Origin of the sequence: Gordonia otitidis NBRC 100426 (assembly GCF_000248075.1) — a bacterium.
Taxonomy (GTDB): Bacteria; Actinomycetota; Actinomycetes; order Mycobacteriales; family Mycobacteriaceae; genus Gordonia; species Gordonia otitidis.
Map to the genome: position 1 here is coordinate 1 of NZ_BAFB01000227.1, position 41,524 is coordinate 41,524.

Annotated in this window: 39 protein-coding genes, 1 tRNA gene and 1 pseudogene; 5 read left to right on the forward strand and 36 right to left on the reverse strand. The window is 65.5% G+C overall.

Features of this window, described 5'->3' with window-relative positions:
• Window positions 1–737 precede the first annotated feature (737 nt).
• A complete protein-coding gene (gene mftM, locus GOOTI_RS21470) occupies window positions 738–1,622 on the forward strand; it encodes a mycofactocin oligosaccharide methyltransferase MftM (protein ID WP_039994545.1) in 885 nt (294 codons plus the stop codon).
• Between the two features lie 22 nt (window positions 1,623–1,644).
• Here mftM and GOOTI_RS21475 read toward each other — a convergent pair whose 3' ends face one another.
• The 12 genes from GOOTI_RS21475 to murA form a co-directional block, all read right to left on the reverse strand.
• Window positions 1,645–2,304, reverse strand: coding sequence for a MadR family response regulator transcription factor (locus GOOTI_RS21475; protein WP_007240712.1), 660 nt, complete (start codon window positions 2,302–2,304; stop codon window positions 1,645–1,647).
• Entirely contained in the window at window positions 2,301–3,737 is a 1,437-nt protein-coding gene (locus GOOTI_RS21480) for a MadS family sensor histidine kinase (RefSeq protein ID WP_007240713.1), read from the reverse strand. Before GOOTI_RS21480 ends, GOOTI_RS21475 begins: the two co-directional genes overlap by 4 nt.
• Window positions 3,734–4,996 carry an iron-containing alcohol dehydrogenase gene (locus GOOTI_RS21485; RefSeq protein ID WP_373279041.1) on the reverse strand — a complete coding sequence of 421 codons (1,263 nt, stop codon included), beginning with the start codon at window positions 4,994–4,996 and terminating at the stop codon, window positions 3,734–3,736. Before GOOTI_RS21485 ends, GOOTI_RS21480 begins: the two co-directional genes overlap by 4 nt.
• Window positions 4,997–5,086: 90 nt before the next feature.
• Window positions 5,087–6,613 (reverse strand): VWA domain-containing protein, encoded by a 1,527-nt coding sequence (locus GOOTI_RS21490; protein WP_007240715.1) that lies wholly within the window; start codon window positions 6,611–6,613, stop codon window positions 5,087–5,089.
• Between the two features lie 14 nt (window positions 6,614–6,627).
• Entirely contained in the window at window positions 6,628–7,890 is a 1,263-nt protein-coding gene (locus tag GOOTI_RS21495) for an AAA family ATPase (protein WP_007240716.1), read from the reverse strand.
• Window positions 7,891–8,041: 151 nt separating this feature from the next.
• Window positions 8,042–9,334, reverse strand: a complete 1,293-nt coding sequence (gene mdo / locus GOOTI_RS21500) for an NDMA-dependent methanol dehydrogenase (RefSeq protein WP_007240717.1) — start codon at window positions 9,332–9,334, stop codon at window positions 8,042–8,044.
• Window positions 9,335–9,522: 188 nt separating this feature from the next.
• A complete protein-coding gene (locus GOOTI_RS21505; protein WP_007240718.1) occupies window positions 9,523–10,320 on the reverse strand; it encodes an energy-coupling factor ABC transporter ATP-binding protein in 798 nt (265 codons plus the stop codon).
• A complete protein-coding gene (cbiQ, locus tag GOOTI_RS21510; RefSeq protein ID WP_007240719.1) occupies window positions 10,317–11,093 on the reverse strand; it encodes a cobalt ECF transporter T component CbiQ in 777 nt (258 codons plus the stop codon). The genes GOOTI_RS21505 and cbiQ overlap by 4 nt, the downstream gene beginning before the upstream one ends.
• Before the next feature lie 2 nt (window positions 11,094–11,095).
• Window positions 11,096–11,491 carry a PDGLE domain-containing protein gene (locus GOOTI_RS21515; RefSeq protein ID WP_007240720.1) on the reverse strand — a complete coding sequence of 132 codons (396 nt, stop codon included), beginning with the start codon at window positions 11,489–11,491 and terminating at the stop codon, window positions 11,096–11,098.
• A complete protein-coding gene (locus GOOTI_RS21520) occupies window positions 11,488–12,198 on the reverse strand; it encodes an energy-coupling factor ABC transporter permease (protein WP_007240721.1) in 711 nt (236 codons plus the stop codon). The genes GOOTI_RS21515 and GOOTI_RS21520 overlap by 4 nt, the downstream gene beginning before the upstream one ends.
• A 187-nt stretch (window positions 12,199–12,385) precedes the next feature.
• Window positions 12,386–12,778 carry an ArsR/SmtB family transcription factor gene (locus GOOTI_RS21525; protein WP_007240722.1) on the reverse strand — a complete coding sequence of 131 codons (393 nt, stop codon included), beginning with the start codon at window positions 12,776–12,778 and terminating at the stop codon, window positions 12,386–12,388.
• 5 nt (window positions 12,779–12,783) lie between these two features.
• Complete coding sequence (gene murA, locus GOOTI_RS21530; protein ID WP_007240723.1) at window positions 12,784–14,040, reverse strand: UDP-N-acetylglucosamine 1-carboxyvinyltransferase; 1,257 nt, start codon at window positions 14,038–14,040, stop codon at window positions 12,784–12,786.
• Between the two features lie 70 nt (window positions 14,041–14,110).
• Between murA and GOOTI_RS21535 the strand changes: the two genes are divergently transcribed.
• On the forward strand, window positions 14,111–14,707 hold the full coding sequence (locus GOOTI_RS21535) for a cob(I)yrinic acid a,c-diamide adenosyltransferase (RefSeq protein ID WP_007240724.1): 597 nt from the start codon (window positions 14,111–14,113) through the stop codon (window positions 14,705–14,707).
• 17 nt (window positions 14,708–14,724) lie between these two features.
• On the opposite strand, the gene GOOTI_RS21540 is transcribed toward GOOTI_RS21535, so the two are convergent.
• The 15 genes from GOOTI_RS21540 to rpmE form a co-directional block, all read right to left on the reverse strand.
• Entirely contained in the window at window positions 14,725–15,168 is a 444-nt protein-coding gene (locus tag GOOTI_RS21540) for a DUF2550 domain-containing protein (RefSeq protein ID WP_007240725.1), read from the reverse strand.
• Window positions 15,169–15,405: 237 nt separating this feature from the next.
• On the reverse strand, window positions 15,406–15,783 hold the full coding sequence (locus GOOTI_RS21545) for a F0F1 ATP synthase subunit epsilon (RefSeq protein ID WP_007240726.1): 378 nt from the start codon (window positions 15,781–15,783) through the stop codon (window positions 15,406–15,408).
• Window positions 15,784–15,792: 9 nt separating this feature from the next.
• Window positions 15,793–17,241, reverse strand: coding sequence for a F0F1 ATP synthase subunit beta (gene atpD / locus GOOTI_RS21550; RefSeq protein WP_007240727.1), 1,449 nt, complete (start codon window positions 17,239–17,241; stop codon window positions 15,793–15,795).
• A gap of 47 nt (window positions 17,242–17,288) precedes the next feature.
• Window positions 17,289–18,227: a F0F1 ATP synthase subunit gamma gene (locus tag GOOTI_RS21555; protein ID WP_007240728.1), complete on the reverse strand. Its 939-nt coding sequence runs from the start codon at window positions 18,225–18,227 to the stop codon at window positions 17,289–17,291.
• A gap of 62 nt (window positions 18,228–18,289) precedes the next feature.
• Entirely contained in the window at window positions 18,290–19,918 is a 1,629-nt protein-coding gene (gene atpA, locus GOOTI_RS21560) for a F0F1 ATP synthase subunit alpha (protein ID WP_007240729.1), read from the reverse strand.
• Between the two features lie 93 nt (window positions 19,919–20,011).
• A complete protein-coding gene (locus GOOTI_RS21565) occupies window positions 20,012–21,364 on the reverse strand; it encodes a F0F1 ATP synthase subunit B/delta (protein WP_007240730.1) in 1,353 nt (450 codons plus the stop codon).
• A 2-nt stretch (window positions 21,365–21,366) separates the two neighbouring features.
• Window positions 21,367–21,870: a F0F1 ATP synthase subunit B gene (locus GOOTI_RS21570; protein ID WP_007240731.1), complete on the reverse strand. Its 504-nt coding sequence runs from the start codon at window positions 21,868–21,870 to the stop codon at window positions 21,367–21,369.
• 50 nt (window positions 21,871–21,920) lie between these two features.
• Window positions 21,921–22,178: a F0F1 ATP synthase subunit C gene (locus tag GOOTI_RS21575; RefSeq protein WP_005179417.1), complete on the reverse strand. Its 258-nt coding sequence runs from the start codon at window positions 22,176–22,178 to the stop codon at window positions 21,921–21,923.
• Window positions 22,179–22,265: 87 nt separating this feature from the next.
• A complete protein-coding gene (gene atpB, locus GOOTI_RS21580) occupies window positions 22,266–23,036 on the reverse strand; it encodes a F0F1 ATP synthase subunit A (protein WP_007240732.1) in 771 nt (256 codons plus the stop codon).
• On the reverse strand, window positions 23,033–23,449 hold the full coding sequence (locus GOOTI_RS21585) for an ATP synthase subunit I (RefSeq protein WP_007240733.1): 417 nt from the start codon (window positions 23,447–23,449) through the stop codon (window positions 23,033–23,035). Before GOOTI_RS21585 ends, atpB begins: the two co-directional genes overlap by 4 nt.
• 332 nt (window positions 23,450–23,781) lie before the next feature.
• Complete coding sequence (locus GOOTI_RS21590; RefSeq protein WP_007240734.1) at window positions 23,782–24,999, reverse strand: MraY family glycosyltransferase; 1,218 nt, start codon at window positions 24,997–24,999, stop codon at window positions 23,782–23,784.
• Window positions 24,999–25,652, reverse strand: a complete 654-nt coding sequence (locus GOOTI_RS21595) for an L-threonylcarbamoyladenylate synthase (RefSeq protein ID WP_007240735.1) — start codon at window positions 25,650–25,652, stop codon at window positions 24,999–25,001. Before GOOTI_RS21595 ends, GOOTI_RS21590 begins: the two co-directional genes overlap by 1 nt.
• Window positions 25,653–25,705: 53 nt before the next feature.
• Complete coding sequence (prmC, locus tag GOOTI_RS21600) at window positions 25,706–26,563, reverse strand: peptide chain release factor N(5)-glutamine methyltransferase (RefSeq protein WP_039994551.1); 858 nt, start codon at window positions 26,561–26,563, stop codon at window positions 25,706–25,708.
• A gap of 27 nt (window positions 26,564–26,590) precedes the next feature.
• A complete protein-coding gene (prfA, locus tag GOOTI_RS21605) occupies window positions 26,591–27,676 on the reverse strand; it encodes a peptide chain release factor 1 (protein ID WP_007240737.1) in 1,086 nt (361 codons plus the stop codon).
• A 136-nt stretch (window positions 27,677–27,812) separates the two neighbouring features.
• Complete coding sequence (rpmE, locus tag GOOTI_RS21610) at window positions 27,813–28,040, reverse strand: 50S ribosomal protein L31 (RefSeq protein ID WP_007240738.1); 228 nt, start codon at window positions 28,038–28,040, stop codon at window positions 27,813–27,815.
• 448 nt (window positions 28,041–28,488) lie between these two features.
• On the opposite strand from rpmE, the gene GOOTI_RS21615 reads away from it, so the two are divergent.
• The gene (locus GOOTI_RS21615) at window positions 28,489–29,766 is read left to right on the forward strand and encodes a sulfite reductase subunit alpha (protein WP_083835988.1); all 1,278 of its coding nucleotides are present in this window, start codon (window positions 28,489–28,491) and stop codon (window positions 29,764–29,766) included.
• Window positions 29,767–29,861: 95 nt separating this feature from the next.
• Here GOOTI_RS21615 and GOOTI_RS21620 read toward each other — a convergent pair whose 3' ends face one another.
• Window positions 29,862–30,104, reverse strand: coding sequence for a hypothetical protein (locus tag GOOTI_RS21620; protein WP_039994546.1), 243 nt, complete (start codon window positions 30,102–30,104; stop codon window positions 29,862–29,864).
• Window positions 30,105–30,129: 25 nt separating this feature from the next.
• On the opposite strand from GOOTI_RS21620, the gene GOOTI_RS21625 reads away from it, so the two are divergent.
• Complete coding sequence (locus GOOTI_RS21625; protein ID WP_007240740.1) at window positions 30,130–30,660, forward strand: CGNR zinc finger domain-containing protein; 531 nt, start codon at window positions 30,130–30,132, stop codon at window positions 30,658–30,660.
• Between the two features lie 105 nt (window positions 30,661–30,765).
• Here GOOTI_RS21625 and rho read toward each other — a convergent pair whose 3' ends face one another.
• From rho to argS, 6 genes are all read right to left on the reverse strand, one after another.
• Window positions 30,766–32,787, reverse strand: coding sequence for a transcription termination factor Rho (gene rho / locus GOOTI_RS21630; RefSeq protein WP_007240741.1), 2,022 nt, complete (start codon window positions 32,785–32,787; stop codon window positions 30,766–30,768).
• Between the two features lie 380 nt (window positions 32,788–33,167).
• On the reverse strand, window positions 33,168–34,145 hold the full coding sequence (gene thrB, locus GOOTI_RS21635) for a homoserine kinase (protein ID WP_039994547.1): 978 nt from the start codon (window positions 34,143–34,145) through the stop codon (window positions 33,168–33,170).
• Window positions 34,126–35,220 carry a threonine synthase gene (thrC, locus tag GOOTI_RS21640; RefSeq protein ID WP_007240743.1) on the reverse strand — a complete coding sequence of 365 codons (1,095 nt, stop codon included), beginning with the start codon at window positions 35,218–35,220 and terminating at the stop codon, window positions 34,126–34,128. Before thrC ends, thrB begins: the two co-directional genes overlap by 20 nt.
• On the reverse strand, window positions 35,213–36,517 hold the full coding sequence (locus GOOTI_RS21645) for a homoserine dehydrogenase (RefSeq protein WP_007240744.1): 1,305 nt from the start codon (window positions 36,515–36,517) through the stop codon (window positions 35,213–35,215). The genes thrC and GOOTI_RS21645 overlap by 8 nt, the downstream gene beginning before the upstream one ends.
• Complete coding sequence (lysA, locus tag GOOTI_RS21650; RefSeq protein WP_007240745.1) at window positions 36,518–37,936, reverse strand: diaminopimelate decarboxylase; 1,419 nt, start codon at window positions 37,934–37,936, stop codon at window positions 36,518–36,520.
• On the reverse strand, window positions 37,933–39,585 hold the full coding sequence (gene argS, locus GOOTI_RS21655) for an arginine--tRNA ligase (RefSeq protein ID WP_007240746.1): 1,653 nt from the start codon (window positions 39,583–39,585) through the stop codon (window positions 37,933–37,935). The genes lysA and argS overlap by 4 nt, the downstream gene beginning before the upstream one ends.
• A gap of 68 nt (window positions 39,586–39,653) precedes the next feature.
• On the opposite strand from argS, the gene GOOTI_RS21660 reads away from it, so the two are divergent.
• Window positions 39,654–40,028, forward strand: a complete 375-nt coding sequence (locus GOOTI_RS21660; protein WP_039994548.1) for a cupin domain-containing protein — start codon at window positions 39,654–39,656, stop codon at window positions 40,026–40,028.
• Between the two features lie 77 nt (window positions 40,029–40,105).
• Here the strand turns inward: GOOTI_RS21660 and GOOTI_RS21665 are convergent.
• Together GOOTI_RS21665 and GOOTI_RS24850 are read right to left on the reverse strand one after the other, a co-directional pair.
• A tRNA-Arg gene (locus tag GOOTI_RS21665) sits at window positions 40,106–40,178 on the reverse strand.
• Between the two features lie 62 nt (window positions 40,179–40,240).
• Window positions 40,241–41,524 (reverse strand): annotated as a pseudogene (locus tag GOOTI_RS24850) (HNH endonuclease); the annotation flags it as partial.

Here is a 41,524-nt window from a genome sequence, read left to right on the forward strand (position 1 = left end):
CAAAAACTAGCAACACCCGGACCTGCGTCCGAGCGTTACAAAAAATCATCACATAATCCAAAAACTTGGACACACGATGCCAAATATGGCATCAGACAATTCATCACACACTATCGAGTTCTCAAAGAACGCACACCTACCGGCGCCACCCCGAAAAGGGCTTGACCTGCAAGCTTGTTCCGTTTGGAGGATGTTGACCCCGTCTCCGGAGCAACTCTTCCAGCCTACCAGACTCTTTCGGCGATCCGCAACTCGGAAGTTGTTTCTCGTTCGGAGGTGGTCTAGCTCCCGCTATCCCACCGGGCGCACGAGGCGACCCGGATGATTTTGCGGGGGTGGTCTGCGCTGAACCCGGTTTCCCTTCCCCGTGGCCTTCCCTCTCAGGAGGCCGTCCGGGGCGGCGCCGTGGCGCGCTGACTCGAAGAAAGTTACGCAACGAGCCTGCGTGGGTCAAATCGCCTGGTCAGCGATCCTGGTCTATGCCATTTCTGCAGGTCAGAGCATGTCTACCTCCGACGCACACCGTTGAATTCCCACCTGAGGGCGCCGATGATGCAACTGTGATCTGCGTCATTCTCTGCAACGAGTAGCGCCCCGAAATGCTCTCGCGCTGATCCCTCGGCCCTTCTACCTGCGGGTTCACCGACTGCGTGGCGCACTTTTCCCATACTTTCGGGCAGTTGCCAGACCCATCAGGTCAGTTACGCGCGACCCGATCCGCTCCTAGCGTTCGAGATATGACCGTTTCGGTGGACACAGCGAGCGCCGGCACTCCCACCGCCAGCGTCATCCGAGTACGTCGGGCACCAACGGAGGCCGAGGGCTTCCGGCGGTGCGGGTCGATGTCGTGGCGGCGGACGTCGGCCTCTGACGGGCGCACCGTCATCGACATCCGGCATTCGTTCACCAGCGATCTGATCTCGGACGACGTCATGGTGTCGGCGCTGGTCTGCCTCGTCGAGGATGGCGCGCTCGCAGGCCAGTGGGAGTTCGAAGAGGCCGCCGTCGGTCTGGTCAAGTCGTCCGCGGCCACCGACGACGCCGCCTGGTCGGCGTTCTACGACAATTCACTGCGCGATCTCGTGACCGGTACCGCGACCTTCAGTCCTATCCACCGGCGGGCGCGCAACCTGGTGTCGGGCGCGAGCGTGCTGGAAGTCGGCTGCTGCTTCGGACTGCTCGCTCTCCAGTGCGCCGAGCAAGGCATGCAGGTCAGCGCCTGCGACATCTCCACAGGTGCCGTCGACCTCCTCCGCGCCGCCGCCGCAAGACGCCGCACCGCGGTCGACACTTTCGTCGCGAACGCCGTCGCTCTACCCCTGCCCGACAACTCCGTCGACACCGTGACTCTCATCCATCTGCTCGAACATCTGTCACGTGACGAAGTGTCTCGGTCGCTCGACGAGGCTCTTCGGGTTGCCCGGGATCGAGTCGTTGTCGCCGTGCCCTACGAGGAGGAGCCGAGTCCACACTTCGGACACCTGCGCTGCCTACGTGAACACGACCTCGTGTCGTGGGCCGCCGACGCCGATCACGCCGGTGCGGAGATCCTCTCCGATCACGGCGGCTGGCTGGTGCTCACACCCCGGTCCGCCCGCATTGGCCGGTCCCGGTTCGCGTGATCTCGACGCGAGCGCCTCGGCGTCAGATCAGTCCGCGTTTGCTGGCGGTGTACACGGCGTCGGTGCGTTTGGTGACCCCGAGTTTGCGGATGATGTTGCGGATGTGGAACTTCACGGTCGACTCCGAAATGAACAGCGTCTCGCCGATCCGCTTGTTGCTCAGTCCGTCGGCCAGCAACCGCAGTACCTCACGTTCGCGGTCCGTCAACGCCTCGGGACTCTCGCCGCCGCCGGAGACGGTGCGCAGGACGATCGCCGCGCTGCGCGGATCGAATGCGCTCCCGCCGCCGGAGACTGCTTGAATCGCTCGGACCAACTCGGTGGTGTCGACGTCCTTCACCACGTAGCCGCGTGCGCCGGCCTTCACCGCCCGAACGACGAGGTCGTCGTCGAGAAAGGTGGTGAGTACGAGACTGGCGACGTCACTGTGGCGATGCGCGATCTCGGTGATCAGGCGCAGTCCTTCGTACTCGGTGCCCGCGGTCAGCTTGAGATCGACCACAACGACGTCGGGAGTGCACCGGGCAACCTCGGCCAACGCTTCATCGAACGAATCTGCTTCTCCGACAACGGATATGGTGTCCTCACGCTCGAGTAGTGATCGGATACCCGCCCGCAGGAGCGCATGGTCGTCGACCAGCATGGTCCGGATCGCGCCGGTGGTGATCTCAGCAGAATTCATCGCACACTCTCCTCGTGTCGATTTCCGAGCACCCGTCGCGGACGGCCGTTCGACGCCGCGTCGTCGGGAAGCACCGCTGCGATGCGGATACCGCCGAGTCGTGAGCGACGCACCCGGACCTCACCGCCCAATTGCTCTGCCCGAACGGCCATGTTCGCCAGTCCTCGATGACGTCCGGCCAGGTCGCCGAGCATGGCTGCGCGCATCACCCTCCGCAGATGTCCGGGATCTCCGCCGCCGTCATCGTCGACCGTCAATCCGACATGATCGTCGGCGTAGGTCAGCACGACTCGCGCCGACCCGGCCTCGGCGTGCACCGCGGTGTTGAACAGGGCTTCACCCGCGATCCGCAGCACGGCATGCTGGACGTCGTCTGGTACATCGCGCGGCCGTCCGACGATCCGCACATCGGTGTCGAGGTCGGCGGGCATGTGCATCGAGCACAGCTCGTCGAGGACCTCCCCGAGGCTCAGTCCCTCCACCGACGGCGACTGGTTGAGCGCGTAGATGACCGACCGCAGCTGTTCGACGGCGTCACGGGTCAGTTGGCCCGCGACCTCGAGGCGAGCTGCGGTCGACGCATCGGAATCCATCCGGCACACCTCTATCTGCACCCCTGCGGAGAGCACGGACTGCGTCACGGAGTCGTGGAGCTCCCGCGCGATGCGTTCGCGTTCCTCGGTGACCAGGCGCTGACGCATGACTGCCGACAATTCCCGTTGTGTCCGTTGCAGTTCCGCGTTGCGGACAGCCAGGTCGGTTGCCTGCTCCCGAGCCTTGGCGTATGCGTCTTCGGCGCGTGCGAGCTGATGGCGACTCTCCTCGAGCAACGAGGCGTTGAGAAGCGCAACCATGGCCTGCCGGGCGAGGATGCGCATCACAACGAGATCGGCCGAATCGACGACGTGGTGAGCGGGGGTCCACGCCGAGAGCCCGCCGACGACGCGACCGTCGAGATGCACCGGCACGTGCAGGTGGTGCTCGGCGACGACGGGTCGGCTCAACTCTCCCATCTGATTACGCAGGACGTCGTTGAGCCTGTTCAGCACCTCGTCGGGTAGATGGCTCGGCGTGCGGGCGGCTTGCACGCCTTCGAACGCGTAGATGGTGCCGTCACCGCTCATCATCAGGTGGCGGGGGCCGGTCCGTTCGAGTTCACCGTCGCTGAGCGCGAAGACCACCCATTCCGCGTCGAGGTGTTCGCGGACGGCACGTACCACCGACAGCACGAGGTTCTCTGGTCCCTCTGCGGTCTGCACCAGCGCTCGCGAGATGCGGTCGAGCGCGCCGACCACGCGCGTCAGTCGCTGTTCGACACCCCGGTACTGCGCGTAATGCGACCCCTTGACCGAGTGCAGCCCGACCAGCGAATCGAGTCCGATTTCGTGCTGGTCACTCCCGAACTGCTCGGCCTCACCGCGCTGGCTGGTCACAACGCCTCACGGTAGATGCGGGCGACATCGTGGGCCGTCGGTTTACGCGGGTTGGTCGTCATGCAGGCGTCGAGAAGCGCGTTGGCTGTCAACACCCCCACGTGCTCGTCACGCACCCCGAGCGATCGCAGGTCGGCGGGCAGACCAACCCTGCGGGCCAACGAGGCCACCTCGTCGGCGAGTCTCTCGGCGATCGCGTGCGGCGTTCCCCCGCTGACACCCACCACAGAGGCGAGCTCGACGTAGGGCGTCGGGTCGGTCTGGGCATTGAACCGGATGACGTGAGGCAAAAGCACCGAGTTGATGGCACCGTGCGCAGCGTCGCAGAGCCCGCCAACCGGATGACTCATCGCGTGGGTGGCGCCGAGGATCGCGTTGGTGAAAGCCATCCCGGCCTCCAGCGCCGCATACGCCATATCGGTTCCGGCGTCGGGATCCGACGGGTCGTCGACGAATCGCTCGATGCTCCGCCACGCGGTGCCGATCGAGCTCAGCGCCGCACGATCGCTGAGTCGATTGTGCGCGAGCGACGCGTACGCCTCCACACAGTGGGTGACGGCGTCCATGCCGGACTGTGCGGCGACCTCGGGCGGCAACGAAGCCAATGTGCTCGGATCGACCACGGAGACATCGGGAACCAGGCCACGGCCGATGATGGTGACCTTGGTCATCCGGTCCACGTCGTTCACGATGCAGAACTGCGACACGTCCGAACCGCTTCCGGCCGTCGTCGGTGCCGCTATCAACGGTGGTAGGGGTCGCCTGGCACGATCGATCCCCTCGTACTCGAGGATGTGTCCGCCGTTCGCAGCCAGGATGGCGATGCCCTTGGCCGCATCGATCACCGAGCCTCCGCCCAGCGCGACGATCCCGTCGGCGCCGCTCTCCTCGTAGCGCGCGAACCCCGCGACGATCTCGGGGGCTCGCGGGTTCGCCGACACGTCGGTGAACGACGACACGGACAACTTCTCGGTATGCAGTGAATGCGCGAGCTGCGGGTACCACGGTGTTGCGACGAGCCCCCTGTCGGACACGATCAACAGTCGGCGCATCCCCAAGCCTGCGGCAGCACGTGGCACCTCGGCGAGCGAACCGCGGCCGATGATGATCTCAGGGGTGTGGAACTTGGCGATGTGCACACCGCCGGCGCGGTCGGCTGCCTCCGGCTCACGAGACGGATGCAGATTGCGGGCAGCCGCGACCGTGCTGGCCCCGACGACGTCAGTCGGCACACCTCTCACCTGCCCATCGCAGCACATCGGGAAGTGCAGGGCGCGCGGCGCACCCGGCACCGTAGCCCGTCATCACAGTGGTCGCTTTCGCGTGAATCCTACGCGCGATGTCACTGCTCACGCGCCGGAAGTCGCGACGGAGACCTGCTCCAACTCGGCCAGGTCGTGCACGACGTTCACACGATCGCAGTACGTGGCGTACGCGGGCAGATCGCACGACCCCAGACCCCACGAGTACGACGGCTCCGGCGTCAGCCAGATCGTTTCCCGCGCACGCCGCGAGATCTCCTCGAACGCTGCGAGATTCGGGTCACGGCCATTGTTGCGGCCGTCACCGAGAACGATGACCGTCGTCCTCCTCGTGACCGCGCCGCCGTATTCGTCGAGAAACGTCTGTAGCGCGTTCCCGTAATCGGAATCGGCGTCGACGTCGAGGACGCCACCTGCAGGCAGACCGGACACCACCAACGACAACGCCTCTTCCGCCGGGTGCTCGGCGAACAGGTCGGTGATCTCCACGAGATCGGACACGAAGGCGAACGAACGCACGTGCGCGACCATGCTCTGCAGTCCGTGCACGAGCTGCAGGGTGAACCGTGTCGTGGCGCGCACCGACAGCGACACGTCGGCGAGGATGAGCAGACTCGGCCGGTCCTCGACCTTCGCGACCGTGACAGGGCGGAACGGCACGCCGTCGAACCGGAGATTGGCACGCATGGTGCGGGCCGCGTCGACCGTCCCTCGCGCCGCGACCTTGCGTCGCGAACGCGGGGCACCGTGCAGACTGCGGATCAGTCGTCGGACCGATTCCTCGAGACTGGCACGCTCCTGCTCGCCGATCGCGTCGCGCACCGTCGCCTTGATCTCACGGTCCTCGAGTTCGTGGTCGGTCGCCATCAGTTGCTCGAGGTGATCGCGCAGCTTCTCGGGCAGCCCGTCGAGCAGTCCTGCGAGCGCACTGCGCAGTGCCGCGAGTTCTTCCGGATCGGGTTGGGCCGCGTCGAAGGCGTCGGGGTCGTCGAGCCAGTCGAGCAGGGCCATCTCCTGGGCGACCGACAGCTCGGCGTCGAGTTGTGTCGAGTTCCCGCTCACCAACTCTCCCGGCCGGCCCGGGTTGTGCAGCCGGGACACGGTGAGCTGTACCCGCGCGGCCTGCTCGGAGTTGGGCACCGAATCGGCCGAGAGGACGATCTCGTCGGTCAGCGATGCCATGTCGAGTTTGTTGGACTCCTGGTGCAGGTTGTACTGCTCGGCCAGATCCTCGGGATCGAAATACTGCCGGATGTTCGACGGCGGTCCGTGGCTGTGCCCCTGCGCCGGGGTCTTGCTGACCTCGTCCGAGAGCGTGTACTCCTCGAGTTCACCCTCGTCGGACAGATCGTCGTGGGTATGCGAATGTCCCTGTCCACCATCATCTTCCACCACCGGGCGGAGTGCGAAGAACCGATCGAAGACCCTGTCGAACGTGGCCTCGTCCCGACGATCCTTGATCAGACACGCCAGCAGCGCGGACCGGAGGAGCTCACGATCATCGAGGATCTCGGCGGTAGCAGTCGCGGCCATCGCATCCATCGCCTCCGACACCCCGATGCGCACACCGTGTAGTCGGAGCAGACGGATGAAACGGTGTACGGCCCCTTCCATGATCGACTCCCCCGCTAGACCGGACGCTTACGTGCGCCGCGCGCCTTGAACGATCGACTTCCCTGCGACGCGCTCACGGCACGCGTGCCCGCGTCGCTCTTCGAGCCCGGCGAGCCGTAGTAGTCGTCGTTGTGGCGACCCGGTTCGTCCTTCGCCGCTCGACGCGCCTTGCCGGAGTGATCCGACGTGTGCTCGTGCTCGGCGTGGTCGTGGTCGTGAGTGTGGGCCGACCCATGGGAATGGCCGTGGGAGTGATCGTGCGAATGCCCGTGGGCGTGAAGGTGATCGGGTACCTCCGCATTCGGGTCGACGAGGCGAGGCAACGCGTCGAGCGCACGGGTGAGGTCGCGATCGTACTTCACCACGACATTCGCCGTCTGCGACAACACTTCTGCGCTGAGCTCGTCGGCGCCGAGAACTGCGAGTGTGCGCGCCCAATCGATGGCCTCGGAGATGCTCGGCGCCTTACGCAGGTCGAGATCGCGTAGCCCGCGGACGATCTCGACGAGTTTGGCCGCGAGAGCGTCCGCGAGTCCGGTGTCCTTGGACTTGATGATGTCGAGTTCCCGCGCGGCGTCGGGGTAATCGAGCGACAGGTGCAGACAGCGACGTTTCAACGCCGCGGACAGATCTCGGGTGTTGTTGGAGGTCAACACGATCATGGGCTGATGTGTCGCGACGAACGTCCCGATCTCGGGCACCGACACCTGGTATTCGGCGAGCAACTCGAGCAAGACAGCTTCGAGCGCTTCATCGGCGCGGTCGACTTCGTCGATCAACAGCACGACGGGAGTCTCCGACCGCACGGCTTCGAGCAATGGCCGCGGCGCGAGGAAGCGCTCGGAGAAGAACACGCTTTCCTCTGCGCCGATGCGGTCGACCGCATCGGACAACGTCGCGGCGTCGGCGACGACCTGACTGATCTTCTCGCGTAGTACCTGTGTGTAGAGGAGCTGCTTGCCGTAGTCCCACTCGTAGAGCGCTGTGGTCTCGTCCTGACCCTCATAGCATTGCAGCCGCAACAACTCTCGCCCGGTGACCTCGGCGAGCGTCTTCGCCAACTGCGTCTTCCCGACACCGGCAGGCCCCTCGAGCAGCACGGGTTTGCCGAGTCTGGACTGCAAGAACACCGTGGTCGCCAGGCGTTCGTCGGCAAGGTAGCCCGCGTCGGCGAAACGTGCCCGCACGTCGTCGACATCGGCGAAGTATGAGGGATCGACGGGACTGTCGCCCGTCGCGGATGTGGTGTCGTCTGTCGCGGCGAAGTGCACGGACATCGGCGTCTCCTGTGCTGAGAGGGTGGGATCGGTCACGGGACGTGCGTCGTTGTGTCTGGGATGGAGCCGGATGGCGAATCCCGCTTTGAGGCAGCGGAATCCGCCATCCGGGGTCGTACGCGCACGGGTGCCCGTGCGGAGTTCTCCCGACCTACGGCAGCAGCTCGTCGAGGTCACCGAGCATGCAGTGCTCGACGACCGGCCGGACCGTCTCGAATGTGCACTCCTTCGGGTTGCCCGGGGTACAGGCGTCACCGAGGACGTGGTTGGTCAGCGCATCGATCGTCGCGGCATCGGTGGTGATGTCAGGTCGACCCTCGTAGTACTTCGTCGGACCCTGGCCCAGCCGGTTCTTCGGATACGAGTCCTGCTTGACATCGGCGAAACGCTCGACGATGCCGACGTCGCGGAGCAGGCGAATCGCGGCCTCGAGCGCAGCGTCGGCGGCCTGCACCTTCGTCATACCGTGGGTGTCCACGCCCATCGCCGCGGCCATGTCGGCGTAACGCTCGTACATCACGGGCATGTTGAAGGCCCACACGCGCGGCAGCGCGATGGCGTTGTTGAGTCCGTGGTGCGTATCGAAGAACGCCGACACCGCGTGGCTGATCGAGTGGATGATGCCGAGACCACCGGAGTTGAACGCCTGCGCTGCGATGTACTGCGCGTACATCATGCCCTCGCGACCCTTCAGGTCGACGCCGTTCCAGGTGGCTTCACGAAGGTTCTCCGCGGTCATCTTCACCGCGTAGAGCGCGTTGCCCATCGACGGCGGGAAGTTCAGTCGCGAGACGTATGGCTCCGAGGCGTGCGCGAGAACGTCGAACCCGCACTGTGCGGTGTAGGCGACCGGGCAATCGTAGTAGAGCACCGGGTCGTCGATCGCGAGTGTCGTGACGGCCGCGTCGTCGAATGCCACGTACTTGTGCGGCTTCTCGGGATCGGTGGTCGTGTCGGTGATGACATACGCCCACGAGGTCTCCGAACCCGTTCCAGCAGTGGTGGATACCGCGATGTGCGGCGGATTCTTGGGGTTCTCGCTCTTGTTGAAGCCCTCGAATTCGTTGACACTGCGGCCGTCGTGCGCCACCGAGATGCGCGCACCCTTGCAGGCGTCGTGTGCCGAGCCGCCACCGATGGAGATGAACGAGTCGCACTGCTCGGAGTTGTAGAGCGAGACCGCGTCCATGACGTTGTAGTCCTTGGGGTTGGACTCGACCTTGTCGTAGAGCACGACTTCGAGTCCGTGGTACTTGCACGACTCGACGATCTTGTGAACGGTGTCGCTGCCGCGCAGGCCCGTCGTCATGATGAGCGTCTTCTTGAAGCCGAGCTTGAGCGCCTCGGGACCGATCATCTCGTGCGCACCGGGACCCATCATGGCGCGCGGGAACGGGTGGAATTCCTTGATGGGGAACGGCTTGAGTAGTTCGTCAACCTGCATTTCTGACCTGACCTTCTCGATGCTGCCGACGCACGCGTCGTCGGGAGTGGGTGAGCGATCGAGACGTTACGCGCGTCACAGCGGGTGCCAGAAGTGGTTTGCGACCGAACCGTCCGATACAGCCGCCAGTACTGACCTCGGGTCGGGTGAACACCTATCCGATCGGGCAGGGTGCTCCATCCGAGATGTCAGTCGACCCGCACCCCACCCGATGCGATCCGGCGCCCAGAGCGTTGGCGTGACTTCGCACGGGTCAGCGCTCCGGGCTCGAATCCCCAGGGCAGTTCGAGCCGATGAGCCGCGAGCAGTTGCGCGTCGGCGAGGATGGCGTCCACCGAGTCGTCGGCGACGACGCGCCCGCCGTCGACGATGACCGCGCGGTCACACAGTTGTGCCGCGTAGGGGAGGTCGTGTGTCACCACGAGCATGGTCGTGTCGAGTCCGAGCAGGGTGTCGGCGAGTTCGCGTCGCGCCACCGGATCGAGGTTCGCCGACGGCTCGTCGAGCACCAGAATGTCTGGGCGGCAAGCCAATACGGTAGCCAGAGCACCTCGGCGACGCTGTCCACCGGACAGGTGGTGGGGGCTGCGGTCGGCGTGTTGAGCCATCGACACCGCCGTCAGCGCCTCGGTGACACGATTCGCGAGTTCTGGCTGCGTGACACCGAAGTTGGCGGGCCCGAACGCGACATCCTCGGCCAGGGTGGGCATGAACAACTGGTCGTCGGGATCCTGGAAGACCAATCCCACCCGGCGACGCACCTCACGCAGCGTCGACTTCCCCACCGGCGAACCGTATATCGACACCGAACCCGACGTGGGCAGCAGCACGCCGTTGAGCTGGAGCATGAGCGTGGTCTTCCCCGCACCGTTGGGGCCGAGGAGAGCCACGCGCTCGCCGTCGGCCACCGTGAGGTCGACGCCGTCGAGAGCCAGATGGCCGTCGGGATAGGCGAAGCGGAGTCCGCGGATGTCGATGGCGTTCATCGCAGACCCCAGGCCGTGGCCGCCACGACCACCGCTGCCGCTGCGGGAAGCGAGACGATCGCCCACTGCGCGGGCGTCGCGCGCACCGACGTCGCCACACCGGGCATCTCCGGGATGGTGCCGGTGAATCCGCGTGACATCATCGCCAGGTGAACGCGCTCTCCCCGCTCGTAGGACCGTACGAAGACCGAACCGACACTGACGGCAACGGCCTTGGCCTGGTGCAGCATCCGCGGGGAGTCTCCGCGGGCTGCACGCGCGATCTGCATCCGCCTGACTTCGGCGGACAACAGGTCGACGTACCGCAGCATCATCACGAAGACCGGCGTGATGGTGCGCGGGACGCCCAGTCTGCTCAACGCGACCGGCAACTCCCGCGCCGGTGTCGTAGCGGCGAAAGTCAACGACGCCGCGACACCGAGAGTGCCCTTGATGACGATCCCCCAGGCGGCGTACAGACCTGCAACCGAGAGCGACATCCCGACGACATCGATGCGGCGCCCACCCTCGGCGAACGGCAGGAGCACTGCGAGCACGACGAAGGGCGCCTCGATCAGCATCCGTGGCACGATCCAGGCGACGGGAACCCGTGCCAGTCGCCAGACGCCGAGCAGGATGACGGCGTAGACCAGATACGGCCAGAACATCTCGCGCGGCGTGGCGACGACCGCGAACACGAACACGACGAGGCAGACGAGTTTGACCTCCGTTGGCGCACGGTGCACACGCGAGGTGACGTCGCGGTAGAGCGGATGCGCGTGCCCGGCGCCCATGGTCAGTTCCCCGCCGCGACCGAGTCGCGGGTCGCGGTCGTCCGTCGTGCGCGGGCGATCAGCCAGAAGGCGCCCACGGCGACTGCGAGCGTGACGATCACCCCGATGATCCCCGCGATGCCGTTGGTGTACTGCGCGCCCTTCACGGCGTACTCGGCGAGCGGCGAGGACGACATCGCGTGATCGGTGGCGTGCTGCGCGATACAAGAGCCCGTCAGCTCCTCGGTGCCGTTGACCGTGACCGTCTGGCAGCCCTGCTGCGTCGCCGAGTCGAGCCCGTCGGGCGAACTGCTCGCGATGTACGACAGGACCCCCGCTATCAACAGTGCGATCACGCCGAACCCGACGAGGAAGGTGCGGCGACGCACGCGGGGGCGCGGCCAAGCGGTGGTACTCATGCGGACACCTCGATCTGTTCTGCGACGACATGGGTGCGACGGAGGAGGTACACCAGGTCGGGACGGGCGCGGGCCACGGCGACCACCGTCACCGCGGTGATGAGCCCCTCACCGACCCCGATCAGGACGTGGGTACCCCACATGTAGCCGGCCACGGTCGACAGTGATGTCGTCGCGGCACCTCCGATCGCGTACTCGACCACGAAACCAGTTGCGGCAGCGACTGTTTTGCACAATGCCGAGACAAAGGCCACGACGGCGAGCCCGGGCAGCCGCTCGCGCCGCGATCGCACGAGGCGATAGAGCACCACAGCGACGCCATATCCCACGAACGTGGAGATCAGCGCCATGTTGGTGATGTTGGCACCCAGGGCGGTCACGCCCCCGTCGGCGAAGAGCAGACACTGGACCACGAGCACGATCGCGATGCACAGTGCGCCGGTGTACGGCCCCACGAGGATCGCAGCGAGCGCGCCACCGAGAAGATGGCCGCTGACACCGGGCAGGATCGGGAAGTTGATCATCTGCACGGCGAAGATGAAGGCTGCCACGAGCCCGGCCATCGGTACGGCCTTCTCGTCGAGGTCTGCGCGGGCGCGCCACGCACAGAACGCAAGCCCTGCGATGGCGACGACGGCGAACAGAATCGACGTCTGCGCGTTGATGATCCCGTCACTCATGTGCATGGCGACGACAGTGGTGGACATGAGCGGTGTCCCTTCTGCGATGTACGCGAATGCGGCCGCGGCGACTCGCGGTCACACGATGAGAGGAACGATAGGACCGGCCCCGATATCTGTCCACTTATTCAGATGTTGAAGCCGTCAGACTATCCGAAGGGTCAGGTGTGGTCCTGACCACAGCGCTCCGCGTTATAACCCGATGGCCGGTGCCCTACGACGGCGGGTTGTGACCGGCGCCGATCCAGTGCAGCAGATCGTGCACCGTCTCGTCGTCGAGACGATAGCTCACCGATCGCCCCACCCGGGTCGAGGTGACCCACCCCTGATGACGTAGCACGCGCAGTGCCTGGGACACCGCAGTCTCGGTACGTCCGACCTGTGCGGCGATGTCGCCGACGATGATTCCCGGATGCCGATGCAACAGCAGCAGGATTTCGAGTCTGTGCGGATCCGACAGGAGATCGAATCGCGTCGACCACTCGGCGATGTCGACGTGCCCTGTCTCGCCGGCGTCGTCGGCCTGGTCGTGGTTGTGGTCGTTGTCGTCGTCAAAGTGCGCACCGGCGGCGGGTGCGTCAGGAGACACGCCATCGATGTCGGGCATGCCGACTACCCCGACACTCGCTCGATCTGGCCGCCGAGGCTGCGCAGATTCTCGACGAAGTGCGGGTAGCCGCGGTCGATGTGCTCGACGTCGTGCACCTCGGTCACACCGTCGGCGACCAGTCCCGCGAGTACCAGACCGGCCCCGGCACGGATGTCCGAGCACCAGACAGGCGCACTGGACAGCTTGTCGATGCCGCGGATGACCGCGTGGTGGCCGTCGGTACGCGCATCGGCACCGAGCCGCACCATCTCCTCGACGAATCGGAAGCGGGCCTCGAAGACGTTCTCGGTGATCACCGACATGCCGTCGGCGATCGACGCCCAGCCGATGGCCATCGGCTGCAGGTCGGTCGGGAAACCGGGGAACGGCAGCGTGGAGACGTTGACGGCGGTCGGCCTGCGGTCGTGGCTGACCCGGAAACCGTTCGGATGCGTCTCGACACGTGCTCCGGTGTCGACGAGTTTGTTCAACACCAGCTGCAGGTGGTGCGGATTGACGCCGTTGACCGTCACGTCGCCGCGTGTCATCACCGCAGCGATACCCCACGTGGCGCCGACGATCCGGTCGCCGACCACCCGATGGGTGGTCGGATGCAGACGCTCGACTCCGGTGACGGTCAGCGTCGACGTACCCGCACCCTCGATGCGCGCACCCATCTGTTGCAGCATCACGCACAGATCGACGATCTCTGGCTCACGGGCGGCGTTGTCGATGACGGTCTCACCCTCGGCGAGGACCGCGGCCATCAGTATGTTCTCGGTGGCACCGACCGACGGGAACTCGAGCGCGATCGGCGCGCCGATCAGCGCATCGGCCTCGGCGACCACACAACCGTGCTCGATCGAACTGTGGGCGCCCAGCGCACGCAGCCCGGCCTGATGCATGTCGAGGGGCCGCGACCCGATCGCGTCGCCACCGGGAAGCGCGACGACCGCGCGACGACACCGCGCCATCAGCGGCCCGAGCACACACACCGACGCCCGGAACTGCTTCACCGCGTCGAAGTCGGCGTGGTACTTGGGTTCTGCCGGCGCCTCGATCGTCACCGTCTCGCCATCGATATCGACGACGGCGCCCAGGCCACGCAGTACGTCGGCCATGAGCGGAACGTCGGCGATCTCGGGCGAGTTGGTCAGTGTCGTTGTCCCTTCGGCCAGCAACGACGCCGCCATCAGCTTGAGGACGCTGTTCTTGGCCCCACCGACCGACACCTCGCCCTGCAGGCGCGCTCCCCCGGACACCAGAAACCGATCACTCACGTCAGATACCTTATCCGCCCCTCCGGTGTGCTCGACGCACACCACTTCTTCTGCGGTTACATTTGGGTCCATGGCCGTGCATCTGACCCGCATCTACACCCGTACCGGCGATGACGGCACCACCGGTCTGAGTGATTTCACCCGGGTGGCCAAGACGGATCCCCGGGTTGTCGCCTATGCCGACTGCGACGAGGCCAACTCGTGCATCGGCGCGGCACTGGCGATCGGCGGGGACATCCCCGACGAGATCGTCACAGCCCTGACAACCGTGCAGAACGACCTCTTCGACGCCGGCGCTGATCTGTCGACACCTGTCGTCGACAATCCTCAGCACCCGCCGCTGCGGATCGAACAGGACTACATCGACGCACTGGAGACGTGGTGCGACGAATTCGGCGCCGACCTCCCGGCGCTGAACTCCTTCGTCCTGCCGGGCGGAACGCCCTTCGCAGCACTTCTACACCAGGCCCGCACGGTGACCCGCCGAGCCGAGCGATCGGCGTGGGCCGCGGTCGACGCCGATCCGGAGCACACGTCCGTCCTGCCGGCCCGCTACCTCAACCGACTGTCGGATCTGCTGTTCATCCTGTCGCGCGTCGCCAATCGACTTCCGGGTGGAGCGGGCGACATCACCTGGATTCCCGGCGGCGATCGTCACCGTCCGTGAGCTCGCGCCAGGACCGATCAGGCGCTGCGACGCCGCTGTGACCGTTGCGGTGCCCCGGCCTCCAGCCATGCCTGAAACGCGGTGACGCCGTCGGGCGTCAGCGCCAACTCGTACTCACGTGGTTCCTCGCCGTCGCGGTCCTCGCGCACGTGCAGGATCGTCATCCCATCGAGGATCACACCCTCACTGCCCGCGGCGCAGCGTCGACCGACGATCTCGATACCGTGCCGTGGAAAACTGCGCGAGGGGCCGGGACGCAGAGAGCTGAGCCGGAAATACCGCAGGGAGTCGTCACCGTAGTGAACACTTCCGTGTCGCCAGCCCTCGTCGAAGTCAGCGGGCAGCTCCCGCAGCAACGCTGCCGTACCGGCGCTACGCAGCTGCTGCAACCGATAGCCGAGCAGTCCGCAGACGACCAGCGCCAGGACGAGCAGAATCAGCAGGACGACCACCACGGTCAATCGGCATACCTCCCTCGCGTGGATTCCATCACCGGACGTGTCGGCGGGCTGTCGACGGGCTGTGTCTGGCGATGGTTTCCCCCAGCATGCCAGCTGACCGTATGACGCGGCCAGCCACCCGCGCGGAGCGGGTGGCTGGCAGACACGGACCGGGTCATCGGTCCGATTCGTATTCAGTTGCGACACAAGGTCGTCGGTCGGGTGACATCCTCACGTGTGAGCCTGTCGCAACCCGGATCAGGCGATCTGCTCCGCAGCGCGCAGCCGCGCGTGGGCACGGTTGTACTCGTCTGTACCGGGCTCGGCGGAGTCGAGGGTGTTCTTCTCGGCATTGACGTCGACACCATCGGCCCACTCCGCCGCCTCTGCGAGGATCGTCACCGACTCGCCGGTCACCGAGATGAAGCCGCCCTCGACAGCCGCAGCCTTACGCGTGCCGCTTTCCTCGACGATCACCACGAAGCCACCCGGCACGAGCTGTCCGAGAAGCGGCTCGTGATTGGCCAGCACACCCATCTCACCGACCGTGGTCTGTGCGATGACGAACGTGGCCTCACCCGAGTACAGCTCGGCGTCGGCGGACACGACCTCGACATGAAAGGACTTCTCAGCCATGAGTAACCGCTACTTTCCGGCGAGCTTGGCGGCAGCTGCCTCCACGTCGTCGAGGCCACCGCAGCTGTTGAACGCCTGCTCCGGGTAGGAATCGAACTCGCCCTTGCAGATACGGTCGAAGGCTTCGATGGTGTCGGCGAGCGGCACGACCGAACCCGGCTGACCGGTGAACTTCTCCGCGACCAGGAAGTTCTGGCCCAGGAACTTCTGGATACGACGGGCACGCTGCACGGTGACCTTGTCCTCTTCGGACAGCTCGTCCATACCGAGGATGGCGATGATGTCCTGGAGCTCCTTGTACTTCTGCAGGATGCTCTTGACCTCGTTCGCCACCCGGAAGTGCTCGTCGCCGACGATCGACGCCTCGAGGATGCGCGAGGTCGAGGTCAGCGGATCCACAGCCGGGTAGATACCGAGCTGCGAGATCGGGCGCGAGAGCTCGGTGGTCGCGTCGAGGTGCGCGAACGTCGTGGCAGGTGCCGGGTCGGTGTAGTCGTCCGCGGGCACGTAGATGGCCTGCAGCGACGTGATCGAACGGCCCTTGGTCGACGTGATGCGCTCCTGCAGCTCACCCATCTCGTCGGCCAGCGTCGGCTGGTAACCCACGGCGGACGGCATACGACCGAGCAGGGTCGACACCTCCGAACCCGCCTGGGTGAATCGGAAGATGTTGTCGATGAACAGCAGCACGTCCTGATGCTTCACATCGCGGAAGTACTCGGCCATCGTGAGGGCCGAGAGGGCAACGCGCATACGCGTGCCCGGCGGCTCGTCCATCTGGCCGAAGACGAGGGCGGTGTCCTGGAGGACGCCCATCTCTTCCATTTCCATGATGAGGTCGGTGCCCTCACGCGTACGCTCGCCGACGCCCGCGAACACCGAGGTGCCCGAGAACTCGCGTGCGATACGGGTGATCATCTCCTGGATGAGCACGGTCTTGCCCACACCTGCGCCTCCGAACAGGCCAATCTTTCCGCCCTTGACGTACGGGGTGAGGAGGTCGATCACCTTGATACCGGTCTCGAGGATCTCGGTCTTGCCCTCGAGCTCGTCGAAGGCCGGTGGCTTGCGGTGGATGCCCCACTGCTCGCCGTCACGGCCGAGGCCCGGGCTGTCGAGGCAGTCACCGAGGGCATTGAACACGTGGCCCTTGACCTGGTCACCGACAGGCACGCGGATCGGGTACCCCGAGTCGGACACCGCCGCACCGCGGACGAGGCCGTCGGTGGGCTGCATCGAGATGGTGCGGACGAGGTTGTCGCCGAGGTGCTGGGCGACCTCGAGGGTGAGGGTCTTCGCCACAGCTTCGAGGGTGACCTCGGTGTGCAGCGCGTTGAACAGGTCTGGGATCGAGCCGCGGGGGAACTCGACGTCGACCACGGGGCCGATGATGCGGACGACGCGGCCCTCGGTGGACCCCGCCGACTGCGACGAGGGTGTCTCTACAGTTGCGGTCATGGTGCTTGGGTCACTTCCTTTTGATCGAAGTTTGTTGGGGATCGGCGTCAGTTCGCCAGTGCGCTCGATCCGCCGACGATCTCGCTGATTTCCTGAGTGATCTGGGCCTGCCGGAGCTGGTTGGCCTCGCGAGACAGCGTCTTGGACAGTTCCTCGGCGTTGTCTGTCGCCGCCTTCATCGCGGTACGACGGGCCGCCGACTCGGACGCCGCCGAGTCGAGGAGCGCCGCGTAGACGCGCGTGGCGACGTACTTCGGCAGAAGTGCTTCGAGCAGGGTCTCCGCGCTCGGCTCGAAGCTGTAGTTGCGCGACTCGTCGTCGACCTCGACCTCACCGTGAGCGGGGTTGTCGTTTTCGGTGACCACCAGCGGCGCCATACGGCGAACCTCGGGCGTCTGGGTCAGCATGGTCACGAACCGGGTGTAGACGATGTGCAGTTCGTCGACGCCTTCGATCGTCCCCTCACCGTCCGGGAGGTCGATGTTCTCCCCCGAACCGGCCACGAAGAGATCGACGAGGAAGTTGCTTGCCTGCGCCGCGTCGGAGTACTCGGGCGACTGCGAGAAGCCCGTCCACGATGCCGCGACCTCCATGCCACGGAAGGTGAAGTAGTTCACGCCCTTGGTACCCATGACGAAGAGCACCGGCTCCTTGCCCTCCTCGCGGATGAGCGAGATGAGCTCGCGCGAGGACCGAAGCACGTTGGCGTTGTAACCGCCGGCCATGCCACGGTCACTGGTGATCACCAGGATCGCGGCGCGCTTGGGTTGGTCGCGCTCCTTGAGCAGCGGGTGGTCGAGCGACCCGGCGCTGCTCGCGAGCTCGGAGAGCACCTTGGTCATCTCTTCCGAGTACGGCTTCGCAGCCGCCACCCGGGCCTGAGCCTTGGTGATGCGCGAGGTCGCGATCAGTTCCTGCGCCTTGGTGATCTTCTTCGTCGACTGGACCGACCGGATGCGTGAGCGCAGCTCACGAATGCTGGCCATGAGCCCTCACCCCTTCTTCCATCGCACGGATACGACCGCTGCGGACACCGACAAGCACTCGATCACTTCCGGATCTTGATCTGTTCTTGCTCGACGTCGTCGGCGTCCATGGCAGCTGCCTCGGCCTCGTTCACGACACGCTTGCCGTCGTGCGTCAGGTAGCTGTTCTTGAACTTGTTGGTCTCCGCGACCAGAGCCTCGGCCTGGTCGTCCGCGAGTACCTTGCCGCCTGCGATCGAGTCGTAGACACCCGTTGCGTTGTGGTGCAGGTGGCTGAGCAACTGGGTCTCGAAGTTACGGATGTCGTCGACGGGCACCGAGTCGTAGTGACCCTCGCCGCACAGGTAGATCGAGACGATCTCATCCTCGACGGAGTACGGGCTGTACTGGTCCTGCTTGAGCATCTCCACCCAGCGTGCGCCGCGCTCGAGCTGCGCCTTCGACGCGTTGTCGAGATCGGAGGCGAAGGCCGCGAAGGCCTCCAGCTCACGGAACTGGGCCAGTTCGAGACGCAGCGACCCCGACACCTTCTTGAGGCCCTTGGTCTGTGCGGCACCACCGACACGCGACACCGAGGTACCGACGTTGATGGCGGGACGAACACCCTTGTTGAACAGGTCGGACTCGAGGAAGACCTGGCCGTCGGTGATCGAGATGACGTTCGTCGGAATGAACGCCGACACGTCGTTGGCCTTGGTCTCGATGATCGGCAGGGCGGTCATCGAACCACCGCCGAGCTCGTCGGAGAGCTTCGCAGCGCGCTCCAGCAGGCGGGAGTGCAGGTAGAACACGTCGCCGGGGTATGCCTCGCGGCCCGGCGGACGACGCAGCAGCAGTGAGATGGCGCGATAGGCCTCGGCCTGCTTGGTCAGGTCGTCGAACACGACGAGGACGTGCTTGCCCTGGTACATCCAGTGCTGGCCGAGTGCCGAACCGGTGTAGGGCGCGAGCCACTTGAAGCCGGCCGAGTCAGATGCCGGAGCCGCGACGATGGTGGTGTACTCCATCGCGCCTGCCTCTTCCAGAGCGGTCTTGACGCCCGCGATGGTCGAACCCTTCTGACCCATGGCGACGTAGATGCAACGGACCTGCTTGCTCGGATCACCGGTCGCCCAGTTGTCCTTCTGATTCAGGATCGCGTCGACGCAGACCGCGGTCTTGCCGGTCTTGCGGTCGCCGATGATGAGCTGACGCTGGCCACGGCCGATCGCGGTCATCGCGTCGATGGCCTTGATGCCGGTCGCGAGCGACTCCTCGACGGGCTGACGCTCGAGGACGGTGGCCGCCTGCAGCTCGAGGACGCGGTTGTCCTCTGCCTCGATGTCCCCGAGTCCGTCGATCGGTGCGCCGAGCGGGTCGACGACGCGGCCGAGGAACTTGTCGCCGACGGGTACCGAGAGGACCTCGCCTGTGCGGCTGACCTGGCCGCCCTCTTCGAGCTCCTCGTAGTCACCGAGGATGACGGCGCCGATCTCGTCCTCGTCGAGGTTGAGAGCAACACCCTGGATGCCGCCCGGGAACTGCAACAGCTCGTTGGCCATCGCGCCCGGCAAGCCGCTGACGTGGGCGATTCCGTCAGCCGTGTCGGTGATTGTGCCGACCTCGTCGCGCGAGGCTTCGGCTTCGAACGACGAGACGTACTGCTCGATCGCTCCCTTAATCTCGTCTGCTGAGATCGTCAACTCCGCCATGGGTTCTCGTCTTTCTTGATGTCGGTCGGTGTGAGTAGTCGTGGTGGTGAGGTGTCGGTCGCCGGTGCGGTGTCGCTGAACCGTCGTCGGCGATTACCTCGGCAGTGTCTCGGCCGCCTTGGCCAATCGAGTGGCGATGTCGGCCTCGATGACCTCGTCGCCCACCCCGATGCGCAGTCCGCCGATGATCGAGGGATCGACCTCGGTCTGCACCGAGATCGAACGGTGGTAGATCTCGGCGAGCACGCCGCCGAGTCGTTCCTTCTGAGCATCGCTCAATTCGGCCGCCGACACCACATGGGCGACGGTCTCGCCTCGTCGGGCGGCGGCCAACTGTGCGAGCTGATCGGCCACCGACTCCGCCGGCTGACCGTGGAGAAGTCGGATCGCCTGCGACAGCAGATGCCAGGTGTGAGTGCTGACCTGGTCGCCGATCAGGTTCCCCAGCAGCCCGATGCGCTTGTCCGCCGGCTTGGTGAAGTCGGAGAGAAGCGACGCGAGTTGTGGGTTCGCGTCCAGCAGACGACTCACGCGGAACAGTTCGTCCTCGACCTGTTCGATCGAACCGTCGCGCTCGGCGGCGGTGAGGACGACCAGGGCGTTCTGTCGGCGCAGCACCGGGACGAGGTCCTTTGGCTGCGACCAGTTCTGCACCACTCCGGACGCGACGATCTCCACGGCGATGGGCGACGCCTTGCCGTCGAAGAGTCGGTGCACGAGTTGCTTCTTGAGGGCCGGAAAGTCTTCGTCCTCGGTCAGCTTCTTGCGCAGCACCGGATGGTGTTGCAGGAAGTCGATGATCTCTGTCAGATCCTCGCTCGCCGTCACCAGGTCCTGCGAGCTTGCGCCTGCCGTGTTGGAGTCGAACTCATGAGAGATCGCGCGCGCCGACTCACGGCTGGCGGCATGCATCGAATGCAGCCCGATCAGTTCGCTCGAGCTGGGCACCGTTGCCGGTGCCTGCCCGCCCTGCGCCATCTCATGGAGTTCATCGATCACGCGGTCGATCGTCTCCGACTGATTCGCCGGATCGGCGAGGTGATCGCGCACGATCTTGCCCGCGCCGTCGACAGCGGTGAGACCGAGCTCGCTGCGCAACTGACGCACCATGGAGGTGCGGGTCAGTTCGCCTTGCGCCTTGCCGTGCTCCGAGATGCGCTTCACCTCGACATCGGCCTGCTTGTGCAGGTCGTCGGTGATGCCCTTGGCATCCTCGAGTGCACCTTCGTGCAACTGTTGCGCCTCGACCTTCGACTGCTCGATCGAGCGTTCGTGCGCCACCTTCGCATCTGCGAGCCGTGCCTGCGCCGCCTCGCTCTCCGCGACCTGCTGGTCGACGACTTCCTGCGCACTCTTCACGGTCTTGCGCAAGAACGGCACGACGAACTTCCACAACAGCGCGATGATGAGCAGAAAGCCGACGAGCTGTCCGATAAAAATGTCCACTGCTACTTCACCGTCTCAGTCTCTGCCGAGGCGGTCGCCGCCCCAGAACTTTGAACGCCGGCCCCCTGCTTGCCGAGAACGCGATCGGCAAGTGTCTGCGACAGCGAGTCGACGTCCCGCTTGGCCTCGGTCACAGCCTTGTCGGCCTCGACCTTGAGGTCCGCGGAGATCGTGGCGAGAGCGGCGTCGGCTTCGTCCGTCGCACGCCGCTTCGCTTCCGACAACTCCTCGTTCCCCTTGGCCCGCGCTTCGTCCCGGATTCCGGTCGCGTCAGCGCGGGCGTCCTTCATCCGAGCCTGGTACTCCCGGTCGGCTTCCTCGTAACTCTCCGCAGCGGCGTTGTTGTCCTCGGCGGTCTTCGCGACTCGTGCCTGCCGTTCATCGAGCACCTTGACGATCGGCGGCACGACCCAGGCGCGGATCACGACCAGCACGATCACGAAGATCAGCAGGCACGCGAAGAACGTGCCGTTGGGGATCAAGAAGTTCTCTGCGGCGAGATTCATGGTTCAGATGTCCCTTGTTGTTCGAGGAACCCGACTAAAGACCGGGAAGATCAGGACTGGCCGGAGATCGGGGTGGCGAACACGAACAGCGCCATGAACGCGAGGTTGATGAAGTACGCGGCCTCGACCAGACCGACCGTGATGAAGAACGGAGTGAACAGACGGCCCTGAGCCTCCGGCTGACGTGCGATGCCGGAGATCAACGCGGAACCGGCGATACCGTCACCGACGCCGGCACCGATTGCGCCGCCACCCATGATGAGGCCGCCACCGATCAACGCGCCCAGACCAATCAGATTCGGATCCATTGAGAACTTTCCTTTCGGGTGATACTGGCAATCGGATTGCCAGGTCTAAGGTCCGACCGGCGCGGTGCCGGCCGGGGGTCGGACTTGCTAGTGGTCTTCGTCCATCTCCATGGCCTGGCTGAAGTACAGCACGGTGAGCAGGGAGAAGATGAATGCCTGGATGAGGCCGACGAACAGGTCGAACGACTTCCAGATCGCGTTCGGCGCCCACATGATGTAGGCGGGGAACAGCGCGATCAGCGCGACCATGATGCTGCCGGCGAACATGTTGCCGAAAAGACGGAGAGAGAGCGAGACGGGCTTCGCGATCTCCTCGATGATGTTGATCGGCGCCAGGAATGCGACGTGACCCTTCACGAGGCGCTTGAAGTGACCGATCGGCCCGCGGCGGCGGATACCGGCCGCCATGTACCAGACGAACACGAAGAGCGCGAGCGCGTAGCAGAAGTTCACGTCGCTGGCCGCCGGGGCGAACACCTCGTGGGACGCACCTTCGGAGTCGGCGTACTGCAGCGGGAGGACCGACATCCAGTTCGCTATGAGGATGAACGTGAACAGGGTGACCGCGAGCGGCAGGACGAACCCGCCGATCTTCATGCCCATCGAGTTCTCGATCTGACTACGCATCTGCGTGGTGACGGCCTCGAAGAACAGCTGTACTGCGTTGGGGCGCTTGGATGTCATCCGCGAGCGCACGAAGAACGCGAGCGCGATCACGATCACTGCCGCGATGGCGGTGGCGATGATCGTGTCGATGTTCCACGTCATGCCGAGCCATTCCACCTGCTTGTGGTGGCCGACCTCGATTTTGGCCTCGGCCAGCACGAGGGTTTCGGCGCCGTAAGTCGATGCGATCATAGCTGCTTACGAAGTCCTTTCATCACCGGAATCACCGTGTTCAGCACCAGGACGACCTGGCCGAGAGCGAGTCCGAACATCACGCCCAGCCCGTCGGGCCGGAACAGGAACGCCGCGGCCAGCGCGAGCACGGTGATGGCTCCGAGGCGTGCGGCAGAGTTGACGGCGAGCAGTTTCTTGCGGGGATTCTCTTCTGCGGCAACACGTTCGACGGAGATCATGACCATCTTGGTGTTGATGAAGACGGCGACCACGCCGACGGCGAAGAACAGCGGGAACATCCAGCTGCCGAGATACACCGCGACGACCGCGACGATGACCGTCAGGACACCGGCGATGATCGCCGGTCGGAGAAGGCCGGTCGGCGCGGGCGGGTAATACACGGGAGCCGAGTCAGGGGCGGACGTCGCCATTGCCTCTCCTCACGTGACACGCCTCATGCCATGGGCATCAGACGATGAGCGTGCGTCCTCGCGGCAGGAGCCGCCGAGCGTACGCTCTGCATTTGCAGTGACCTTATCAACACGGTTTTCCACGGTCACCGGGGGGTGTCCTCGCAGAATGTGTTGGCTTCTCGGGGTGGCAGCTCACAACGCTGACAGCGCAGGCGCATGCATCACCCTCAAGTACTACAGCTGATAGTACACGATTTTACTCTCCGGTTACCTATCCGCTTGGTCGGTCGCCTACCGTCCGGCCGGACCGTCGCCCACTACCCCGTCACACGTGCCGCAACCGGGTCGGCTCACCGCAGCGCGCGCGCTGTCCTCAAGCTCGCAATGCGTCGCTGCAGCCGGGGCGCCATGGTCGCCAGCATGGCGACGACGAGTCCTGCGGCGAACGCCGGGAGCACCACCCGCATCGGAAAGATCGTGCTCGCCGCGACCGAGAACGCGAGTATGCCGACCCACAGGTAGATGATCAGCGCGACCCGACGCTGGGAATGTCCGAGTTCGAGCAGGCGATGATGCAGGTGCAGCTTGTCCGGCGTGTAGAAGCCAACGCCCGCACGCGTGCGACGCACCACGGCCATCAGCATGTCGAGCATCGGGATGAAGACGACGGCCGCCACCAGGATCAAGGGCGACAACAGCGTGAAGACGTCGGCGGGCCCGTAGGCGTTCACCGCGATACGCCCGGAGGCACTGGTCGACGCCGCCGCCAGCATCAGTCCGATGAGCATGGCGCCGGAGTCGCCCATGAAGATCCGCGCGGGAGAGAAGTTGTGCGGGAGGAATCCGAGGCACGCGCCTGCCAGCACCACGGAGATCAGGGCGGGCGGGTAGTAGCTGACGTCGCCGCCCTGATCGCGGAGCAGCCCCAGCGAGAACATGCAGATGGCCGACGCCGAGATCAGTCCCAGTCCTGCGGCGAGTCCGTCCAGTCCGTCGATGAAATTGACGGCGTTGATGGTCGCGACTGTGATCACGACCGTAAGGAGCCCGGACTGGAAGGGGTCGAGCACGATCGTTCCGATGTTGCCGAACGGCACCGGCACCTGAAGCCAGCTCACCCCCATCACGACCATGACCCCTGCAGCGGTGAGCTGGCCGACGAACTTGGTCAGGGCATCGAGTCCCCACCGGTCGTCGATGATGCCGACGATGACGATCACCGCCCCCGCCGTGACCACTGCCCCCATGTCGTTGGTGTACGCGAAGCCCCTGTTGAGTGCCGGCAGGTTTGCTGCCAGCACGATCGCGGCCAGTACCCCGATGAACATGCCGACGCCACCGAGGCGCGGGGTCGGGATGGTGTGGACGTCGCGTACGCGGGGCACCGCGACCGCTCCGACACGGATCGCGACGACGCGGACGAGTGATGTCAGCAAGTAGGTGACCGCTGCTGCGGTGAGTCCGACGAGCAGCAACTCCCGCAGGGGCACACCGGCACCGCCAGAACCGGAATCAGCGGACAGCATGTCAGCGACGACCATGCCGGCACCGGTGACGGGCTCGAGCATCAGTCGACCAGGCTGGCCGGATCGACGTCGAGCACCTCGGCGACCTCGGCCGTTGTCACCGCCCCCTCCCGCAGGACGCGCGGCACGGGGCCGGTGATGTCGACGATGGTCGACGGCTCGCCCTTGGGAGCGCGGCCTCCGTCGAGGTAGACCGACACGGAGTCGCCCAACTGTTCTCGCGCGTCGTCGCACGTGATCGCGGGCGGCCTACCCGAGACGTTGGCACTCGAAACAGCCATTGGTCCGACCTCACGCAACACCTCGATGGCAACCGGATGCAGAGGCATCCGGAGCATCACCGTGCCGGACGTGTCGCCGAGATCCCATGCCAGCGATGGCGCCTGCTCGACGACCAGACTCACACTTCCCGGCCAGAACGCCTCGACGAGGCTGCGCGCAGCCGCGGAGACAGAGAGGACGAGTCCGTCGATGGAGTGCCAGGATCCGACGAGCACCGGGACGGGCATATCCCGACCGCGGTGTTTGGCGGCGAGGAGATCGGTGACGGCCTCGGCGTCGAACGCGTTGCATCCGATGCCGTAGACCGTGTCCGTCGGCGTGACGATCAGGCGTCCTGCCTTGGCCGCCCCCACTGCAGCCTGGATACCTGCGGAGCGGGTCTCCTCGTCAGTGCAATCGAATACGGTGCTCACCGGTTCATCCTTTCACGACACATGTCTGGCGCCGATCAGCGTCGTCGGTCCGATCAGCGTCGTCGGCGGGCTGTCACGAATCGGGGCCTGCCTGCGAGGTCGCGACGCGCCAGGACCTCCTCGAATGATCCGGTGGCAGTGAAGGCGTCCACCACCTGCGACGACGTCGAGTCGTCGTGCTCGACGCCGATAAAGCCGTCGGCCGCCAACAACCGTACGGCGACGTTGGCGAGAGGCGTGATCACGGCCATGCCATCACTGCCGGCGAACACCGCTTCGGCGGGATCGGCGTCGACCTCCGGTGACACCTCTGTGTCGGCTGGGACGTAGGGCGGGTTGGCCACGACGAGGTCGAGCGAGCCGTCGGGGATGTGTTCACGCAACCCGGCGTGGTCGGTGACATCGGCGCCGAGCACGGCCACCCTGTCCCCCACCCCGAGATTCTCGACGTTACGGCGAAGCCAGAGCAGGGCCGCTGGTGACTTCTCGACAGCGACGACCCGAGCCGACGGCACCGACACCGCTATCGCGATGGCGAGCGCGCCGCTGCCACTGCAGAGATCCGCGACCAGCGGATCGGTGACGCTCCGCAGACTCTCGACGGCCCACTCGAGCATCACCTCCGTCTCGGGCCTCGGCACGAAGACACCGGGACCGACGGCGACGTCGACAGGGCCGAACGCGGCCCGCCCGATGATGTGCTGCAGCGGAATCCGGCGAGCGCGCCGGGCCACGAGATCCCGGTACCGTGCCCGCGCCGTCGCATCCGGTTCGTCGACGAACGCCAACCGCCCACGGTCGACGTCGAGCACATGCGCGAACAACCACTCGGCGTCGCTGCGTGCCGACTCGATTCCTGCGCGGGCGAGAACCCGCGTCGCTTCAGAGAGTTCCGACGTCGTCGACGTCATCTGATCATTGATCACTCGGCGCTGTCCTCACTCCGCCTCGAGGCGCGCCTGTCGGTCGGCGGCCACGAGCGCGTCGAGCAGTGCATCCATGTCGCCACTGAGCACGGCGTCGAGATTGTTCGCCTTGTATCCGATCCGGTGATCGGTGATGCGGTTCTCGGGGAAGTTGTAGGTGCGGATTCGCTCGGACCGATCGACCGTCCTGATCTGCGCGGCCCTGCCCTCGGCGGCCGCTGCCTCGGCCTCCTCCTCGGCGGCCGATTGCAGACGCGCCGCGAGCACCTGCATGGAACGCGCCTTGTTTTGCAGCTGTGAGCGTTCGTTCTGGCAGGTCACGACAATCCCGGTCGGGAGGTGGGTGATCCGCACGGCCGAGTCCGTGGTGTTCACGCCCTGACCGCCCTTGCCCGAGGACCGGTAAACGTCGATCCGCAGGTCCGACTCATCGATCTCGACCGCCTCGACCTCCTCGGGCTCCGGGTAGATCAGTACTCCCGCGGCAGACGTGTGGATCCGCCCCTGAGATTCGGTGACCGGCACACGCTGCACCCGATGCACGCCACCCTCGAACTTCAGGCGCGACCACACACCGTCACGCGACGGTTCGCGGCCCTTGATCGAGAGCGTTGCCTCCTTGTATCCACCGAGATCCGACTCGGTGACACCCAGGATCTGGGCTTTCCATCCGTGTCGCTCGCAGTACTTGAGGTACATACGCGCCAGATCGGAGGCGAACAGCGCCGACTCCTCGCCACCCGCGCCCGACTTGATCTCGAGCACGACGTCGTCGGAGTCATGCGGATCGCGAGGCGCGAGCAGGTCGGTCAACGTGGCATCGAGAACGGCGACGGACTCCTGGAGCGAAGGGACTTCCTCGGCAAAGGCTGCGTCGTCGGCCGCGAGCTCCTCGGCTGCGGCGAGATCATCACGCGCACTCTGCAATTTGGAATAGGTCGCCATGATCGGCGCGAGTTCGGCGAAACGCTTGCCCACGCGGCGTGCGTTGGCCGGGTCGTCGTGCAACGCGGGATCGGAGAGCTGCTGCTCGAGTCCGGCATGCTCGGCGAGGATGTCGTCTATCGCCGTACCGGCATTCTTCGTGCTCTCACCCACTACTGATCCTCCTCGTCAGACATCTGCGACACAGTCACGCGTTCGCGGCGCAAACACAGCGACACACAACACAGCGACACACAACACAAACGACGCCCGACCGGTCGAAGTTAACCGGCGGGCGTCGTCAGGTGTGCTACTTGGCGTCGGCCTTCTTGGTGCGCTTGCCGTAGCGCTTCTCGAAGCGCGCGACGCGGCCGCCGGTGTCGAGGATCTTCTGCTTGCCCGTGTAGAACGGGTGGCACTGTGAGCAGACTTCGACGTTGATCCGACCGTTCTCGGCGGTGCTGCGGGTCTCGAAGGTGTTGCCACAGCCGCAGACGACCGTGGTCATGTGGTAATCGGGGTGAATTCCCTGCTTCATTCTGGTGTCCCTTTCTCGTGGTCGCCGGGTCACCGCCGCGATTCGGCGGTGTGAACCGGTACCGGACTCGACCGACCAGTATGCCATCGGGCCAGGCCCTGACGGAAATCGCGACTACGTGATGACGTCGCGGCGCTCCCGTCGTGGCCGTCGCACTCGACTCGACTGCCTGTCACACGCCTCAACACGTCCTCGCACACATTCATTCCGCCCGCGCCAGGCGGGCTACTTGTACCCCGCACGCTGGGACACTTGCACGACGCGACGCCATCACTCACCCGGGTCGCATCGCAATGAGGGCAACCTTGGTTTACTGTGCCTTACCTAAGTTACCTAAGTTATAGTCGAGCGCGGCGACGAGACGAGGCCATCGATGCGCGCACAGGTCACCGGCAGCCGACAGATCATGCGCCGACCACCCTTGTCCCACACCTCGAGACGGGATGACATGCGATTTCACCACGTTCCCACCGGCTCATCGGACTCCTCCACGTCAGACCCTGCTAAGGCGCAGTTCGTGGAGCATCCGTCGCTGATCGCCTACGCCACGCAGACCGGCAACGCGGACATGCTGCAATCGACGTCGTCGCGTCGACGAAAGTCTGTGTGGAACCGCAAGAATCCCTACCCGGCCAGGGTGATCGCCAACACGGTCCTCTCCGGTGCGGGGTCGGCGAAAGAGGTCCGACACCTGGTGCTCTCGCTGGGTGACAGCGGGATGACCTACGAGCCGGGCGACGGGCTCGGCGTCGTGCCGCGCAACGATCCCGCGTTGGTCGACCGCATCATCGACAGACTCGGGGTCTCCCCTGACACCCCGGTCGTCGACCGCAAGGAGCAGCGGACTCTCCGCGAAGCTCTCACTGACCGCTATGAGATCGCGACGGCGTCGAAATATCTCGTCGACCACATCGCCGCGCGCAGCGGCGATCCCGAACTCACCCATCTGGTGTCGACTGGTGACCGCGATGCCCTCGACGCCTGGCTGTGGGGCAAGGACGTTCTCGACCTCCTCGACGTCGACAGGTCACTCGCCATCACGCCCCACGAACTGCTCGCAGAACTCCAACCGCTCGCGCACCGCGTGTACTCCATCTCGTCGAGTCCTCGTGCGCATGCGGGAACAGTGCACCTCACGATGGCGACCATCCGTTACCGAGCAGGCGGCGCACGGGAACGTGGTGGCGTGTGTTCGACCCATCTCGCCGACAGGATCGTCGACGGGCAGACGGTTGGCGTGTTCGTGACTCCCAACAGGTCGTTCCGGCTTCCCGCCGACGACGCGAAGGTGATCATGATCGGACCGGGCACCGGCGTCGCACCGTTTCGCGCGTTTCTGCACGAACGCGCCGAACGCGGTGCGTCGGGGCAGAATTGGCTCTTCTTCGGCGACCAGCACGAGACGTGCGATCACATCTACCGAGAGGAGATCGCCCGGTTCGTCAGCGACGGCGTCCTCGACCGCCTCGACCTGGCGTTCTCGCGCGATCAGGACCACAAGGTCTACGTCCAGGACCGGATGCGTGCTCACGGGGCCGACCTCTACCGCTGGCTCGAGGACGGCGCTCACATCTACGTCTGCGGCGACGCCACTCGCATGGCCCACGATGTCGAGGAGGCGTTGCTCGACATCGTCACCGAGCACGGCCACCACAACATCGCGTCCGCGAAGGATGTGCTGGCGCAACTCAAGAAGGACAGGCGCTACGTCCGCGACGTCTACTGACCCGCCCCACCATCAGCGGTTGCGACGATGCGCGCGAGCAGGTGTCGGCCATCATCTTCCCTGTTCGGCAACGACGGAAACACCTCGCGCACAACCTATCTGACCGAGAACTCAGAGGGGCTCGCTTTCTGGCATCGTGTGGGACGACGGGGGCTGATCACGTCGACCTCTGCGCAGAACCGAACGGCTTCGTCGGGGGCGTCGGTGGACCCGATCGGATACTCGATGACGGAGAATGCGCCGCACGAACACCGTTGGTAGACAACCGCACCCGTGGACGTGAAGTGACGGGACTGGGTGGTCCACCGGTGTGCATGGTCGAAGTGTGTGAGTGCCATGTCCCCACTGTGATGTAATGGCATTGTGCATTTCAACCATTACGGGCAGGATGCGGTCCTGCTGGCCGTCGACCTGGCGAACGATCCGCCGCGGGATGCCGGTGAACTCGTTTCCCGATGCGACGCAGCAGGGTTCGTGTTCGACGCCGATGACGTCGGCCTCCGCGATCTACACAAGACACTCGAATACCTCGAGCGGTGGCGGGCCGTTGCCCGTGCCGTCGACGAACAGGTCCGGGCAGATCTTCTCAACGATCTACTCCTCCACCACGCGGCAGCTCCCCGACTGACCGATCATGCGGGTACGGGCTGGCATCTGCACTTCCGCGACGACAACGTCGCGGGCTGGCAGCAGATCTGCGTGCTGATCTCCGCCGCGACGGCATTGCACCTCACGGGCCGCGGCATCGACCGCTTGGGGGAATGCGAACTCGCCGAATGCACTCGTGTGTACGCCGACGTCTCCCGAAATGGCAGGCAGCGCTACTGCTCGCCCACGTGCGCGAATCGGGCCGCCGTGCGCAGACACCGTGCCGCACGCCTGACAGCACGGTGAAAGAACGATCTCGGAGAATACGAGAGGGCCCGCGGACGCTCACAAGGTGAGAGTCCGCGGGCCCCTGCTCAGTTGCTGTGCTGTGTCAGCCGGTCTGCACCGTGATCAGTCGTCCTTCATGGCGCCTGGGGTGTTCGACTGGACCTGCAGCAAGAATTCGTAGTTGTTCTTGGTCTTCTTGAGCTGACTGATCAGCAGATCGATCGCCTGCTGCGAATCGAGTCCACTCAGGACGCGCCGCAGCTTGTGCATGATCCCGAACTCCTCGGCCGACATCAGCAGCTCGTCCTTGCGGGTGCTCGACTGGTTGACATCGACGGCGGGGAAGACACGACGATCAGCGATCTTGCGGTCGAGTTTGAGCTCGGCGTTACTCGTGCCCTTGAACTCCTCGAAGATGACCGTGTCACCGGTCGAACCGGTCTCGACCAGCGCGGACGCGATGATCGTGAGCGATCCGCCGTTCTCGATGTTGCGCGCGGCACCGAGGAAGCGCTTCGGCGGGTAGAGAGCTGTCGAATCCACACCACCGGACAGGATGCGCCCTGACGCGGGCGACGCATTGTTGTAGGCGCGGCCCAGTCGGGTGATCGAGTCGAGCAACACCACGACGTCCTTGCCCTGCTCCACGAGCCGCTTGGCGCGCTCGATCGCGAGTTCGGACACAGAGGTGTGGTCTGACGGCGGTCGATCGAAGGTCGAGGCGATGACCTCACCCTTGACCGAACGTTGCATGTCGGTGACCTCTTCAGGTCGCTCGTCGACGAGCACGACCATCAGGTGGCATTCGGGATTGTTGGTCGCGATCGCGTTGGCGATGTCCTGCAGGATCGTTGTCTTACCGGCCTTCGGCGGGGACACGATCAATGCACGCTGCCCCTTGCCGATCGGCATGATGAGGTCGATGACACGGGTGTCGAGTTGCTCCTTGCCCGTCTCGAGGCGCAGCCGTTGATTCGGGTACAGCGGGGTGAGCTTGTTGAAATCGGGTCGCTTACGAGCGGCGTCGACATCCATTCCGTTGACCGAGTCGAGCCGCACCAGCGGATTGAACTTCTGCCGCTGGTTCTGCTGCTCACCCTCGCGCGGAACCTTCACCGCACCGGTGATCGCGTCGCCGCGGCGCAACCCGTTCTTGCGTACGAGGTTCATCGAGACGTACACGTCGTTCGGTCCGGCCAGATAGCCGGAGGTTCGCACGAACGCGTAGTTGTCGAGCACGTCGAGGATGCCGGCGACGGGCTGCAACACGTCGTCTTCGGAGATCTGCGGCTCTCCATTGCCCGAACCGTCGCGGTCACGCCCGCGGCGACGCTCACGGAAGCGTCGACCCCTGCGACCGCGACCGCCGCCCTCGCCGTCGTCGTCACGGTTGTCACGGGCGTTGTTGTCGCGGTTGCTGCTGGCGCCCTGGTTCTTGCCGCTGTTCTGCTGGCCACCCTGGTTGGTGTCGCCACCCTGCTGACCTGCATTCGAACCACTGTTGTTGGAACCGCTGTTGTTCGAGCCGCCCGAGTTGGAGCCGCCCTGTCCGCCACTGCGGTTGCGATTCCGGTTGCGGTTGTTGCCGCTCTGGTTGCCGGAGCTGTCGTTGCCGGAATTGTTTCCGCCGGCTCGGTCGGTGCTCCCGCGGTCGCCGTCAGCACGATCGTTGCGAGAGCTCGACTCGCCCGCTGCCACCGAGGTGGTCGAGGCGTCAGCGTCGGCGCCCGCGGAACCGGCGCTATTCACGTCGTCCCTGCTGGTCGCGGGGCGCGACTGGCCTTCGGTGGACGCCGACTTCGACGGCGCGGCGGTCTCCTCCGCGGAGATCGTCATCTGCTCGGGAGCCGAGCCGGTCTCTTTGGTGCGACGTGCACTTGCGCGCGTCGCGGCCTTGGGGGCCTCGGCTTTCGTGGCCGCGGCCTTGGGAGCGTCTGACGCGGGCGCACCTGCGCCCTGACGCTCCTTGATGGCGGCGATCAGGTCGCCTTTGCGCATTCCGGACGTGCCCTTGATGCCCAGCTCACCTGCGAGTGAACGGAGTTCGGTAAGCACCATGCCGGAGAGGCCTGCGCGCGCCTTGGTCTTGGTTGCGCCTTGGTCGTCGGCGACGCTCGGCGCGGTGATCAGGTCCGTATCAGTCACGGATGTCCTTTCGTTCCTCCGCAGTGAGATGCTGCATGAGGTCTTGATTTCGCCTGCTGAGGCGTCCGACGCGCGATATCGACTCGACGGGTCGGAATCCATCAGAGGAAACTGGCCGCCGTCCGCGGTGGACGGGCGGGCAAGATTGTGGTCCCGCTGCGGTGTGTCACTCCTGAACTGCTGTGCTCTCAAGGAACTGCCGACTCGCGGATTACGCGATGCCCCAGATCGGTGACTGTTCATGTGCGCATCCGGGAGCCGACCGGATACTGATCAGAGATCGGTGAGAAGCACGGCGGAACGAGCCTGCGCGGCTAGACCAGTTTATGATAACCCCCCAGGCGTGATACGGGCAACACGCCGTACCTGCACGAGAAGATTCAGCCGATCCGGACGCCGCCGGCGATCTCGAGCTGTTGAACACGAAAACCCTGTTCAGAGGCGAGTTCGCGGGTGCCCGCGTCCAGCGATCGGGTGTCGAGTACCAGGACACTCGGACCGGCACCCGACACCGTTGCTGCGTATCCCCTGGCGCGGAGTTCGGCGACAAGCCGCGACGTCTCCGGCATGGCCTCGGCTCGATATGGCTGGTGCAGGCGGTCGTCGGTGGCGGCGAACAGACACCGCGGGTCGGAGGTCAGCGCGACCACAGCCAGGGCTGCGCGGCTGACGTTGAAGATCGCGTCCGTGCGCGGTACCGCGTCCGGCAGCAGTCCACGAGTGTAGGACGTCGACGACTCGGTCGCCGGGACGAAGACCGTTGCCCGGATGTCGGGATGAACGCCGAGCCTGCGCGCACCGTAAGCGGGGTGCTCGCCCGGCTCGATCCACGTGACCACCGCCGAACCGAGGACACTGGCCGCCGCGTTGTCGGGGTGACCTTCGAAGGCGCTCGCCAGCTGTACCAGGTCGCCATCGGAAATCGGATCCCCCAGGCCTGCGGCGGAAACCAGACCCGAGGCCGCAGCGAGCCCGGACACCGCGGCCGAGGCCGACGATCCCAGTCCGCGGGAATGCGGGATGGCATTGACCGTCTTCAGGTGCAGGCCCGCGGCCGACACTCCCGCGTGGGCGAGTCCCGCGAGCAGCGCGCGGACGACGAGATGATTGGCGTCGCGTGGTACCTCGTCGGCAGCCTCGCCGGCGACGTCGACGTCGATGCCCGCGGGAGTCGTGGTGGCAACCACCTCGTCGTAGAGTCCGAGCGCGATACCGAGGGAGTCGAACCCCGGACCGAGATTCGCGCTCGAGGCGGGCACACGAACTCGAGCCGAAAGCCCTTCGGGCAGTTGCCTGTAGACCGTATCCGGGCTGACCATTCGTGAGGCCGTCCCGGGTTCAGGCGACGCCGAGCGCATCGGCAACCGCCACGGGATCGACGGGGATGGCCTCGACCTCCGGCATTCCCAACAGCGCGGTGTCAGGGTCTTTGAGTCCGTTACCGGTCACCGTGCAGACGACAGTCTGACCCGGTGTGATCCAACCGTCTGCGTGGGCTGCGAGCAGGCCCGCGACGCTCGCCGCCGATGCGGGCTCGACGAAGACGCCTTCCTTGCCCGCCACGAGTCGGTATGCCTCGAGCAGTTTCTCGTCGGTGGCCGCGCGGAACTGTCCGCCCGACTCCTCCTTGGCTGCGACGGCCTGGTTCCAACTCGCGGGCGATCCGATGCGGATCGCGGTCGCGATCGTCTCGGGATCCTTCACGGGTGCGCCGTTGACGAGCGGAGCCGCACCAGCAGCCTGGACACCGAGCATGCGTGGCAGATCACTGATGCCGTCGGCGTTGTACTCGCGGTAGCCCTTCCAGTAGGCGGTGATGTTGCCCGCGTTACCGACCGGCAGCACATGGACGTCGGGGGCGCGACCGAGAACGTCGACGATCTCGAATGCCGCGGTCTTCTGGCCTTCGATGCGAGCCGGGTTTACCGAGTTGACCAGTTCGATCTCGGTGAATTCCGCAGTCGCCTTGCGCGCGAGTTCGAGACAGTCGTCGAAGTTGCCCTGGACCTGGATGATCTTGGCGCCGCTCATCACTGCCTGGGCGAGTTTGCCCATCGCGATCTTGCCCTCGGGAATGAGAACAGCACACGTGATCCCGGCCCGGGTGGCGTAGGCGGCCGCCGATGCCGACGTGTTTCCGGTCGACGCACACAGCACGGCGGTCTTGCCGTTGTTCACCGCATTGCTCACGGCCATGGTCATGCCACGATCCTTGAACGAGCCGGTGGGATTGAGCCCCTCCACCTTGAGGTACACCTCGCAGCCGGTCAGGTCCGACAGATGACGTGCCGGAACCAGCGGGGTGGCACCCTCGAGCAGAGTCACCACTGTCCAGTCGTCACCGACAGGTAGTCGCGACCGATAGGCTTCGATCAGCCCCGGCCAGCCTGCGTGCACAGAGGCATGCGCGGGTGCATTGGTGGCGTCAGTCATCGGTTCCTTCCAATCGAAGAACGCTCGACACCGTTGTCACGGAGTCCATGTCCTCAAGTGCTGCAACGCATTCCGACTGTGCCCGATCGGGTGCGCGGTGTGTCACGACGATGAGCCGGGCGTCGTCGCCCGCGCCTTCCTGGCGCACGGCGGCGATGCTCACGGAGCGCTTCGAGAATTCGTTGGCGACCTGTGAGAGTACACCCGGCTTGTCGGCGACCCGCATCGAGACGTAGTAGCGCGTGGGGACCTCGTCGATGGACGCAATGGGTAGCGAGGCGTAGGTCGACTCGAGGGGGCCGCGTCCGCCGTGCACCTTGTTACGCGCCGCCATCACCATGTCGCCGAGTACGGCCGACGCCGTCGGCGCCCCGCCTGCGCCCTGTCCGTAGAACATGAGCCTGCCCGCGTTCTCTGCCTCCACCACGACCGCGTTGAACGCACCGTTGACCGTTGCCAGGGGATGCGAGAGCGGGATCAGTGCCGGATACACCCGTGCGGAGACCCGCTGCGAACCGTCGTGACCACGCACGCGCTCGCAGATCGAGAGCAGTTTCACCGTGCAGTCGAACTTCCGGGCGGCCACGAGATCGTCAGGCGTCACGTGCGTGATGCCCTCGCGGTAGACGTCTGCGGCGGTCACGCGGGTGTGGAAGGCGATCGACGCGAGAATCGCGGCCTTGGCTGCCGCGTCGTAGCCCTCGACGTCGGCGGTCGGATCGGCCTCCGCGTATCCGAGACGTCCTGCCTCCGCGAGGGTTTCGTCATAGCCGGCGCCCGTCTGGGCCATGGCCGAGAGGATGAAGTTCGTCGTGCCGTTGACGATTCCAGCCACCCGCTCGACGGTGTCACCGGCAAGCGACTGCATCAGCGGACGCACCACGGGGATCGCACCGGCGACAGCGGCCTCGAAGTAGAGATCGACCTTCGCCTCGGCCGCAGCCGTAGCCAGTTCACCGGTGTACTCGGCGAGCAACGCTTTGTTCGCGGTCACCACCGACTTGCCCGATTGCAGTGCGGTACGGATCAATTCACGCGCGGGGTCGATTCCACCCATGAGTTCGACGACGATGTCGACGTCGTCGCGTGCGACCAGACCTGCCGGGTCGTCGGTGACCAACTCCTGCGCGATCTTGCGCGGACGGCTCAGATCGCGCACGGCCACGCCCCGCAGTTCGACCGGGGCGCCCACACGCGCGCGCAGATCCGCGGCGTTCTCCTCGATGATCCGGACCACCTCGGCGCCGACGTTGCCCATACCGAGCACCGCGATGCCGATCGTCTTGTTCTCGCTCATTCAGCTCACCTCCAGCCGCAAATAGTCGTCGAGCGTCTCGCGACGAAGGATCACCCTCGCCGCACCGTCGGCCACCGCAACAACGGCGGGCCTCATCACCATGTTGTACCGGCTCGACATCGAATAGCAGTAGGCACCCGTCGCCGCGACGGCGATCAGGTCGCCGGGCTCGAGGTCGCCGGGTAACCAGCAGTCGCGGATGACGATGTCGCCGCTCTCGCAGTGCTTTCCGACGACGCGGCTGACCACTGGCTCGGCGTCGGACACCCGAGACACCAACCGGACGTCGTATTCGGCCTGATAGAGCACTGTGCGGATGTTGTCGCTCATGCCGCCATCGACAGAGACGTAGCGTCGTACCGATCCGCCACCGAGTTCGATGTCCTTGATCGTTCCGACCCGGTAGAGCGTGATAGTGCCCGGGCCTGCGATCGCACGGCCCGGTTCGACTGCGATCGTCGGCATCGGCAGCCCGAGGGTCTCCGACTCGCGACGGACGATGCCCGCCAGGGTTTCGGCGACGTCGGAGACGGGCAGCGGATCGTCGTCAGGCAGGTACGAGATACCCAGTCCCCCACCGAGATCCACAATCGACATCTGTGATGTCTTGTCGACACCGAACTCCGCGACAACGTCGCGCAGAAGTCCGAGCACGCGATGAGCTGCGAGCTCGAAGCCATCCATGTCGAAGATCTGCGAGCCGATGTGGCTGTGCAGCCCCACGAGGCGCAGGTTGTCGGTGGCGAACACCCGGCGCACCGCCTCCATGGCGACGCCACCCGACAACGCGAAACCGAATTTCTGGTCCTCGTGTGCCGTGGCGATGAATTCGTGGGTGTGCGCTTCTACACCCACGGTCACTCGGATCAGAACGTCGGCGACCACACCGCGTTCGCCGGCGAGGCTGTCGAGACGTTCGATCTCCATCATCGAATCCAGCACGATGTGACCGACACCGGCGTCGAGAGCCGCAGCCAGCTCGTCGATGCTCTTGTTGTTGCCGTGCAACGCGATTCGTTCTGCCGGGAAACCGGCGTGCAGCGCGATCGCGAGCTCGCCGCCGGAGCAGACGTCGAGTGAGAGGCCCTCCTGCTCAACCCAGCGAGCGACTTCGCTGCACAGGAACGCCTTCGACGCGTAGTGCACCCGGCCGTAGGGGCCGAAGGCTGCCACCATGTCTCGGCAGCGAGAGCGGAAATCGTCCTCGTCGAGCACGAACAGCGGGGTTCCGAATGTCTCGGCCAGTTCGCCCACGCCGACGCCCGCGATGGTCAGCTCACCGGATTCGTCACGAACAGCATTGCGTGGGAATACGTTTGCCGGAATCCTGGCCACCGCGGCGGGGTCACGCGGCTGCTGCGCAAGGTGGGGTGCCGCCTGGATCTCCGCGTGGCGAGGTCCGGCGGGGTGCGCGTTCACATCCGCTCCGGGGCGCTGACGCCGATGAGATCGAGTCCGTTACGCAGCACCTGACGGGTCGCAGCGCAGAGCGCGAGCCGTGCACCGTGGATGTCGCCGGGCTCCTCGTCGCCCTGCGGCAGCACCCGATTGTGTGCGTAGAAGCGGTGGTAGGCACCGGCGAGGGACTCCAGGTATCGCGAGATGCGATGCGGTTCACGCAGTTGCGCGGCCGTCGCCACGACTTCGTCGAAGTCGCCGATCGTGCGGATCAGATCACCTTCGGTGTCCGAGTCGAGGAGGTCGACGTGCTCGAGGCGCGGCTTCAGACCTAGTTCGTCGGCGTTGCGCGCGATGGCCGACAACCGGGCGTGCGCGTACTGCACGTAGTACACCGGATTGTCGTTGGACTGCTTGGCCAGCAGATCGAGATCGATGTCGATGTTGACGTCGATCGACGAACGGATCAGCGCGTAGCGCGCTGCGTCGACCCCGACGGCGTCGACGAGGTCGTCGAGTGTGATCACGGTGCCCGCCCGCTTGCTCATCCGTACCGGTTTGCCGTCACGGACGAGGTTGACCATCTGTCCGATGAGGACCTCGACGGTGTCGGGGTCGTCGCCCAGCGCAGCGGCGGCTGCCTTGAGGCGCTTGATGTAGCCGTGGTGGTCGGCACCGAGCATGTACATGCACAGGTTGAAGCCGCGATTGCGCTTGTCCCGGTAGTACGCGATGTCGCCTGCGATGTAGGCGGCTTCGCCGTCGCTCTTGATGACTACGCGGTCTTTGTCGTCGCCGAAGCTCGTTGTCCGCAGCCACCATGCACCGTCGGATTCGTAGAGGTTGCCGTTCGCACGGAGTTCGGCGATGCACTCCTCCACCAAGCCGGAGGTGAACATGGAGTTCTCGTGGGTGAAGACGTCGAAGTCGGTGCCGAACTCGTGAAGGCTGGATTTGATGTGGTCGAACATCAACTCGACGCCGACCGACCGGAACGTCTCACGACGTTGCTCCTGTGGCTGCGAGAGAACGCCGGGGACAGCCTCGACCACCTTGTTCGCGATCTCGACGATGTACTCACCCGCGTACCCGTCCTCGGGCGTCGGCTCGCGGAGCGCGGACGCCTCCAGTGAGCGTGCGAACTTGTCGATTTGCGAACCGTGGTCGTTGAAGTAGTACTCGCGGGTGACCTTCGCGCCGCGCGCTGCCAATACCCGGCCGAGCGCGTCCCCGACGGCTGCCCAGCGGGTACCGCCGAGGTGGATCGGCCCGGTCGGGTTCGCCGAGACGAACTCGAGGTTGATGGTCTTGTCGCTGAACTCATCGCCCTTGCCGTACTCGGCGGTCTGGGTGAGGACGGTCTCGATGACGCTGTTCTGAGCGGCCGCCGCCAGCCAGATGTTGACGAACCCCGGGCCCGCGACCGCGGCTTTCTCGATGCCATCCGCTGCGGAGAACGCCTCGGCGAGCCAACCAGCGAGTTCGCGCGGATTGACGCCGAGCTTCTTGCCGAGCTGAAGTGCGACGTTGGTCGAGTAATCGCCGTGATCAGCGTGGCGAGGACGCTCGACGACCACGGATTCGGGCACCAGAGACGCGTCGAGTCCGCGATCGGACACGACGGTCCGGGTCACGGTACTCAACAATGCGGCGAGATCGGCGGGAGTCACAGGTCACCATCCTATTGGCCCCACTTCGGCGAGCCACAACTGCCTGGTGAATCGTAGAGTTCTGAACCGTGATCCCTGCGATACGACTCTGGAATGACACCGACGGCCGATCTCACGTCGAGCACGGCTCGGTGTCTCTCAACGCGCACACGATGCGGTCAGCCGAGACTGCAACAACCACCGCCGCGTTCCAGGAGACCGCCGGGGGCGGATCGTTTGCCTGGCACACCGCGCCGCGGCGTCAGTACGTGATCACCCTCGCCGGCGTGCTGGACTTCATCACCCGCGACGGCGAGACATTCCGCTTGGAGCCCGGGATGGTGCTGGTCGCCGAGGACACCGACGGAACCGGTCACCGGTGGGAGTTACTCGGCGACGATCCGTGGCGACGGCTGTACGTCGGGCTCGCCGACGACGCGAAGTCGGGGTTCCAGGCCCAGTGACGGCTTCTACGGTGTGAGACGGACCCAGCGCGCGCGATCGCCCGCTTGCTATTGCTGGACCCCGAGATAAAGAACGGTGCCCCCGGCAGGATTCGAACCTGCGGCCTTCTGCTCCGGAGGCAGACGCTCTATCCCCTGAGCTACGGGGGCTCAACGGGCGACAGCAAGCCTAACCCACAGCGCGAACGGATCCCAACCCGGCACGCGTGTGCTCAGAACGGTGGTGGTCCGCCTGTATCGACGAGGGGCTGGTCAGTGTCGTGGGTGAGTCGGCGTTGGCGGTTGCGGTGTCGTTCGGCGCGGCGTCGGGCGTGTTTGTTGGCCGCGCGTGTTCGGTGGTGTGGGTTGGTCTCGGGTGGCTTGATTCGACGCGGTGGCGGGTCGCCGGTGGCTGGTGGGGTGAACCGGAGTCGGCGTAGTCCGGGGAAGGTGTCTTCGAAGGTTTCGGCGTCGCCGGGGATGACGAAGCCTTCGGGGGTGGTGTATTCGGTGATTAGCCGTCCGGTCGCCGGGTCGCGGTATTGGTCATCGATCCAGTTGCCGAAGGTTTTCTGGATGTGTCCGTATCGGCATTTGGTGTTGAGGTTTTCGTAGCTGGTGGGTCCACCGGCCTCGGGGTTGTGGTGGTCGTATTCGGTGACGTGGTCGTTGTCGGCGGTCCATGCCGAATGGGCGCAGCCGGGGTCGGCGCAGTAGCCGTCGCGACAGCGCACCGCCTCATCCAAGGCAGTCGACGGGCGGTAGGGGTCGGTGCCGTGTGTGGGAAGGGTGTAGGTGCCGTCGGCGTTTTCGGGGGTGTTTGTCGGGACCACGCGGTGGGTCGCTGTGTCTGGGCGAGCGGCGATGTCACGGACGTGTTCGGCGGAGATGATGCCGTAGCCGTCCATGAATCCGACCGGCACTGCCTCTGATGACGGGCCGGTCCGGTGACCGTCTTTGCGCGCATAACGCAACCCGGGCCGGCCACCGGCGGCATCTCCGGACGCGTCACCGTCGGACACGTCACCGCCGGACGCGCCGTCGTCGTCGCTGCCATGAGCGACGCCACCAGACGACGAATCCGCCTCGCCGTCAACCGCATCCGCTGCTCTACCACCGGTTTCCCCAGCGCCGTCGACGCGATCTGCGGTGCCCTCGGCGAAATCAGCGGTGCTATCGGCGCGATTCCCGATGCCGTCAGCGGAAGCGGCGGTGCTGTCGACGAGATCTGCGGTGCCGTCAGCGGAATCGCCGGTGCCGTCGACGACATCCGCGGTGCTGTCGGCGTGCTTGGCGGTGCCGTCGGCGAAATCAGCGGTGCCCTCGACGAGATTCCCGGTGCCGCCAGCGCAATTCTTGGTGCCCTCACCGGGCTTCCCGGTGCCGTCGGCGGGTTTCTCCGTGCTGTCGGCGCAATTCTGGGTGCCGTCGGCGGTTTCGGGTGGGGTGAGGGCGGCGTCGTTGCACACGACGTGGATGACGAACCGCGGATCGGCCGGCGGGACGGTGCGCGGAGA

Bases quoted from the DNA above. Each gene is read 5' to 3' on its own strand.
- mftM (WP_039994545.1), top strand. From the start codon at position 738: ATGACCGTTTCGGTGGACACAGCGAGCGCCGGCACTCCCACCGCCAGC.
- GOOTI_RS21475 (WP_007240712.1), bottom strand. From the start codon at position 2,304: ATGAATTCTGCTGAGATCACCACCGGCGCGATCCGGACCATGCTGGTC.
- GOOTI_RS21485 (WP_373279041.1), bottom strand. From the start codon at position 4,996: ATGTGCTGCGATGGGCAGGTGAGAGGTGTGCCGACTGACGTCGTCGGG.
- GOOTI_RS21490 (WP_007240715.1), bottom strand. From the start codon at position 6,613: ATGGAAGGGGCCGTACACCGTTTCATCCGTCTGCTCCGACTACACGGT.
- GOOTI_RS21495 (WP_007240716.1), bottom strand. From the start codon at position 7,890: ATGTCCGTGCACTTCGCCGCGACAGACGACACCACATCCGCGACGGGC.
- mdo (WP_007240717.1), bottom strand. From the start codon at position 9,334: ATGCAGGTTGACGAACTACTCAAGCCGTTCCCCATCAAGGAATTCCAC.
- GOOTI_RS21505 (WP_007240718.1), bottom strand. From the start codon at position 10,320: ATGAACGCCATCGACATCCGCGGACTCCGCTTCGCCTATCCCGACGGC.
- cbiQ (WP_007240719.1), bottom strand. From the start codon at position 11,093: ATGGGCGCCGGGCACGCGCATCCGCTCTACCGCGACGTCACCTCGCGT.
- GOOTI_RS21515 (WP_007240720.1), bottom strand. From the start codon at position 11,491: ATGAGTACCACCGCTTGGCCGCGCCCCCGCGTGCGTCGCCGCACCTTC.
- GOOTI_RS21520 (WP_007240721.1), bottom strand. From the start codon at position 12,198: ATGTCCACCACTGTCGTCGCCATGCACATGAGTGACGGGATCATCAAC.
- GOOTI_RS21525 (WP_007240722.1), bottom strand. From the start codon at position 12,778: ATGCCCGACATCGATGGCGTGTCTCCTGACGCACCCGCCGCCGGTGCG.
- GOOTI_RS21535 (WP_007240724.1), top strand. From the start codon at position 14,111: ATGGCCGTGCATCTGACCCGCATCTACACCCGTACCGGCGATGACGGC.
- GOOTI_RS21545 (WP_007240726.1), bottom strand. From the start codon at position 15,783: ATGGCTGAGAAGTCCTTTCATGTCGAGGTCGTGTCCGCCGACGCCGAG.
- atpD (WP_007240727.1), bottom strand. From the start codon at position 17,241: ATGACCGCAACTGTAGAGACACCCTCGTCGCAGTCGGCGGGGTCCACC.
- GOOTI_RS21555 (WP_007240728.1), bottom strand. From the start codon at position 18,227: ATGGCCAGCATTCGTGAGCTGCGCTCACGCATCCGGTCGGTCCAGTCG.
- atpA (WP_007240729.1), bottom strand. From the start codon at position 19,918: ATGGCGGAGTTGACGATCTCAGCAGACGAGATTAAGGGAGCGATCGAG.
- GOOTI_RS21570 (WP_007240731.1), bottom strand. From the start codon at position 21,870: ATGAATCTCGCCGCAGAGAACTTCTTGATCCCCAACGGCACGTTCTTC.
- GOOTI_RS21575 (WP_005179417.1), bottom strand. From the start codon at position 22,178: ATGGATCCGAATCTGATTGGTCTGGGCGCGTTGATCGGTGGCGGCCTC.
- atpB (WP_007240732.1), bottom strand. From the start codon at position 23,036: ATGATCGCATCGACTTACGGCGCCGAAACCCTCGTGCTGGCCGAGGCC.
- GOOTI_RS21585 (WP_007240733.1), bottom strand. From the start codon at position 23,449: ATGGCGACGTCCGCCCCTGACTCGGCTCCCGTGTATTACCCGCCCGCG.
- GOOTI_RS21590 (WP_007240734.1), bottom strand. From the start codon at position 24,999: ATGCTCGAGCCCGTCACCGGTGCCGGCATGGTCGTCGCTGACATGCTG.
- prmC (WP_039994551.1), bottom strand. From the start codon at position 26,563: ATGACGTCGACGACGTCGGAACTCTCTGAAGCGACGCGGGTTCTCGCC.
- rpmE (WP_007240738.1), bottom strand. From the start codon at position 28,040: ATGAAGCAGGGAATTCACCCCGATTACCACATGACCACGGTCGTCTGC.
- GOOTI_RS21615 (WP_083835988.1), top strand. From the start codon at position 28,489: ATGCGATTTCACCACGTTCCCACCGGCTCATCGGACTCCTCCACGTCA.
- GOOTI_RS21620 (WP_039994546.1), bottom strand. From the start codon at position 30,104: ATGGCACTCACACACTTCGACCATGCACACCGGTGGACCACCCAGTCC.
- thrB (WP_039994547.1), bottom strand. From the start codon at position 34,145: ATGCGCTCGGCGTCGCCTGAACCCGGGACGGCCTCACGAATGGTCAGC.
- thrC (WP_007240743.1), bottom strand. From the start codon at position 35,220: ATGACTGACGCCACCAATGCACCCGCGCATGCCTCTGTGCACGCAGGC.
- GOOTI_RS21645 (WP_007240744.1), bottom strand. From the start codon at position 36,517: ATGAGCGAGAACAAGACGATCGGCATCGCGGTGCTCGGTATGGGCAAC.